We start from the raw sequence: 57671 nt of genomic DNA, 5'->3' as shown, positions 1-57671 counted from the left end.
ACATCAATATGCCCGATATTACGGGGATTGACCTGGTGCGCGCGCTCAAGGTTAAGCCAATGGTGATATTTACCACCGCCTATAAAAACTTTGCGTTTGAGGGCTTCGAACTGGAGGCGATTGATTACATCCTTAAACCTATCGACTTTAAACGCTTTGAAAAGGCCGTTGAAAAAGCGGTTGATTATCACCAGTACAAAACCAAGCCCGCCACCGAACAGGCCGACGAAAGCCTTTATGTATACTCGGAATACCGGATGGTGAAGGTTGATTTAAACACAATCGAATATATTGAAAGCATGGAAGATTATATCAAAATTCATGTTACCAATGCCAAAACGGTGCTTACGCTGATGCCATTAAAAAAAGTACTGGAAAAGCTGCCTGCAGATAAATTTCAGCGCATCCACCGGAGTTATATTATACCGGTGAACAAGATCCGGTCTATCCAAAACCGTAAAGTTAAACTCACCGACATTGAACTGCCTGTGAGCGAAAGCTATCTCGATTTTGTCAGAAACTGGATGAAATCACGTTAATAAACCCGTTTTTATTTATTCATCTATACAAAATGCCTGTTCGCCGATACTCGGTTGATTAATGAAGCATTCAGCCTCATCTTTACATCGTTACCCCAGCGGCGTTGCAGGGCAAAGTTGGGGTTAACATACCCTTTTTTCATAATAGTTTCGATAAGGCGTCTGTGTTTAGGATACACAGGCGCTTTCTTTTTCATAGGTTTTGCGATTGGGCTGATTTATAGAATTTTACAAATGCACGACTTTGGCAGATTGAATTACCAGCTTTACCACATCGCTGCCGCTCAAATGCGTCCCAAAAAACAATTGCTTCAAAATGGCCAGCATACCTGTCCGCTAAATCCAAAACATTTTTGCTATAATTGTTTAACCTAAAGTTGAAATGATTAGGTATAAGCCAATTATAGCCCTGCTGCTATTCTTTTTATTATACAACAATGAGCCAGTGTTTGCACAGCAAGCCGGATCAAGCGGAATTCTTGTGGGGGGGGGGATAAAAAGTTAGGCATAGATATTAGCAAGTCTGAATAAGAAGAAAGAAGTATCCCTTACACCTCTTAAAGTAGCTCTGAAAGCCTTGACTTTAGCGTTGAAAGATTCTGCAGATGCGTTGGTACTCTTGTTATCGAAGAAGTTTAAGATAGATTCATAATGCGTTTTTACAGATCTGGCAACAGTTTTAAAAGCATCAATACCTGCGTCTTCTACATCATTATACCAGATTGCCAGTCTTTTAAACGCCTGCTGCTTGTCTTTACAGATAGTGAAAATCTGCCCCAGCCGGATTGACAGGTTGTAGGCTTTGAGCAACAAGGGATACCTTGGAAACAACAAATCAGCTCTTTCTTTCTGTGATACGGTCCATTTAGATGGGTGTTTAAATAGTAGATACCTGCTTCTGGCCAGTAATTGTTTTAAAGTATCCCCGTTGCTAAATACTTCAGGCTGATAGCTTTGCTTGTTCTTTTTAGCGTCCTCTATTGCTTTGTTCTCTTGCTCTAATGCTTCCCAGCGATATTTGATCCTAGCTTCCTGTGCAGCATCATAAGCCAGCTTTTGTACATGGAACCGGTCAACAACCCGCACAGCATTATTGAAACACCTGCGGATAGCTTTGATCATGTTAGCAGCCATATCCATCGTCACTTCCTTAACTTTATTCCTTTTACGGACAGGTATTCGCTCCAGTACAGCCATGATCTGTTCGGCCTGTGTGCCTTTGATCATCGCTACGATAGCCTTTTTACCCCCTTTGGCTGCTTTATTGGTAACAATGGTATACAGTTCTCCGTTGCTCAAGGCGGTTTCATCTATACTAAGGTAAGGGCCTATATTATCTGCAAACAGCATCCACTCCTCTGCATGCTCTTTCTGGCCCCAGCTCTGAAAATCACTCAGGTGATCTTTATATTGCTGACCGAGCTGCTTGCCGTCCACCTGATATAACTTGCCTAATAAATGGCTGCTAATAGGATGATTATCCAAATATACCTTTTAAAAAAGTGCCGAATTCTGTTGTCATTCGCGCACCTTTTCTTACTAAATCCCAGTCTCTTGTGATGATCTCTCCACTTGTTTTTACTTCCCACCTGCGTCTTTTGATACAAAGAGCTACTTTATGACCGCGGATGGGAAAGTCCTGTATAGCTGTTTCCGGTAAGAAACCTTTTGATTCAAGTTGTGCCTTTTCATACCCCGATGGAGCGAGGTTCTTTTCTTCCAGGTAAATGTTTAGCTGCCCATTTTCTGAAGAATTAACATTTATAAGCTCAAAATATGCTAAGATACCTTCTGGTAAGATTAAACGGACAAGGGTTTCGTATGCTGCTGACAAGGGTATTCGTATTTGTTATTCCTGCCGCAAAACAAATACTTTTTTTATTCGCCCACAACTTTTCGGACTGATCCAGCAAGCCCCAACCATCACGCCCAAGCCACCGGTTATATTACTTCAGCTTAATGCAACCGGCTATTATAAAAATAAAATTGAAGACCTTGCTTTAATCAATAAAAGCACAAATGATTCGGCAAACAGGGCTCTGTTACAGCCTGTCAGTTTCAAATGCAGTGATATAGGAAATCAGGTCATTAAAGTTAAGGCTGTTAATAATGGTTTTATAAGCAGCTTAAAACCAAATGCCGTACAATTGCAATATCCAAATGGGGTAGCTTTTGATAGGGAGGGCAATTTGTTCATTTCCCAAAATAGTGGTTTTACTATTCAAAAAATAACGCCCCGGGGCGATGTATCTGCTTTTGCAGGTACTGGGGTACAAGGTTATGCTAATGGGCCCAAAACAACTGCAATGTTTGATGCTTTGCAGGATATTGTTATTGATTCGGCCGATAATATTTATGTGAGTGACAGTCATAACCGGATCAGGAAAGTTACACCCGGCGGCATGGTTTCGACATTTGCAGGCAAGGGAATACCCGGCGACGCCGATGACCAGGGCGAAAAGGCAATATTTACAGCCCCCGGTAAAATGGCTATGGACAAGGATCAGAATATTTATGTTGCCGATAGGGGGAATTTTAAAGTTCGCAAAATAAATCCTGGAGGCGTTGTAAGCACGCTTGCGGGCGATGGCAAGCAAGGCAATATTAACGGTAATGGTAAAATTGCGCGGTTTGGCGCAATTTGGGGATTAGCAGTTGATGCCGCCAATAATGTTTATGTTGCTGATAATACTTATTTTCAAATTAAAAAAATAACCCCCGACGGCACAGTTTCTGTGTATGCGGGCAGGGGTATACAGGGAAACGATGATGGCGATAGATTAAGGGCCTCGTTTGTAGCGCCTTTTGCATTAGTATTTGATGCTGATAGCAACCTGTGTGTGGGAGATTTATTTAGCATCAGAAAAATAACACCGGATGGTAAAGTAGTAACTGTTGCAGGCGATAACGGCAGCTCGAATCCTGTAGACGGTAAGGGTACCGACGCCCGGTTTTCGCTTTGTGAAGGCATGGCAATTGATCCCTGCGGGAATATTTATATTGCCGATTTTGATAATCAGCTTATCAGAAAAATGGCGCACGATAACATCGTATCCACAATAGCGGGCAACGGACCATATTTTGTTTATACCGGTAATGTTGGCCCAAGTACTTGTACCTTTTCTACAACCAATGTGCCGGTTTTTGTACAAAGCCGGCCAACCATCACGTCGGCCTTTGGCGATATAGATGTTACCGACTGTTCAAACCTGGCCAATTATACAATTAAGGCTACTGCTACTGATAACTGCCTTGGCAGTACTATAAGGTTCACGCAATCGCCCGATGCAAATACAGTACTGCAAAACCGGGTGCCCGTTAAAGTTACGCTTACAGCTATTGATAACTCTGGCGGCAGCAGCAGCATTACTTTTAATGTTACAGCCAAAAACGATATCGAGCCCCCTGGTCGTTCAGTATCTATAAGCCCCGCCCCGGCATTGGGCTGCCAGGGCGATCTTATTACTTTTACGGCAACAGTAAAAAACCCCGATGTGGGCACCCGGTACCAATGGTTGGTAAACGGGATAAACGCGGGAACAAACACACCGCAATTTGTAGCTGATAATTTAAAAACCGGCGATCTCGTCAATTGCGCGGTAACCACTGGTGGTGGCTGCGGTATTCCAAATCTGGGGCTTGATGCCGCTGTTACTATTAACCCGTATCCAACAATCAATCTTAACCCTGCCGAGCAAATCATAGCGGGTAAAAATATTACGTTTAAGCCTGTTGTTTTGGGCAGTATTGCCGCTTACAACTGGACACCCGCCTATGGTTTGAGCAATCCAAATTCCCAATATGCGGTTGCAAGCCCGCAAAAAACCACAACCTATAAACTAAAAGTTACCTCAACAGATGGGTGCGTTGCCTCCAGCCTTGTAACCGTGACTGTTATCAATACTATTATACCGCCAAATACTTTTAGTCCTAATGGCGACGGGCAAAATGATACATGGAATATTAAGGGATTAGATAGTTACCCGCAGTCAGTTACGCAGGTTTTTAACCGCTACGGTAGTATAGTGTATAAAAGCACTGGTTATCCCAATCCCTGGGATGGGCACTTTAATGGGAAGCCAATGCCCACAGGCACCTATTATTACACCATCGATCTTAAAAACGGAACGATATTAAAGGGATGGGTAATAGTGGTAAGGTAAGTGTTAAGGTACTAATCCCCAGGGGGATGGATTGTTGGCAGAATTTGCGTTAAGATTATTATTGCGTGCCGTTAGTTTGTTTATACCAGCGCTATACGTTAGTTGGTACAAACTACCTACTGCCCACTGAAAAAACCCACCACATTCTGCAAATAATTATCCATCATATCTATATCCACCACATCATTTAAAAAGCCAATGTGCATATCGGGGCGCACGATGATGGCTTTTTTTTGATTGCCTTTAATCTCGAAAGTATCAAATACTGGCTGGTTTTTGGCCGATGGGGGCAGGTAAAAAAAGTTGAGGTTGGCCGGGTATTTTTGGGTTATCCATTTGGCAAGGGTAAACAGATCAATTTCCTGTAGCTTGCCAAGCGTTATGATGGTAAAGCCGGGTTTGCTGCACCATTCGTGCAGGTCGGTTTCCTGTTGTTTTTTTTCGTCGAAAACCTTGAGGTAGGGCAATCTGTCGCCTGTTTTAATGTGGGTAGCATGGCTCAGGTTTAAACTAATCTGGCTATCGCGATAGTTGATACCGGTTTGTGATATCCGTTTAAAAAAAGCCTGCTTTGACGCAGGCTTGCTCCATGCTTTTTTCAGCAATACAGGCAACAGCCATTTTTTAAATAGCCCAACAAACCAATTGCGCGAGAGGATCATTTTAAAAATGCGGTCGGTAGTGTTTAACAGCTCACGCGCCACGGGCATGCGCTCGGCGGCATAACTATCTAAAATAGATTCTTTCAACTGGCTATTAACAACCCCTGCTAATTTCCAGGCCAGGTTGTAGGCATCCTGCAAACCGGTATTCATACCCTGCCCGCCAACTGGCGAGTGGATGTGCGCGGCATCGCCTATTAAAAAGCAATGCTGCTCCCTGAATTTGCCCGCCATGCGGTGGTGCAGTTTATAAGTAGCAAACCAGTTGGCATGCGCTATTTTAATGCCGGCCCCGGTTATGGTATCCAGGTAAGGTAATACATCGTCCATTTGCAGCCCTTCGCGGTTGTCAAATTCATTGGGCAGGTTACCCACAATACGGCAATAATGCTCCTCGGGCATCAGGAAAAAAGCAGCGAACCCCTTTTTTGATAGATAGAGGCTCACTTTATCGCCCAAAACGTCCTCTATTTTAACATCGGCTACGTAAAACTGGTGTTGATAAGTGTCACCGTTAAAGGACAATTGCAATTGTTTGCGGATGGGGCTGCGCGCGCCGTCAGCGGCTACCAGCCAATCGCAGGTAAGGGTTTGCGTATCCGTGTCGGTTTGCAGTATCACGGTCGCCTTTGAGGCATCCTGCTCCGCACTTAGTAAAGTAGTATTCCAGTAAACGGGGCAGCAGTTAAGCGTTAAATAATCAAGCAGCAGGCGCTCGGTTTTGCTTTGCTGATACATATAAATGTATGGGAAGGCCGTTTGCCCTTCGCCAATGCCATCAAGGGCTAAGGATGCTACTTCAAGTCCCTCCTGGTTAATAACAGCCCCGGCAACTGCCTTGCTGCCGGCAATAACCCGTTCAATAACGCCCATCTGCCTGAAAATCTCCATCGAGCGGGCCTGCACAGCCAGCGCTTTCGACTTATCGGTGGGCCCTTGCTTACTATCAATAATTACGGGCTGCACCCCATAGCGCAATAGCTGGGCGGCCATCATTAATCCCGAGGGACCGGCACCTACTATCAACACCTGGGTATGTTGCTGCGTAATCTGCATGCTTTATCCGTGGAAGAGTAAAAATATGGTGGGGCGTTTATGCAGCTCGGGTACCTTCTTTTGCCAATCCATAATGGTTTTGGTTTGCACAAATTCAGTAGCCGCGGTAAGATCTGTAGCTATGCAAAGTTTTGTTTTGGGTGATGCCGTTTTTAGCACCTCTTCCAATAAAGAGTTATTGCGGAAAGGCGTTTCTATAAATATCTGTGTTTGATCAAGCCGGGTTGCCAAACTTTCCAGTTCCTTAATCTTTTTGCTGCGTAATACTTTATCAATAGGCAGGTAGCCGTTAAAGGTAAAACTTTGGCCGTTGAAGCCAGATGCCATCAGCGCCAATAAAATAGAGCTTGGCCCAACTAAAGGTACCACTTTAATACCCATGCGATGGGCTTTATCTACAATTTCGGCGCCGGGGTCGGCAATGCCAGGGCAACCGGCTTCGCTCATCAGGCCAACGTCGTTACCGGCTTGTAAGCCTTTAAAAAAATCGGCTTTGCCCATGTCGCGGTTATGTTTGCTGTAATCGTGGATGGTAAGCTCGCTTTGCGGGGTTTTTAAGCCGGCTTCTTTTAAAAACTTGCGGGCAGTTTTTTCATTCTCAACAATATATTCCTTAATACTGTTAATAGTATCAACCAGGTAGGGAGTAAATGATTTTGCGGCCGCTTCTTCGGCAAGGGGCACGGGTATTAAATAAAGGGTTCCGTAGGGCATATTGCAAAGTTGGTGTTTTTTGTTTAATTTAAGCTATTGAAAGGAGCCCGAAAAAGATGAAACCACTTAGCGTTAACTGGTTTATTGAAGGATACATTGACTTTGAACAAAAAAAGTACGTGTTATTAAGTTATCTGCAGGAAATTAACCGGCACTTTGATAAAAGCCGGCTCTATCCCAACCTGGCCGATTTAATATTTCACTATAATAACCTGGTAGATTTCAAGAAAAATAAATCGCTCATGCAGCAGGCCTTTCCGCAACGCCTTACCCAGGCCGATATTGATGCTGTTAAGCTCACCTACCAAAAAATTATCCAGGACGATCAAAGTATGCAGGAGATAGAGCAGATCATCGCCTATGCCATGGCCCAGATGAACCCCGCCATACAAATTGGTAAGGAGATTTATGACTTTGTAGAGAGCCGGTTGAATATAAACCCGATAGGTATTATGCCGCTGATGCCTTATCATGGCTATTTCTCGTTACGTAACGGTAAAGAGCGTACCGGTTTTATTTACGAATACCAGATCACAATTTTTGAAGGCAAGGACGATAAGTACCGTGGCATTAACATTAATTTTCTCGAAAACTACGAATATAGCATCGTGAACACCCCCGAGGCCATGAAGCTAAAACTCATCAACCGCAATAAATTTATGCCCAATCCGGCGGTATATTATGTGCACAGCGATATTACGTTTCCGTTGGAGCAAACGCTATTGCCCGTTGCCAAAAGGAGTTTGGTGAAATATATATCGAATGCTGCGTAATTGTCACTCCTTTAAACTGTCATTCTGAGGTACGAAGAATCTATTATACGCCATACAAATCACACTTGCAAAGCTTACGAACAGATCGTATGTATGAAATAGGTTAAGTTTAAGTAAAAAGAGTTCTTGAAAAAAAGGTTGTAGATTAATTGTGAAAACATTTAACAAACACTTTAAAACAAGAACTCATGAAACAAGGTACACAATTAGATTTTAGCGGTCAAAAGATTTTTGTAGGCATAGATGTTCACAAAAAATCGTGGAAGGTTTGTCTTCGGACAGCGCAAATGGAGCTTAAAACATTTTCGCAAAACCCGTCAGTAGCAGACTTAAGCAAACACTTAAAGGAGAACTATCCCGCGGCCACCTATCACGTTGTTTATGAAGCAGGCTTTTGCGGATTTAGCTATCAGCGAGATTTTAGTGACCAGGGGATCAACTGTATTGTTGTACATCCGGCGGATGTTCCTACAACAGACAAAGAGAAGCAACGCAAGTCGGATACTGTGGATTGTCGTAAGCTTAGTAAATCACTGAGCGACAACGGGCTTAAGGGTATCTTTATTCCAGGCATTGAACAGCAGGATGATCGCGGTGTTATCCGTGTTTATCAGCAGATGATAAAGGATCAAACCCGGTTTAAGAACAGGATTAAAGGACGACTTCATTTTCAGGGAATAACTATTCCGGGAGGAGATGATCATAAATACTGGTCGGCCAACTTTATTCAGTGGCTTAAAGGGCTGCCTTTAGCCCCCTCTGCAAAAGTAGGTTTAGATATATTACTCCTTGGATATGAGCAAAGCCGAAGCATGGTATTGGCAGCAACCAAACAGGTGCGGATCTTATCGCGCCAGGACCGGCATAAAGAGGGAATAACCTTACTTAGAAGTATTCCCGGAATAGGCGAGATCACAGCATTGTTATTTTCAACCGAGATTGGTGATATGAGTCGTTTTAAAGATTTAGACGACTTGTGTGATTATGTCGGCCTGGTGCCCAGGGTAAGCGGAAGTGGGGAAAAAGAAACCGTTATGGGTCTTACCCACCGTGGCCATCATCAGCTGAGAGAAAAACTTATTGAAGCAAGTTGGGTGGCTATACGATTGGATCCGGCTATGACGATGGCTTTTAATGATTATTGTAAAAGGATGAAAAAGAATAAAGCTATTATCAAAATAGCCAGAAAGCTGCTTAACAGGATTCGCTTTGTTATGAAAAACCAGGTAAAATATGTTACAGCAGTAGTTAAATAACTAACAGACTGATACCAGGTAAATAATCGATCTGTTTTTTTATAAAGCGGCAAACCGAACAGAAGCATCCGCAGCCCGCAAGGTGTCTGCATCGAATAGATTCCGGTTGCCCTTATTATCAGATAATATAAACGCGATCTTGCAGTCCGGCTACCGGTATCTGCTTATAGGAGATTGATTGAAGATTTATCAAGGAGTCTGCATCATAAAAACGGGTAAAGGTTTTTTTAGCCATTTCATGAACAGGATAAATAAAAAGGTCTCCTTGCGAGAGGCCCTTTATCCTTGGTTCAGCAGATCATATTGCTGGCAGGTTGTTCCTCAGCAGCGCCTGCTTCCTCTTTTGATCTGCACATGAAAATAAAAAAACATGGCCACGCTTTGGTTTTTTTATTGGAAAAATATAACTTTATCTAATCTATTATCGCTTTTCAAGAGCAATTGCCTTATTTACTGGCAAATTTCATCATAGGAGATGCTTCGTGCCTCAGCATGACAGGAAAAATATGACATTTATTCCATAAAAAAGACCGTTATCCCGGGCCTAAACCCAGATAACAGCCTTTCTTAAAAAATCGCGAATCGTTTGGTAATGGTTATTCTAAGGTAATCTGCCTCCTTATACTTTCTTCAAGCGATATGAAGGTTTCGGTACGTTGAATGCCTTTTACACCCTGTATCTGCTCGTTTAAAACCTCGCGCAGGTGGGTAGTATCGTGGCATACAATTTTGGCAAAAATACTCCACTCGCCGGTGGTATAATGCAGCTCAACTATCTCTTTTATAGTTTTTAACTGTTTTACAGCCTCGTTATATTGCGATCCCTTTTCCAGGTAAATACCCAAAAAAGCGGTAATATCATACCCTAACTTTTGCGGATCTACCTCCAGACTGGCACCCTTAATTACACCCATCTCCTCCAACTTTTTCATCCGCACGTGTATGGTTCCGCCAGAAACTATTAACTCTTTAGCTATCTCGGTGTATGGCGTGGTAGCATTTTTCATTAATATTGATAAAATCTGGATATCGAGATTATCAATTTCTAAATTTTGAGCTTTTCTGTGGGACATAAATTTGAATATCTATATTGAAATACAAGTTTAATTAAAATTTGAATAAAAATAAAATATTTTTGTTGAAATATTTGCAAGGAATTGACATCTCTCTTAAATTTGTATCAAGCAAATGACAATTGCCTATCGTTCTTTAAACAAAAAACAATGTTGGGTGGTGAAATTTTTGGCAGACACACCTCCTTGTCCCGGTGGCGGAGATCATAGAAAACCCGAAGCGGGCTAACTACTCTGTGGAGGTTCGAATCCTTCCCCAACAGCAAATCCATGAAAGACGGGATTTATATCATGTAGGATGGTGAAATTTTTGGCAGACACACCTCCTTGTCGCGGTGGCGGAGAAATTGGGAAACTTTTAGCAATAAAAATAACCACTCCGTGAAGGTTCGACCCCTTCTCCTACAGCTCTTCTCATAATTTAGGTTTATAATTGGTTAGTAAAGGCCCCTGCCCATCAGGGGCTTTGCTGTTTCTAAAGGTTTTTTACTCCATTTAGCCGTACACCTCATTATATCCCCTTCATATACCTACCACTTGTTGGCAAAAAACGCCACTTACTAAAACACGGTATCCGGTAAATTAATTCTTTTCAATTTTAAGCAGCCAGAGTACTTATGACTTAACACCAGGATAAATATTTAAACAGGCCAAAGTGTGTTGTTTTTAAGTACCCTTAAGGGCGGTTCGGCCGATATTGATGAAGCTGTAAAACTAATTGACTGGCAAAAACTAAGTGATTTGATTGGAAAATAACAGCCAAGTGCGGTGGCCAACAAGCGCCAGCGGAATCTGTACAATTGAAAACGAATAATTACGATTTAATAACTGGTCATGAAACGATGTATATGTTGCGGTTTTACTTTTTTGTTTGTGTTATGCGCGGGCATTGTTTATGGCCAGGCACCAACACAGGCGGAGGCCTTACGGATGGCACGCCGCATACGCACCATGACACCCGCACAAATCCTGAAATTTAGAGATTCGTTGATGAAGGCTGTAACGCAGCAACAGGCCCAGGCATTGCCAAACGGCAACCAGTTACTTGCTGTACACCATTACGATACTACCTACACCACCGTAAGATTTAATTACACTAAACTATCGTCGCAGCATAGGCGGGGTGGCGCTTCTGGCTCAACTGTTTACCGGGTTTATGGCAAATCGGCAAAAGCGCCTATGCTGTACGAAGCCAATGGGCATGTAATAGTGCAATGCAACATGACTCCGCCGGTTGCCGATGCCAGCACCCTGGATCAGGTGGCTGTCAAACTAAAAGAAAATCATCAATACATGACGCCCAGCCAGGCGGCCGCAGCTACAGACATCAGCAGGCAAATGTCGTTTTCGTCATTGGCGCTAAATGATAATTCGCTCACCGGGATGGCGAGCGAGAACGGGCAGTACAGTGGCAATGGAGGTACCACCGCCATTACCACCAAACCACCGGTTAAACGGATGATGTTTTCATTTATGTATGATCCTGTACAGGTGATATCAACGGTTGCCGCCGGTGCCGATATCAATATACACACAGTGAGCAGCGGCGATGGGCATACCAATTACAGTGATGATGCCGAAAGTATCGGGGTTGGTACGCAAACAGATCCCCGGCTGGCCAAAATGGTTGGGGGCGGGGCACCCCAAAGTAATCCGGATGATGCGTATATGACGGTTACCAAAACCGCACGCGGCTTTAAAATTCAATATACCAAAACACAGCATGATGATACTGCCGATGGCGATACTAAAGAAACCTTTACCGCCGATATAGGCGAACCCGATCAACAGTACGAGGCCGTGATAAAACCCTACAAATTTATGTACGAACACTGGATACCCAAGGGGCCGAAGGTAGATGGCAGCGACGACCGCAAAGGCGATGACAGCGCGCGGTTTATGTTGGTAGTGAGGGATAAAAACGACACAAATAAGCTATACGCCGGCAATTATAAAGTAACCTGGAAACTCAGAAACATAAGTGCTTACCAAGGATTCAACAGTAATTACCCACTGCTTGACAGCCGGCCCAATAAAAAAGCCGACATGAAAATGTCAGATTCGCTGATGCGTGGCCCCGAAAGCCAATCATTCAGCAGGGAAACGGTAACGGACAGCCTGGCCGTTTCAAAGGATGGCGAAGGCAATTTAGCTGTACTGCGTGTAATGTGCCTTGATTACGGCGCATGGGCCAAGGTAAAAGCCGATGTGACATTGGATAACGGCACCGAACTAACCGCCCGCCCTTACTATGACGAGGGCAAGGATTATTTGACACTGCCGTATGATTTAAACAACAACAAAATTGCCGATGAATGGGAAAAACGGGAACATATTTTCAGCGATTCATATGCTGTTAATTGGGATGAGGATGTTAAACCCGATAACCGCCACAACGGCGATAATATACCGCTAATAGACGAATACCGGGGATTTTTGGTGGAGGATGACGATTATAAGCCTGTTTATAAAAGGCTTTCGCCACAGGTGAAGGAGTTGTTTACCATTGGTTTGGCCGACAAAACAAAATATGGAGCTATTTATAAAACTGAAATTAAAGCTGGGGCTTTAGGATATGGTAAAATAAGTGGTGTGAGGGTTTATCATTTTACACAATCAAAGTACGCGCAGCGCGAGCCAAACAGCTCGAATGTTTTACCTTATGATCGTTGGGTAAACTACAACAGTCCTACCAGGATAATTACACATGAGGTGGCCATTTATGCTTTTGACGATTTGAATCCAAATACTGGCGAGGAGCATGTTGATGCCACAACTTACCCTGTTTGGAGTTTTGAGCGGCCCGGATACCAGGGCGCACAGGTGCCTGATGATACCGAGGGAATTTGTTTGTATACAGCAAACATGATAAAGTATGGTCCGTACCTGGCAACAGATTATCTTCCTGATCGCCCGCAGGGTAATGATGCATTTAACCGGCGTTTAAACAGCTATATAAAACATACTAATAATGCATTTCATTTAAGGATAGATACGTTACATCTTTCGGACGTGGTTGCCAGGGCTGCCAAACCGGATATTGCCAGGTTGATAGTCTTTACAGTTGCTCATGAACTTTGCCATGCCACTAACATTCACCATCACCATATTGCCGAAAAACTGAGCGACAAGGAAAATTATGCTTTTAAGGGCGTTTCTACCTGCCCGGTAAGATATTGGCTTAGTCATAGCTTTATTATACCCAATACCGTTGATTGGGAACAATTATACATAGTTCGCATATGGAACCCGGCCACTTTTACCACGCCATACGGACCAGCTGATATGATGAAACTTTGCACAGTAGGTGATAACTGTTTTGGCCAAATGAAGTTAAAAAATCAATAACAATAAACCAGCGTACAGGAACCGACAAAAACCAGCTTAATCCAAAAGTCATATGTACAGGGTAATGTTCATAATTACTACCAAGGCGTTACCATCATACTTTGCTGCGTTTTAACCAAGCGGTTTGTATCCGTTGCGTAAAGAATTTGCCATGAGCTGGATTAGTCAGGTCAATGGATTACCACGATCCAAATAAAAAAATAAAAAAATCTGATTCGTCCGATCTCAGTTCAGACAAAATTCTCCCACCAAATATTGTGTCATTGTTACACAATAGGTATTGACACTTCGATATTTAATTATAAATTTGATAAGTGCCAATAGATTGTATCATTTTGTCACAATAGCTCCTAAAACCAAGTTCTAAACACCAGTTTAACCCACATTCATAATAGTCGATATGAAAAAAATCGCCCTGTTGGTTCTTGTAGCGCTTAGCTGCATCTACTTATCATGTAACAAAGCCAGGCCCGGTAAACCGCGCGTGCTTATATTTTCAAAAACAATGGGCTTTCACCATGCATCCATAGATGCAGGGATAGCCGCAATTCAAAAATTGGGGGAGCAAAACGGGTTTGATGTAGATACTACCAAAAACCCGGCAATGTTTAATGATACAACCCTTAAAAAATATGCTACCGTTATATTTTTGAGCACCACCGGTGATGTGCTCGATTATCGACAGGAAGCGGCTTTTGAACGTTATATACAGGCTGGCGGCGGTTACGTAGGCATCCATGCCGCGGCCGATACCGAGTACGATTGGGGATGGTACGGCCGCCTAATGGGCGATTGGTTTTACGACCACCCCGGCATTCATGATAAAAACCCTAACGTACAATCAGGCACCTACAATGTAGTTGATGCCGATAACGACGCCACCAGGCACCTGCCCAAAGTGTGGAAACGTACTGATGAGTTTTACAGCTTTAAAAAGGCTTTGGCAGCTGATGTACATGTTTTAATTACCCTTGACGAAAGCACCTATAAAGGTGGTAAACGCATGGGGTTGCACCCAGCCACCTGGTATCATGATTTTGACGGAGGCCGCGCCTTTTATACTGCCATGGGCCATACCGACGAAACTTATAAGGACGATAATTACCTTAAAATGCTGACCGCCGGTATTAAATATGCCATTGGCGAAAATAAAGAACTGGACTACTCCAAAGCTAAAACCCAAACGCCGCCCGAAGAGGACAGGTTTGTGAAAACTCAGCTTTCGACCGGTGAATTTTTTGAGCCAACCGAAATGACCGTACTACCCAACCTGGATATCCTGGTGATACAGCGCCGGGGCGAGATTATGCGGTATGACCATGCTACCCAAAAAGTAAAACAGGTAGGCTTTTTTGATGTATACTGGAAAACATTGCACACACCGGGTACTAATGCCGAAGAAGGTATGCTTGGCCTGGCTAAAGACCCTGATTTTGCCAACAATAACTGGGTGTATATTTACTATAGCCCTGCCGATAGTTCGGTTAACCGCCTGTCGCGGTTTACGTTTAAGAATGATACGCTGGATAAAAAGACTGAGAAAGTGATATTGGAAGTAAAAGCCCAGCGTGAAATTTGTTGTCATACAGGTGGTTCAATAGCCTTTGGGCCGGGGCCTGATAAAATCCTGTTCTTCTCGGCAGGTGATAACTCAACCCCGTTTGATGAAAAAGGACAAAAATATGTGACCAGCGGCTATGCGCCTTTGGATGACAGGCCAGGTCACTTACAATTTGATGCCCGCCGGTCGGCAGGGAATACTAACGATTTACGCGGTAAAATTATGCGTATCAAAATTAAGGACGATGGTACTTACGATATCCCCGAAGGCAACCTTTTCCCTAAAGGCACGCCAAAAACCCGGCCCGAAATTTATGTAATGGGCGATAGGAATCCGTATAGGATCTCCGTCGATCAAAAAAATGGTAATTTATATTGGGGCGAAGTTGGCCCGGATGCACATAACGATAGCCTGGACACCCGCGGGCCGATGGGGTACGATGAAGTGAACCAGGCACGCCATGCAGGTAACTACGGTTGGCCGTATTTTGTAGGTGATAATAAGCCGTATCATATTTATGATTACGCCACAGGCAAATCGGGCCCGGCATTTGACCCTAAGCACCCGGTAAATAACTCGCGCAATAATACGGGGTTAACAGATTTGCCACCGGCGCAACCGGCATTTATATGGTACCCTTATGGGGCCTCGGCCGATTTTCCACAGGTAGGCGCGGGCGGGCGTAACGCAATGGCAGGCCCGGTTTATTATACCGATATGTTCCCGGCCGAAACCCGTTTGCCCGATTATTATAACGGAAAGTTTTTGGCTTATGAATGGATGCGCGGTTGGATAAAAGCCGTTAGCCTGACACCAGAAGGTGATTTTGATAAAATGGAGCCATTTTTCCCTGGTCTTAAATCAAACTCGATGATTGATATGGAAGTTGGCCCTGATGGCAGGTTGTATGGCCTGGAATATGGCAGCGGCTGGTTTACGCACAATCCCGATGCCGGTTTATTCCGGATAGATTATATTAAAGGGAACAGGCCGCCGATCATCAGCAGCGTAAAAGCCGATAAAAGTTCGGGATTGCTGCCTTTCACCGTAAAATTGACCGCCCAGGCCAAAGATCCCGAAGGCGACAAAATATCTTATAGCTGGACCATGGGCGACGGTACCACCAAAGAAACCGATGTACCGCAATTGAGCTATACCTATACCAAACCGGGCGATTATAAAATAAACGTTGAGGCCAAAGATGCAGAAGGCGCGGCAAGCAAGGGTAGCCCCGTTGAAGTTTATGCCGGTAACGAACAGCCTGTAGTATCGGTAAAACTAACCGGCGGTAATAAATCATTTTACCTGCCGGGCACACCACTTAGCTACGCGGTTACTGTTACTGACGGCGCGGCAACCAGTAAGGTTGATGCAAAACGTATTATAGTTAACGTTGATTATATTGATGGCTATAAAAAGCCTGTTGAAGCATCCCAACTGGAGCAAACAGCGCCCGAAAATACCGGCAAAACGCTTATGCTGAGCATGGATTGCAAAAGCTGCCATAAAGAGGTTGGCAAATCAATAGGCCCTGCGTTTATTGATGTAAGCAACAAGTACCAGAAAGATCCTGATGCCATGAACAAGCTAAGCCAGAAGGTTATCAAAGGCGGCGCTGGCGTTTGGGGCGAAACGGCCATGTCGGCCCACCCAAGTATCAAAAAGGGCGATCTGGAGCAGATTATTGGCTGGGTAATGTCGTTAGGAAAAGATAGTCAAAAGAAATCCTTGCCGCCAACAGGCACTATCATGCCTGATCCGGGCAAAACACCATCGGCCACTTTGGTATTAACAGCTAAGTATACAGATGATGGTACCGATGCAATTAAAGCCTTAACCGGAACCGGCATCGCTTCTTTAAACAGCAGTAACTACCTGTTCACCGGCGCCGAAAAAACAAATGGTTTTACCGGGTTTAAGTACAACGGTATGAATTTGATGATTATCCCGCCAGGTGAAGGTTGGTTTGAGGTTGACGATATTGACCTTACCGGTGTAAAATCAGTAAACCTGACTACATTCTGGCAGGCTGCACCAACATACGGTTTCAATTTTGAACTTCATGCTGATGCGCCGGATGGTAAGCTGATTGGTAAAGGCGGCATGCCAACGCCGGCAAAAAACCAAAAGGGGGGCATGGCGCATGTAACGGTTACCCCGGTTACTGATGGTAAAATGCACAAGCTGTTCTTTATTTATAAACCGGTAAAACCGGGTGCCCTGACGGCCGGTGTTACGGGCTTGATATTTAGCGCGAAATAAGACCCCGCCGCCAGCTTTTGACAGAGGCTGAAAAACAAGAAATCCCGGTAGTTAAACTTGCCGGGATTTCTTGTTTAATTTATAATTATGCTTTTTTTAGCGATTAGGAAATAATCAATGGATCTTGCCTGTTGTCCCAAAAACAAATTACCACAATTGTGTGATCATAAATTTTATATAACATTGAGCAATTTTTATGGAGCAGACACCTCCTCAGCTGTGTATGTTCTTCGACAACCGGATACAAGTAAGGTGTGGAAGATATTGTTTTTAAAGTGGAGGCCACTTTGTTTTTAAATTTCTTTACAAATCCGTTGCCCCATCTTGTGCGAAGTTGCCCAACAATATTTTGAAATGTTTCTTCGGCTTCAGGAGTAAACCTGACATCAAAGTTCATTATTCTGATAAGTGTTTTTGAGTAAATTCTTCCAGCGTAATACTTTTTCCGGCTTCGTATTGTTGCATTCCGCGACTGATACTTTCTGAGACATGGGGAGGGAATGTAACAGTGCTTGATTCAAACTGTACCTTCAATGCTTTCAATACAGCTTTAACTGTTTTCAGTTGCTCTGCACTTTCAGGATGTATAAGAATGCTTTCCATATAAACAAATATACAAAATCAGTACCTAAAATAATAGTAATCCAGAACTCAATGATTATTTTATAAAACTGGTTGCCTATAAAATTTTGAATTTTATAGCCTCAAAATGCTGCAATATATTCTCGCTCGGAACTGCAAACCAATATCGTCGGGTTACGGAGTTGTGAATATTATTTTGCCTTCAGCCGCCCACAAAAGGTTAAGCGGAGAACAGTGTTTTTGGCTGAGCCCATATTCCCATTCTCAACTTACAATGCCTGTTTCCTTTTAAACTCGCTCGGGGTACAATTGTACTGTGCTTTAAACACGGTTGAAAAATAATTGGGGCTGGCAAAGCCTACCATGTAGGTAATCTCGGAGATGGAATAGCCTTCGTGGGTGAGCAGGTACCTGGCCTTTTTTAGCCTTCGGGTTAAAATATAGTCGGTAATGCTGCAGCCTAACAGCGCTTTTACTTTACGGTATAACTGTACCCGCGATATGCCGATTGTTTTGCAGATATCATCTACATTAAAGTTTTCGTTGGCCAGGTTTTGCTCAACAATACCTGCAAAATCGTTAAGGAATTTTTTATCGAGCGATTTTGATGCAGGTATTTTGCCGTGGCTTACGTCGCTTGTAAAATGTTCTTTAAGTATCACCCTGTTTTTGATCAGGTTTTTTACTGTTGCCAGCAGCTGATCATAATTAAAAGGTTTTACCATGTAAACATCGGCCATGCTGCCAATGCCGTCAATTTGTTGCTCAACGCTGGCTTGCGCCGTAAGCAAAATAACGGGGATGTGCGATGTGCGGATATCTGTTTTAAGATTTTCGGTAATCGCTTTGCCCGACATGCCTGGCAGTACAACATCTGATATAATAAGGTCGGGCACTTTTTCAAATGCTTCTGCCAAACCCTGCAATCCATTATCTGCCGTGAACACTTCGTAATCGGCACCCAGTTTATCGGCAAGGTAGCCCAGCAAATCGACATTATCTTCAATTATCAGGATGGATTGCTCTTTAGGGCTGCCAAGGCCGGTCGCATCGGTTTTTATTTCGTCCTGTTCAAGGTCGGTAGTATAAATGCGCGAACGCTCGTCAATAGCAGCTGAGCTAACCGGTTTGCCATGCTGGCCGGTGCTATAATTGTAAGGGTTGCCCAGTGGCAGTGTAATGGTAAAAATAGTTCCATGCCATTTTTTACTGCTTACCTTAATGCTGCCATGATGCAACAAAACAATCTCTTTGGATAAGGAAAGCCCCAGGCCGGAGCCCTTCGCGTTGCCATTATCGGCCTGGTAAAACTGGTCGAAAATGTGTTCGGCCTCTTCTGGTTCCATGCCTATACCGTTGTCCTGGACGGCTATTTCAACATGGTCGGTGTTTAGGGTAAAGGTTACCAGGATGCGGCCGTTATCTTTAATAAACTTAAGGGAATTGGATAACAGGTTAAAGAAAACTTTATCAAGCATATTGGCATCAAACCAAACATTTATGTTTTTCTCTGCCGATGTTAAACTCAGGCTGATGTTCCGCTTGCGGGCATTGTGCTGAAAGCTATCCATGATATCGGTAACAAAAGCTACCAGGTTGTTTGGCGCCGCGTTAATTTGCTGTTTATCGTATTCAATTTTGCGGTAGTCTATCAGCTGGTTAACCAACCTTAACAGCCTGAACGTATTTTTATGGATTAGCTTTAAATTTTTGCCGCCTATAATATTCAGCTTCTCGTTTTTCATCATATCCTCAACCGGCGATAGGATGAGTGTTAAGGGCGTACGGAACTCGTGCGAGATATTGGTAAAAAAGTTCAGCTTGGCTTCGGTGGCAACCTCGGCCCTGGCCGACATTTCTATCAGTTGGTTGCGCTGCAGCAAAATCTCGTTGTTTTTTACTTCCAGGCTTTTATTAATCTTTCGGTTCTCCATCAGCCAGTAAAAGGCAAGCCCCCCAAAAACAATGGCCAACACCAGCGTTATTACAATAATATTTAAAACCAGCTGCTGGCTGTTGTAAACCTGCCGCTGCTCTTCTAATAGTGATTGCTGCCTTTCAATATCCTTTTGCTGGCTGTTAATTTTGTTCCACTGCATTTTCATGAGCTGCACATTGGTTGAATCGATAACCAGCGACTGCAGGATATTTTCTTTAGCAAAGGCTTCTTTATTCAGGATCCTGAATGCGGTGGTAATGGCCTCTTTACCGCCGGTGGGGTATACCAAACTGGCATCAATAGTTTTTGATGCCACCATTTGCAGGCCGCCGCCGGCTCCGGGCATAGCGTCGACCCCTAATACTTTAACGTGGTGGTTTAAATGCAGGTTGTTTAGCACCTCCCTGGATGCGCCTGCCATTACATCATTGTGGGCAAACAGGGCATCGGCTGTTTTTAAATCGGGCTGTACCTGGTAAAGTTGTTTTTGGGCATGGTCCTTCAGCCAATCGCCATAAACCTGGGCTTTGATATGGATATTATTAAATTTAGCCAGGGCATCGCTAAAGCCCCTGTGCCGTTCAATTGCAGGCGAAGAACCGGGCAGGCCCATCACCTCTACAATATTACCCGTGCCTTTTAAATTACTGCCAATGTATTCGCCGGCCATTTTGCCAATCTGGTAATTATCGGCGCCCACATAGGCTGTGTAAAGGTCAGATGATGTTTTACGGTCAATTACAATTACCGGGATGCCTTTATTATAGGTTTGCTCAACTATACCGGTTAAAGGTTGTGCTTCGTTGGGCGATATGATGAGCAGGTCGATGCCTTCGTTCAGCATTTGCTTCACCTGTTCAATTTGTTTTTTGCTGCTGTTATCGGCATCGGCATAAATAAAACGGGCATCGGGATGTAACGAAAGCTCCATTTTCATTTCGTCCAGCATATTGCGCCGCCACAAGTCAGAGCCTACACATTGCGAAAAGCCAATTGTATACTGTGATGTTTTGTCGGCTTTTTTACAGCCGGTAAACACCATGAGTATGCATATGGTTGGCAATAACAGGTTGCGCAATTGATGAAGCAAAGCCATTAAAAAATATTAAGTAAAAGTTTAAGCACGGTTTTATTGGTTAATACAATTCTTTTTGGGGAGGATGTATACAAAAGTATCGATAAATGTTTTTACAATACAAATAACAACCCCCGGTCGCAGGCTATCCCTTGTATCATAATGTATCAAAACTGGAAATACCGTGTATCAAAATCAAACATCCGGATGGTACAGGATTAAAGATAAATTTTATTGTGCTGATAATCAAATAATTAACTCCGTTTTAATTTTTGTACTGTTTTGGAATAAAATCGATAACTGCCGCCTTGCATATCGCCCTACTTTGCAACCGTAAATCCAATTAACACCTTTTATAATTATTATGAGAAAACATTCCGTCCTGGCCTGGTCCATGGTGGTGGCCCTTGGTGGCTTCCTTTTCGGGTTTGATACCGCTGTAATATCGGGCGCCGAAAAATCTATCCAGCAATTCTGGCACCTGTCTGTCATGGAGCATGGGCTTACTATATCTATCGCGCTTATTGGTACTGTAATTGGTTCATTGTTCGGCGCAAGGCCATCAGATATCTTCGGAAGAAAAAATACTTTATACTTTGTAGCTGCAGCTTACCTCCTATCGTCAATAGGTACAGCAATGGCCGATAACTGGTACCTGTTTTTAGCGTTCAGGTTATTGGGCGGCCTGGGTGTAGGCATATCATCGGTAACAGCCCCTATTTATATTTCAGAAGTGTCGCCTGCAGATAGGCGGGGGCGTTTGGTTGGTTTGTTCCAGTTTAATGTGGTACTGGGTATCCTAATCTCGTACCTATCCAACTACCTCATTAGCCAGGGCGGCGAGGCTTCATGGCGTTGGATGCTGGGTGTACAGGCCTTTCCATCGGCTTTGTTTTTAGCGCTCATTTATTTTATACCCGAAAGCCCCCGCTGGCTCATCCTCAAAAAAGGCGAAACAGGCCGGGCGCTTGAAATATTGCGTGTAATCAATCCGCTCAATTGCGAGCAGGAATTGGCTGCTATCAAAAATTCTACCCTTCATGACACTGCTTCAAGCGGCAATCTTTTCTCGGGCCAATATAAAACACCGGTAATATTAGCGGTACTCTTTGCCTTTTTTAACCAGGTATCGGGCATCAACGCTATTATATACTATGCGCCCCGCATATTTGAAATGGCCGGGCTTGGTGCGCACTCTTCGCTGCTATCCACAGTTGGCATCGGGTTAATCAATTTCATATTCACCCTGCTGGGCATCAATATTATTGATAAGGTGGGGCGCCGTACATTAATGCTGGTTGGCTCATTCGGGTTAATAGCATCGCTATTCATGGTGGCGTTCACGTTTTACTCGGGCCACATGAGCGGGTTTGCAATCCCTGTTTATATGATGTTGTTCATCGCCTTCTTCGCCTTTTCGCAGGGGGCGGTTATCTGGGTTTTTATATCCGAAATTTTCCCCAACCAGGTACGTGCCAAAGGACAAACATTGGGTAGCTCAACTCACTGGGTAATGGCCGCGATAATAGCTTTTTGTTTCCCCTACCTGGCCGAGTCGTTAGGTGGAGCGGTTACCTTTTCCTTTTTCTGTGTGATGATGGTATGCCAGCTCATCTTCGTGTGGAAGTTTATGCCCGAAACCAAAGGCCGTTCATTGGAGCAGATAGAAACTAACATGGTAATGCATTAATAATTGAAATAACGATGACCCCGCAAACCAACATAACACCCCCGGCCATTTGCTACGGCGAAATCCTTTGGGATGTATTGCCCGATGGCCCGCAGCCCGGCGGCGCATTGCTTAACGTGGCTTATCACTTAAATAAACTGGGTATGCCCACCAGCCTGGTAAGCAAAATAGGCAACGATGCCAACGGCCGCAAGCTGGAAAATTTGATGGACGGCTGGGGAATACCAAAACATTTACTGCAAACCGATACCGAGCATCCAACCAGCCAGGTAATTGCCAAAATGAATAATGGCAACGAGGTATCGTACGAGATAGTTTTCCCGGTGGCCTGGGATTTTATAAGCGATAGCGCGCATATCATCAGCCACTTGCAGCCATCAACCTACCTGGTATATGGCAGCCTGGCATCGCGTAACAGCATATCGCGTAATACCCTGTTTGAATTGTTGGAGCGTGATGCTATTAAAGTATTTGATATTAACCTGCGCCCGCCTTTTTTCAGCCGCGATTTGCTGGAAGAGCTTTTGCGCAAAGCAGATATTGTAAAATTTAACCAGGCCGAACTGGAAATGGTGCAGGGCCTTTTCAGGGGATCATTCGGCAAAGAATCGGAACAGATCAGGCTTATACAGGACCACTTTAACATCCCCGAGATTGTAGTTACCAAGGGCGAGTTTGGCGCATCGTACTACAAGCAGGATAAGGCCTATCATGTTGCCGGCCGCGAAGTAAAAGTTACAGATACCATTGGCAGCGGCGATTCATTTTTGGCCGCGTTTATTGCCAACCATTATAACGGCGTACCGCCGGAAACCTTGTTAAAAAACGCAATAGCGATGGGTGGCTTTATTGCAACAAAGAAAGGAGGTTGTCCCGATTATAAAATAACAGATTATCAAGACTTTAAAAGCCAATTATTTTAAATAAACCATACCTAATAAACTTAATTAAAAACCAATGAGAAAATTATTACTTATTTGTTCCCTGCTTATACTGCTCATAAGTAAGGGGTATGCGCAATCCCGCGTCATTACCGGGACTGTGCTGGATAACGCATCAAAGCCAATGGATGGCGTTACCATTGTGGTTGTTGAAACCCAAAAATCAACGCTATCAGATGCCAGCGGAAAATTCAGCATCACGGCAGCAACCGGGCAATCTATCAGGTTTTCATATGTGGGCACCAAACCGATACTTGTAACAGTTGCCGCCGATACCAAAGTACTTGATGTGGTATTTAAAGATGCCGCAACCACCTTGAATGAGGTAGTAGTAACCGGTTATACATCCGAAAGGAAGAAAGACCTGACGGGCGCCGTGGCCGTTGTTGATTTAGCACCGGTAAAAAACAACAGCTCGGGTAATACCATGCAAGCTTTGCAGGGCAGGGTTGCCGGTTTGTATATCGAGAAAGATGGATCGGCCAATGGCTCAACCAGCAGGATACTGATCAGGGGTGCAAATACCCTGGGCAATAACAACCCTTTATATGTTATTGATGGTATACCCACCACCAGGCCCGAAGTTTTTCAAAATTTATCACCTTCAAACATTGCATCGGTACAGGTACTTAAGGATGCTTCGTCTGAGTCAATTTACGGGTCAAGAGCATCCAATGGCGTTATCATTGTTACCACAAAAAACGGCGGCAATACCCAGGGCAAAGTCCTGTTCCAGTTTAATAACAGTACATCTGTCCAGTCAGAAAAATCGTTGCGGTTTAAAATGCTGAATTCGACAGACAGAGGTAAGGCGCTATGGCAGGCATCTGTAAACGATGGCCAGGACCCGGCTGCCGGTTATGGCGATATATACACTTTTAACTGGAACGGTAATTATAACAACCCGGTTTTAAACAGTGTTACCCCCAAACAATTTGTAGGTGGCGACCCTAATACCCCTGCCGGCAATACCGATTGGCAAAGTGTATTGTATAAAACAGCCATGGTTTATAACAATGATTTCACAGCATCGGTAGGCAACAAAAACGCATCACTTGAAATTAACTTTGGCAACATCAAAAACACCGGCCTTGTTAGGTTTACAAAATACAACCGTACTACAGGTAGCATTAACGGTGTGGTACGCGCCTTTGACAACAAAGCTACTTTTGGCGTAAACTTAAAAATAACCAACTCAAACGAGACGCTTACTACCACAGATTTGGGCGGCGCGGCAACCACCTTTTTGGCGGTAACACTGGCACCTACTATACCAGTATATCAAAAAGATGGTGTTACTTATGCAGGCGAATCTGGCGCGGGATACTCTGACAGGAATAACCCGCTGCACATGCAGGATTTAGCCAAGTGGAACAATGCTAACCGGGTAAATACATTTGGTAATGTTTTTTTAGAAATACAACCCATTAAAAACCTGTATTTCAAATCGAATTTTGGTGCCGATAATTCAAATTACCTGAATAAGGTGATAACACCAACTTTCCAGGAAGGTGCCCTGGCGCGTACAACCAATAGCTTGTTTTTTGACCAGAACCATTACCTGAGCACTACTTTTTCAAACACGTTAAGGTATAACTACGATTTAACCACCAACAACCATTTTAAATTATTGGTTGGTACCGAGTATATTAAAACCTTTACCGATTTTCAGACCACCCTTAAACAAGGCTACGCCATACAAACCGAAGATTATTTTACCTTAGATGCCGGTACAGGCAATACTATAGTTACCGGCCGCTCTACCGGGAATAGCTTGTTTTCGCAGTTTTCGCGGTTAGATTATAATTATGCCGGTAAATACTTAGCCTCGGTAACCATACGCCGCGACGGTTCATCAAGGTTTGGTTCAAACAACCAATATGGTATTTTCCCGTCAGCTTCCTTCGGTTGGAAAATTGACCAGGAAAGCTTCATGAAAAACAACACCATCTTTTCGGAATTAAAACTAAGGGCAGGTGTGGGCCGTGTAGGTAACCAGGAAATAGGCGATCAATCGCGCTTCGCGCTTTATGATACCCGCTATGGTACCACTCAAAATCAGTTAACCCCGGGCTTTTGGGAGCAGTACATGAATGTTGGTACTGCTTACTCACTTTCTGGTGCCAATACAGGATCGTTACCTTCGGGCTTTGTGCAAACCCAGGCTGCCAATCCAGGCCTAAAATGGGAATCTACCGAAGAGCTAAATGCCGGGCTTGACTTTGCCATCCTGAACGATAAGATCTCGGGATCATTTGACTATTTTACCCGCAGAACTACGGGGATACTAATTACACCTCCAATTGCGTCGGCCTTGGGCGAAGGGCAATCAAAAACCGTTAACGGGGCCTCAAAAAGCAATAAAGGCTGGGAGTTTTTAATAACCTATCATGGCCAGCAATCAGGCGATTTTAATTACAATGTAACTTTAAACTTTTCGCACTTCAGAGACAAAATCACTGATTTGCCTGAGAATGTTAGGCCGGCCTATCCGGGTAACATAGCTAATACCATTATAGGACATTCGCAGTTTGACATATTTGGATATAAAACTGCCGGTCTTTTCCAATCGCAGGCCGAAGTAGATGCTGCCCCAACACAAATTGGCGCGGGGCCGGGCAGAATAAAGTATGTTGATGTAAACCACGACGGAAAAATTGATGCCAACGATCAAACCTGGATAGGAACTACGCTACCTGCTTTGGAGTACGGTGCAAGAATCGACCTGACCTATAAAAAATTCGATCTGTCTATATTTGGTTCGGGGGTTGCCGGCCGTAAAGGGTTCGATGTATATACCCTGTACAATAACCTGATGCATAGCCGCGAAAATGTTGGTCCCGGCGTATTTAACGGCTGGACACCACAGCATACCAATACAAACGTACCGGCATTAACACTAAAAGACAATAACAATGAAGGCCGCACTTCTGATTACTTTATTGTAAACACATCTTACTTTAAACTCCGCAACATTCAAATTGGATACACCATTGTGCCTAAAGCGGTATTTACCAGGCTAAGAGTGTTCGCGATGGCCGAAAACGTGTTTACGTTGAAAAGCAAAAGCTATTTAAGCCCCGATCCTGAACGGATTGACCTCGGCCCGGTTCCAATTCCTAAAGTTTTCAGTTTTGGTATCAACGCATCATTTTAACGATATAAACTATTCAGTATGAAAGCAAAAATATTTTTCACAGCTGTTTTATCCGGACTGATCATCTTCAGTTCATGTAAAAAAGCGTTAGACTATACACCAAAGGGTGTGTTGTCTTCATCAGATTTAAAAACCCCAACCGCTATTGAAGGTTTGGTAACCGCAGCCTATGCCGCTATTGGCAACGGCGATATGATAGGCCCCATATACAGCGATTGGGCTTACGGCAGCGTTCGCTCAGATGACGCCTATAAAGGCGGCGGCGGTACCGGTGATGTTGGCGAAGTTGACGCGCTGGAGCATTACAACCTGGTAACCCCATCAATGGATGCCTTTGTTTCACGTACCTGGAAAAATTTGTTCAAATCTATTTCAAGGGCAAATGTGGCGCTAAGGGCAGTTAATTCGCTCTCTGATGCAGATTACCCTAATAAGAAAACACGTTTGGCCGAGTTGAGATTTTTACGTGCCCACAGCTATTTTACCATGAAACTGCTGTATAAAAACATTCCAATTTTTGATGAAAACGCGACGGCGGATGATATCCTGAAAGTTTCAAACACCTTGTCAAATGAGGATTCATGGAATAAAATTGCAGCCGATTTTCAATACGCCATCGATAATCTTCCGGTGACTCAACCCGAGCTGGCAAGGGCAAATAAATTAAACGCCCAGGCTTATTTAGCAAAGCTTAGATTATACCAGGCCTATGAGCAGGATGATAAGCATCATGTAACCAATATCAATAAAACAAGGTTACAGCAGGTGGTTGATCTTACACAGGCTGTTATCGCATCGGGTAAATATTCATTAAGCAGCGATATTGCTAATAATTTTTTACCGGAAACTGAAAACGGCCCCGAGTCGGTATTCGCTATTCAATTTACGATCAATGATGGCACCACCGCCGGGCGTATGAATTTTGAAGATGGTTTAAATTATCCGCACGGTGCGCCCCAGTACGGCTGTTGCGGTTTCCACGCTGCCAGCCAGAACCTGGTGAACGCGCATACTACCGATGTTAATGGTTTGCCTAACTTTGATACATTTAACAATAGCAATGCCGATTTAACAAAAGTAACGGTTGACCCAAGATTAGACCATACCGTTGGTATCGACGGCCATCCGTATAAGTACGACAACACAAAACCATTTAGCAACAGCTGGGTGCGCGATCCTGGTGTTTACGGAAATTTCCACACCATGCGTAACCAGCAATTGGCTACCAGCTCATCATATTTTAAGCTTGGTCCGTTCATGGGGTCGGCAAAAAATTATGATATCATCAGGTACGATGATGTACTGCTTATGCAGGCCGAAGCTTATATTGAGCTGGGGCAGCAGGCAAGTGCATTACCGCTCATTAATCAAATAAGAAACCGTGCGGCGGCAAGCACCGGGAGGCTTAAAAAAATAGATGGTACCTTTCCATCCAACTATAACGTTAAACCTTATAGCATTGCCAACTGGACACAGGATTACGCCCGCAAAGCGCTGCAATGGGAAAGGCGCCTGGAGTTTGCCACAGAAGGAGCACGCTTTTTTGATTTAGTTAGATGGGGTATTGCCGAGAAAACTTTAAACGACTATATCAATATTGAAAAAGGTAGAAGAACCTTCCTGGCTACCGCTAAATTTACGGCGGGCCGGGATGAGTACCTGCCTATACCACAATCGGAAATTACATTTACCAACGGTTTATACAAACAAAATCCGGGGTATTAAATTTGTTAGAACATACAGGTGCCCCGGTTTTTAATTATGCCGGGGCACCTTTAATACACGCTAAAGTTCATCTGCCTAAATTAAAAGAACTTCAATTATGACAACAAAAACCGGCATCACGTTACTGATGGCCTTTATGATGATTACCATGGTTAGTAAAGCGCAGGATAAATCAGGAGGAGTAAGCTACCAGGAGCCGCACCGGCCGCAGGTGCATTTTTCGCCGGAGGAGCATTGGGTAAATGATCCTAACGGGATGGTTTACTTTAACCATACTTATCATTTGTTTTTCCAATATTATCCAAAGGATATTATTTGGGGACCAATGCATTGGGGGCACGCGGTAAGTAAGGACCTGGTACATTGGAAAGAACTGCCTATCGCTTTATATCCGGATAGCCTGGGGTATATTTTCTCAGGCAGCGCGGTGGTTGATTCCAACAACACTTCGGGCTTTGGTAAAAATGGAAAAATTCCGATGGTAGCTATCTTTACCCACCATGATCCGAAGGGAGAAAAAGCAGGAACGGAAGTTTTTCAGAACCAAAGCATTGCATACAGCCTGGATGAAGGGAGCACCTGGACGAAATATGCAGGCAACCCGGTACTTAAAAATCCGGGGATTAAGGATTTCAGAGATCCTAAAGTGATGTGGTACCCCAAACAAAAAAAATGGGTAATGACCCTGGCCACCAAAGATCATATTACCTTTTACTCGGCACCTGATTTAAAAACCTGGAAAAAGGAGAGTGAGTTCGGTTTAAGAGAGGGAGCGCACGGCGGGGTATGGGAGTGCCCCGACCTGTTCCCTTTAAAGCTGAACGGCAAAACATACTGGATACTGGTGGTAAACCTTAACCCCGGAGGCCCTAACGGAGGCTCGGCTACGCAATATTTTGTGGGGAGCTTTAACGGGCACCAGTTTACGCCGATGGATACCCAAACGCGCTGGCTGGATTATGGCCCCGATGAGTATGCAGGCATTACCTGGAGCAATACCGGCAGCCGCAAAATTTTCCTTGGCTGGATGAGTAACTGGGAATATGCCAACCAGGTACCCACCCAAAAATGGCGCAACGCCATGACCATTCCGCGCGATTTGCGTTTAAAACAAAGTAAACAAGGTATCGTGATCGCATCGGCCCCGGTTCCTGAGTTAGTTAATATCAGCGCCAATACATCTGTATCAAAAAACGTGGCAGTTAATAAAATACTTGAGTTAACCGGCAAGGTGAATAAATTAAAAAGCCAATACGTTTTAAAGTTAACCCTTGCCCAGTTAAAGGGCTACACTATCAAACTGTATAACAAAAAAGGAGAAGAAGTATTAATTGGATACGATGATGTTAAGGGTCAGTATTTTATCGACAGGACAAAGTCAGGCAAGGTGGATTTTCAAAAAGACTTCTCGGGCCGGTTTACTGCCCCAAGATTGAGTACAACAAAAAGTTCCGACCTGACCATTGTAGTTGATAAAGCATCCGTTGAGCTTTTTGCCGATGGAGGCCTAACCACCATGACTGCTGTTTATTTCCCAAATGAGGATTTCACAGGCCTGGCTATAAATGTAGATGGAAAGCTGAAATTAAACACACTTACCGTTACCGGGTTAAAATCGATTTGGAAGTAGCACATTTAGCTATCTGCTGTCATTGGAAAAGCAAAAGAGGCTGCCTTAACAGGTTAGCCTCTTTTGCTTTTGGCAGATATTTTCAATTACGGTGATTTTGAACTATAAATTCAAACCCTATCTTTACTTTAAAACTACCCTATGTTCGACCTCATAATGGCAAACTTTGCCATGCACGTTTCGTTAACTCCAGCAGAGGCGGCTTATGTTCAATCGGTATTGCAGCATAAGGTTGTAAAAAAGAATACTGTTCTGCTGAGCGCCGGCGAGATTTGCAGGGCAATATATTTTGTGAACAAAGGCTGCCTGCGCATTTTTAACATAGACCGCGAGGGCGACCAACACAATATATCATTTTGCCCTGAAAACTGGTGGTCGGTAGATATATCCAGCTTTTTTGGACAAAGCCCCGCATTCTATTCGATAAGCGCGCTGGAAGATACCGATGTGTTTTACCTGGGCCACGCGGCTATTGAAAAATTATTTATCGAGGTACCTAAGTTCGAGCGTTTTTTTCGGATACTTACCCAAAATGGGTTCAATTTATACCAGCGCCGCATTACGTCAAACCTTTCTAAAACCGCCGAAGAGCGCTACCTGCAGTTTCAAAAGCAATACCCCAAATTGGAGCAGCGAATAGCGCAAAAGCAAATTGCATCGTACCTGGGCATTACGCCCGTTTTTTTGAGCATGCTGCGTCGCAATAAACAAACCACAAACAAGTAATCTCTCCCGCAGCCACGGCAACAGGGATTTTATCAGCCATCGTAAAAAGAAAAGACCGCCACTTTGAGAGGGCACTGAAAAAGTAGCTCTTTAATGATCAGATCATATAGCCTGGAATAGGAACTGAGCTGATTTTTTTGTTGTTGAGCTAACACCTAAAAGGCTGCCGATTATACCTTTAAGATAAAAAAAAGGAGCAGAAACCCCAATTCCTACTCCTTTTTATCCCCCTGTTTTCAGAAAGACTTTTTCAGTGCCCTTCAAACTACCAGGGCTTTATTATATTTCAAAACGACACTCAGGGGCCGGTATACTTACATTTTTGGCATCCGGCGCATCATGCTGGCCATAGCGGCGGGGTTGCTCATTTGTTTCATCACCTTTTTCATGTCGTCAAACTGCTTCATTAACCGGTTTACTTCGGTTAAATCAGTTCCGGAACCTTTGGCTATGCGGTTACGGCGGCTTTGATTAATAGTTTCGGGGTTCGATTTTTCAAACGGCGTCATTGACTGGATAATGGCCTCAATGGCTTTAAAAGCGTTATCATCAACTTCAACATCCTTCATCATTTTGCCTACGCCCGGAATCATACCCATCAGATCCTTCATGTTACCCATTTTTTTGATCTGTTGTATCTGGCTGTAAAAATCGTTAAAATCAAATTTGTTTTTGCGGATTTTCTTTTGCAGTTCGGCAGCTTCCTTCTCGTCAAACTGTTGCTGGGCGCGCTCAACCAACGAAACCACATCACCCATGCCCAGGATACGGGATGCCATACGATCGGGGTGGAAAACATCAAGCGCTTCCATCTTTTCGCCGGTACCTATAAATTTAATGGGTTTATTTACAACCGATTTAATAGATAAGGCTGCTCCACCGCGGGTATCACCATCAAGCTTGGTTAATACTACGCCGGTAAAGTCAAGCCTGTCGTTAAACACCTTAGCGGTGTTTACGGCATCCTGGCCGGTCATCGAATCAACCACAAATAATATTTCGTGTGGCTTTACCGCTCTTTTTACCTGCTCAATCTCCACCATCATGGCTTCGTCAATGGCCAAGCGGCCGGCGGTATCAATAATCACTATATTATGGCCATTTTGTTTGGCCAGGGCAATACCCTCCAGCGCAATAGCAACAGGATCTTTCGATTCGCGGTTTGAATATACCGGTACGCCAATTTGCTGGCCTAATACTTCCAGCTGATCAATAGCCGCGGGGCGGTAAATATCATCGGCAACCAGTAAGGGTTTTTTATTTTTTTGTGTTTTAAGATAATTGGCCAGCTTGCCGGTAAAGGTTGTTTTACCCGCACCGTTTAAGCCCGCAATCAGGATAATGGTTGGCGAAGCCTTTATTTCCAGCTCGGCAGTGGTGCCGCCCATAAGCTCGGTAAGCTCATCGTTCATGAGCTTGGTAAGCAACTGGCCTGGCGATATGGCTGTTAGTACATTATTACCCAGTGCTTTTTGCCTTACATCATCAGTAAATGCTTTGGCGGTTTTATAGTTTACGTCGGCATCAAGAAGGGCCTTGCGGATTTCCTTCATGGTTTCGGCCACGTTTATCTCAGTAATAGTTCCTTGCCCCTTCAGTACCTTAAAGGCCCTGTCGAGTTTATCCGAAAGATTTTCAAACATTGTAATATCCCAGTTTTGAGGTTACAAAGGTATGATTTTGAAAGTAATTTTAAGACAGATGTATACGTCGTTTTTGATCCGGCAAAATCAACAAAAAAGGCTATGTTTTTTAATAAACAAAACAAACCCACAGCTACCCAATTTTCACAATTGACTATTACGGGAACCTGTACAACATCCCCAGTGCCAGGCCCTCTGTAGCCTGGGCATCTTTTGAGGTATGCTGATCATATAGCAGCGTACCATTGATGGTAACATTGATTAAACGGTTTACCCGGGCCGATAATACAGCATCAACACGATGGGTAACATATTTAAGCGACTGGCCATATGGGATAAACAATGCATAGCGTGTATTCAGGTGGATGTTTTTCATCAAATCCTTATCAAATAGCGCTACCATTTGAAATGCTAAATCGTTTTTTACGGTTTTGTTGGTATCTACACCGTAGTTATCGGTTTGAAAGCGGCGCACGCTTTTATCTAAAACAAACGTTTGCCTTGCGGTACCGGTACCTAAGCGTAAATCAAAATAAGGGGCTGGCTTATACTCCAAACCCAACGACTCGGTTAAATATCCCGGCGCCATAAAGTTCGAGATCTGCTGGGCATCAAAACGGCCGTTGCCCTGGTCTACATAATTATAACCTTTATCAAACTGCGACTCAAACGTCAACGCGCCGAAAAGATACCAGTGCTTAGATAATTGCGATGCTACCTTATTATCAAAGTAAATCCTGTCGTTGGTTTTACGTTTGCCCTGGCCTTTATTTTTGGCAACGCCGTAAGTAAGGTTAAGCTCAGATACATAGCTAAAAGGGGCTTTGTTATACTCGGTATGGTATATAAAGTTTGTACCCAGGGCAACCGAGTTTACACCACCGGCGCTATAGTTACTGGTAAAGGCCGACTGGCTGAAATTCAACCCAAAAGTTACCGCTTTTTTCCAGTGGTTAACCTTATAGTCAAGCATAGATACCGGGATTTGCTCGCGCTGGATCTGGATTGGCCTAACCCTGGTGGGGATGGAATTTGGGCGCGAATTGATGCGCAACTTATTTAGCTGCGCGGTATCAATTTTAACGGTGTCCTTTTTCAGCGAATCGGTTTGCTGGGCGCTTACCGATGTGCTGCAGGCTATCGATGCTAATAAAAGCAGGGCAAGTCTGGTTTTTAACATAAAAACAAAATAAAGCAAAAAAGTTTAAATAGTATCAAGTAGTAAGTATCAAGTATCAAGATTTCTATTAGCATCAATCCTCAAGACTTTTCGATTCGAGTTTTTTGCAGCTGTCTTGATACTTACTACTTGATACTTACTACTGCTTTTGCAGCTGTCTTGATACTTACTACTTGATACTTACTACTGCTTTCGCAGCTGTCCCGATACGTGATTTTAACTACTTGATACTGCTACACCTATTGCAACAATCTTGATACTTGGTACTTGATACTATTTTGATCAATCGTTTGCGTAAACAGCTTAAGTAAGGGTTAATTTTTCGGGCAAATTCCTACCTTTGGCAAAACTAAAAGTTGATGACTGAAAAAATTTTAGTGATTGGTGCCAATGGTCAAATTGGTACCGAATTGGTTATGGCATTACGCGGCATTCACGGTGCCGAAAATGTAATCGCCTCCGATATTAACGATCCTACCTATGCCATCCGCAACAGCGGCCCCTTTGAAATTGTAAATGTGCTTGATAAGCATAACCTGCACCACATATTTGATAAACACCGCCCAACCCAGGTTTACCTGCTGGCTGCTATCCTATCTGCCGTAGGCGAAAAAAAGCCAAAAATGGCCTGGGATTTAAACATGACGGGGCTTATCCATGTGCTTGATTTTGCTGTAGAGTTTAAAACTGCCAAAGTTTTCTGGCCAAGCTCTATTGCTGTTTTTGGCCCGCATTCGCCACAGTACAATACACCGCAGTATTGTGTAATGGACCCTAACACGGTATATGGTTTTAGCAAACTGGCCGGCGAACGCTGGTGCGAGTATTATTTTGAAAAATATGGTGTTGATGTACGCAGCATCCGTTACCCCGGCCTTATCGGCTGGAAGGCATCGCCCGGCGGTGGCACCACCGATTACGCGGTGCACATATTTCACGAGGCATTAAAGAATGGTAAATACGAAAGCTTCCTTTCGGCAGATACCGCGCTGCCAATGATGTATATGGAAGATGCCATCAGGGCTACCATCAGCCTGATGGATGCACCGGCAGAGCAAATTAAAATCCGCTCATCATATAACCTGGCCGGCATCAGCTTTACACCAACCCAACTTGCCGAAGAAATTAAAAAGCACATCCCGGCGTTCGAAATAAGCTATACAGATACCGACCCACGCCAGGCCATTGCCGATAGCTGGCCCAAATCAATTGACGACAGCAGTGCCCAGCAAGACTGGGGCTGGAAACTGGAATACGACCTGCACAAAATGACCGCCGATATGCTGGACAATTTGAAGCGGGTGCTTTAGGGGAAAGGGTAAAGGAGAAAGGTAAAAGGCGAAAGGTTTGTGGTAGGTTTCCGTGCCCAGGGTTTCCCTCCCGCCGTTGTTGGAGTTGTCCCCATAAGTGTTCGAAAGATTTTTAGTTCCCTCCCCACGGGAGGGGTGCGGCTGGCAATGTGCGCAAAGGCAGGGAGGGGTTTCGCCGTGCGGCTATAAATGCGCCTGTGTACTCCTGATTTAACCCCTACCTCCTCCTTCCCCAAGGAAGGAATCGCACGTTCCCCCACTTTTTTATCTCTTCGGAACACGTATAAGACAACTCCACCAAAGTGTGGTATTTTTTTAACTTTTCTTACCGTCCCGGCGTCTTTGTGCGAAATAAACTTTTTAATATTTCTCTTAACTTAATAGCATTGAAAATTCCCAGACAGACAGACCACTTAATGCGCCCTGCCTTGCTCGCTTTCGGCGCCGCCGGTATCGCGCTTTTGGGGGGTGTTGGTTAATTTACCAAAACTATAGGTAAATGCCAGCGTGGCTACACGGGTATCTAAAAAGTTGTGGAAGGTGGCATTGGCGCCCACAATATTGGTAATGGTACCGCTTGGCCTGAACGTGTGGAAAATATCGCGCGCATTTAACTTAATAGTACCTTTATTGTTCAATATCTTTTTCTGAATGGCAGCGTTAAGCATGCCTTTGGGCAGTATAACAAACTGGCCATAAGTGCCGCCGTTATCATAAAAGCCGCTTAGTTCGGCACTCCAGGTTTTGGATAAGGTGAACTGGTTGTTACCATTGCCCGAAAATGTGTATTGCGATTGATTAAGGTACCCCGTGTAAAACGCCCCCTGGTAAGTATTTTTATAAACCTCGGCATATAAGTTAACCGACCACCATTTGGCCGGCTGAAAGTTGCTGTTGGCAGATAGGTTGATTGTTTTTTGTCGCCCAATATTGCCTTGGGTGCTGATGAATACGTTATTGCTGTTGTGAATGGTTTCGCCCTGAACATCGGTGGTGTAGTTATAGGCAAGGGCAACGGTAAACAAACTCCTGAAGCTATACGCCAGTTTATAATTATCAGTAAACTGTGATTTAAGGAAAGGATTGCCCGAAAAATAAGTGAACTTATCTACAAAAAAGGTAAAGGGATTTAAGCTTCCGTAGCTGGGCCTTCCAATGCGGCGGCCGTACGAAATAACCAGCACATTATGGCCGGCTGTATCCAGGTTGTATGAAAAATAAGCCGTTGGGAACAGGTTGGTATAATGTTTAACAAACGATGAATCAGCCTTTTGAGCATTGCCCAGCTGGTGGCCCGATCCGTTGGTATTCTCTAACCGCAAGCCTGTTTGTAATGAAAACCGGCCCAGGGTTTTGTTGAAATTAACATAGCCTGCATTGATGTTTTCTTTATATAAAAACCGGTTGGTATTGTTGTAGTCAATGGTGCTTACATTATCAACCACGTTAAAATAATTGGCCGCGTTATCTGTACTCACGTAGCTGCTTTTAACCCCGGCCTCCAGCTTGGCTTTGCCCTTAAGCGGATGGGCGTAATCGGCCTTTGCCGAGTAAATGTTGATGGTGGATGGCAAATTATCAGTCAGCGTTTGCGAATTTGTTAAACTGCCATCGGGTAAAAAAGTGTTGTTTACAAACAGCTGGTTGCTGCCGGCTGCATCGTGAATATAATCCAGGTCGAATGTAAGTGTACGGCCTGTGCTATCAAACTTATGGGTATAATTTAAGTTTATGCCCTTGCTGTCAAACTTATTGGTAGATGTATTCAGCGTGTTTATGGTCGAATCCAACCCGCCATCTTTGTTGTACAATAAGGTATAAACCGGGCTGCTGTCATGATCATGCGATATGTTGCCGGTAAATACTACGCCCCACGTAGTTTTTGGCGACGAATAATAGTCCATTCCGGCTTTAATATTGGTGTTGTTACCAGATGGCCTGAAATAGGAAATGTCCTTTAGCGAAGAGGTTCTATCTCCATTAGCATCAAAATAATCGCGGTCAATTTCCAGCCGTCTGAAGGTTTTTTGCTTGTTATAGGCAAGGTTGGCAAAAATATTAATTTTATCAACGCGGTAATTCATATTGATGCTTTCGTCTGTCCGCCCATAAAAACCGAGCGCGTAATTGGCCGAAACCACCGCGTTAAATCCCCGGGTGGTATTTTTTTTTGTTTTTATATTAATTACGCCTGCATTTCCTGCGGCATCATATTTGGCCGGCGGGTTATCCATCAGCTCTATCTGATCTAATGAAGATGACGGTAACGAGCGCAGGTAAGTTGCCAGGTTTGCGGCCGAAAGATAGGTTGGTTTATCATCAATCATCACCATTACGCCGCTTTTTCCCTTGAAGGTAATATTGCCATCGGCATCAACCTGTACGCCTGGTGTTTTTGCCAATACTTCCAAAGCATTGGCGCCGGTGTTTGATATCAACGCCCCAACATTAACTACCGTGCGGTCAATTTTTTGTTGTACGTACGATTTTTTGGCCGTTATGGCCACCTCATTTAACTTTTTGCCGGCCGGCGATAAAATAAACGGGGGTAAATTAACCGGCTTTTGCTGGCTTACAACCACGGGGCTGCTCTGGTAGGTTTTATAGCCAATATAAGTAACCTTAATAAGGTAGGAATTGTCCTTTACGTTTTTAAATACGAAGCCACCATCCGGGTTAACAAGCTGGGTACTTACCACGCTTGAATCTTTTGCGGCAAGTAAAATAACGGTTGCGCCATCAAGGGGTTTCTTAGTATCATCTAAAACCGCCCCTGAAATTTTACCGGTGTTGGTTTGCGCCTGGGTAAAGTTAAAAAGTAACAGCATGAATAAGGGCAACAGAAATACGCGTATCAGTTTCATCATAACTATAAGACATGGGCTGCGCTATTATCGTTACATGATTTTATACTTTATTTAGATGGGTGTCGGGGTAGTCCTTGTGGCTCACGCGATCCTCGGGGGTTACTTAATAATCCCCGCACTACACAAAAAAGGACGCACCCAATTCTGGATTTTTATTCAGCCGTTAAAAAAAACAATATTATATTTGAACCCGCTGTATAACAAGGCATACAGCGGGTTCTTTTTTTATGGCAGCAGCCATGAACTATGGACAATCAACAACGAACTAAAAATTTATGGGAAGAGCATTTGAATTCCGCAAAGAAAGAAAGTTTAAGCGCTGGGCCAAAATGGCAGTGCAGTTTACCCGTTTAGGGAAAGAGATTGTAATGGCCGTAAAAGCCGGAGGTGGTGATATTACTACTAACTCGCGTTTACGAACAGCTGTGCAAAACTCAAAGGCGGTAAATATGCCTAAAGACCGCGTGGAAGCCGCTATAAAACGCGCCACCAGCCGCGACGAGAAAGATTACGAAGAACTTGTTTACGAAGGCTATGCGCCCTATGGCGTTGCCGTTTTGGTTGAAACAGCTACCGATAATACCAATCGTACTGTTGCCAATGTACGCAGTTATTTTACCAAATATGGCGGCTCGCTGGGAAAAACCGGATCGTTAGATTTTATTTTTACCCGCAAATCGGTATTCACCTTTGAGCCGGGCGACCGCGACCTGGAAGAACTGGAATTTGAACTGATTGATGCCGGCCTGGAAGACTTGTTTGTTGAAGCAGATGAAGAAGGAAAAGATATCGGCGTTATCCACACTGCGTTTGAAGATTTTGGAAAGATGCAAAAAGCGCTGGAAGAAGCCGGAGTTGAAGTAAAATCGGCCAAACTGGAGCGTGTACCACAATCGTTCCACGAAGTAACCGAAGAACAAGTGGTTGATATCATGAAACTGATTGACCGTTTGGAAGACGACGACGACGTACAGGCGGTGTACCATAACATGGCGGAGTAGAAAGCCCCACCCAAACCCTCCCCGGAAGGGAGGGCTTTAAAATAAAACTTTAAAACAAAAGTCTCCCCTTCCGGGGGAGATTTAGAGGGGGCCCAATGCCACTATTCAGCTCACGTAAGGAAGAAAAAAAAGTAAAGGTAACCTTCGCTAACGGCTTGCTTTTTGTTGAAAAACCCGATGGTAAGCAACAAGCTTTCCCGCTGGAGTGGTTCCCCAAACTGATGAACGCTACCAACGAGGAACGTGACGACTGGAAGCAAACAGATAAGGGCATACATTTTAATCAGCTGGATATAAACGTAGATTTATGAAATCAATAGCAGTTTTGATGTTGTTGCTTTTAACAATAAAAGCCAATGCCCAGGACGGTATCAAATGTGCTTTATACAATTTTAAAACAGGCAAGCCAATTCACATCCCATCTGACCGGGAATCTCCGAGGGTTTACATATCATGCAAACGCCAAAGCTTAATTTCTTTGAAGGCCGAAAAGGATGGCAGCTTTTTTGTACCCGCTACAGTAATTGAAACGTTAGGTGATTCGATAAAACTAATTGTATCCGGCAATGATTTTGCCGATTTTGAGATGGGGAATATCCCGAAGGATAGCATCAAATATTATTTGTCGAAAATTTTCCTTCAACGTGCTTACTGGCGAACAAGCGGAGGAGATGACAATCTTGTTATTGATAACGAAAAGACTTTTAAAGCTGAACGTTTTTTGGTTTCCGCAGATTCTGTTAGATATAATGTACGACGTGTCCCCGAAAAAATAAAGCAATCATATCTGGCCGTTAAATACCTTACCGACTTAAAAAAAGACAAAGTCAATTAAAATTATAGCACATGTTGTTCGACGAGTTTTTTAAAAAGAAAAGGATTGACCTTGCCGCTTTACAAGTAGCCGAGGGATTGTTGTTTTCGGAATTTAAAGATCACTTTGAGCAAATGGGCGAGAAAAGTTTTGACCATAGCAAAAAATACTGGTTTAATAAATTAAGGCGCCGGTTCCCTTTGGCCCCCGAAGTTAAAACCGAGCGGGTACACATTGCCAACCCTTTAGCCGAACAAACGATTACTGATGGTTTGACAGCACCCGCAACACCATCGCCAAAAGTTGGGTTTACACCAAAATTCAGGGCTACAGCGGTACCACCAAAACCAGTTGACGAAGCTATTGAAGAAACAAAACCCGCAGAAACACCAACGCCATCAGAAAATATAGCACCCAAACCGGCATTTAAGCCGCGTTTTAACCCGGGCATGGTAAAACCCAAACCGACCGAAGGCGCAGATGCTATTGAACAAAAACCGGATGTTGCAGATGGAGGAGTTACACCACCCGCAGAAACACCTGCTGCCAAGCCCGCTGGTTTTAAACCACGGTTTAATGCAGCAATGGTAAAACCAAAGCCTGCCGAAGAGAGTGAAGCCCCTGCCGATACGCCGGAAGTAAAAGAACAACCAACGGCAGCAGCCCCCGAAACGCCTGTTGCCAAGCCAGGCTTTAAGCCACGGTTTAACGCGGCCATGATGAAGCCAAAACCCGCTGAAGGAACTGAGCCCACTGCAGAAAAACCGGAAGAAAAAGAAGAAATACCACCTGTTGAACCTACGGCGACACCAGCTGCAAAGCCGGGATTTAAGCCACGGTTTAACGCGGCCATGATGAAGCCGAAACCAATTGCAGAGGAGGAAATAGCCCCGGCACCGGAAGTACCCGCCGGGCCAGCTACACCACCACAGCCTGAAGCAGGCGCCGATGAATCCGCCCAGGAAACACCGGCCGCAAAACCTGCCTACAAGCCCAAATTCAACATGAAAACCCTGCCGAAGAAACCGGATCAGGAGTAATAAACAGCATAAAATTTTGCGCTGCGTTGTATGAATCCCCGAAGTTGGAAAGGGGAAAGACGTTGCAAAGAAGGCTGTCTTGGTAAGTTGTAAAATTTCGCGAAACTCTAAAGGAGGAATGACATCGTAAAAAACGGCTGTCATGCTGAGTGGTAAAATTTCGCAAAATTCTGAAGGGGGAATGACATACAATAAGAGAACTGTCATCCTGAACGTAGTGAAGGATCTATTCGCGAACTTTCCGTCGGCGACGCATGTCGGTTAACAGATTTTTCACTTCGTTCAAGAAATTGTTCTTCACTTCGTTCAGAATGACAAAGGGGGTATTTACAACATGTCATGGGTAGGTGTTATACAAACATTGGCTTTGAACGCTGGCTAAGACTCACCCCGGCTACGCTACGCTGGCCGACCCTCTCTCCGGCTTACGCCGCATAGAGGGTAAACCCCATTTTTTATTTTTTGGCCCCTCTATGCGCGAAGCGGAGAGAGGGGTGACGGGCGGAGCCTCGTCGGGGTGAGTCGACTCGCCGCCATGCGATATATGTCATTCCCCCTTCAGAATTTCGTGAAATTTTACCACTCAGGATGACAGGGAAATTGGATATGTCCTGAAGTTGTGTAAAACCAACAACAAAGCCGCCGAATACCTGCCAACCCACAGTCATCAGGAGAAAACAACTTTTAAGCGCCAAACTGCCTCAAATGATGATCGATATGTTTATAGGCAAAGCAGCCTATTTGCTCCTTAGTCATTTTGCCAAAAAAGGGGTGAACAAAATTGTGGTTGGCAAAATTTTCCTCCTCTTGTATCAGGCCTATCCATTTGGCTTTTTCGGCCTCCACATCGCCCGTGCCGGTAATGTTAAAACCAGGCACAGTAGGCATGTTTTTTTTGACAGGACTATCGTCTTTTAGCATGCCTTTCAGGGCCATTTTGCCAAACAGCTTTCCAATAAACGATTGTTTGTACATGGTTTTACCCAACACCATTTCTTCCCACAGGCTGCAATGTTTCAGCATTTGGTAAACGGTCATTTTACCCCATTGCGCGGTGCTGTTTTCGTTGAGGGTGTTTATGCGGGTGATAAGTTCCTGGCGGGTGGTGGTGTCGAAAATGGTTTTCATTATTGGGTAATTGGTGTTTTTAGGCTGGTTTAAAAATAGTTAATTATTTGTGAGGATAAAAAATGAGTGAACACATTCATGTTGAGGTATTTGGCGAAATGCTAAAGGAGGAATGATGTATATCGCACGGCGGAGACGACTCACCCCGACGAGGCTCCGCCCGTCTGCCCCTCTCTCCGACTGCGTCGCATAGAGGGGCGAAAAAAGAAAAAAGATAAGAAAATAAAAAAGGAGCTTCACCCTCTTTGCGGCGCAGCCGGAGAGAGGGTCGGCCAGCGCAGCGTAGCCGAGGTGAGTCGTAGCCGCCGTTCGCCGCCCATGTTTATTTGAACCGAAACACATCATATCGAGGTAAGTTGCCAAACAAAGCTATCGGATACCGTTGAATAATTGTAGTTTTGGTTGCGACAAACAAGAGGTAAAATGCGACAATAGCGGCAGGTATTTAGAAATGAATTTTATGTATAACCGTACCTGTTTCATAGTTGTTTGCTGTATAGTTTTCATGTTTTTTGCTTGCTCGTGCGGTAAAAACAACAGCACGGCCGCAACCGCTTTTTACTATTGGAAAACCAATTTTAAACTCGGGGCCGGGCAGGCAGGCCTAATAAAACAGGTTGGTACCAACAAGATATACGTCCGGTTTTTTGATGTAAACTGGGATAAAAATCAGCGCCGCGCATACCCCAACGCGGTGGTGCAGTTTAACGATACCTTGGCCGGGCTAAGTATTACCCCGGTTATTTATATCGCCAACACCACCTTCGAAAACATGCCCGATACAGCCGTTGATAGCCTGGCTGTAAATTGCAATAAACTGCTTGGTAACCTTGCCGTTGAGCAACATATTAACTATACCAGCGTACAGGTTGATTGCGACTGGACGCTGACCACCCGGCAACGGTATTTTAATTTCCTGCTGGCTTTTAAAAAGCTTAACCGGCACCAGTTACAGGCTACCATCAGGCTGCACCAGGTAAAGTTTAAGGAGCGTACCGGCGTGCCCCCTGTTGATAGGGGAGTGCTGATGTTTTACAATATGGGTAAACTGAATTCCAATTTGCAGCAGGCCAACTCTATTTACAATGATACCGACGCCGAAAAATATGTACCCTATGTAACATCGTATCCACTTAAACTGGATGTGGCATTACCGCTGTTTTCGTGGGCCATCCACATCAGGGAGGGTAAAGTGATCCAGGTGTACGGTAAAATAGGGCACGGGCAGCTTGATAACCGGGAGGATTTTGAAAAGATTGCTGGTGCAAATAATTACAGCGTCAGGCACAGCTTTTTTTTAGCAGGTATTTATATCAAACAAAATGATATTTTTAAGCTTGAAGAAATTACCGCTGCCGGTTTAAACACGGCAGCAAAACAATTGGTTAAATACCTCCCGCAACAACCCAACAGAACCATCATTTACTATGAACTGGCCAACATCAACCTATCTGAATATCAGGCAGAAACTATCCGCCAGGTTTCTGATCGTTTTTAGCTTTTGTACCCTTGCCCTTGCCGGGGTAATCTGGGCCTGTGCCGATTCGGAGGAATGGGAGTACTCGGCCTTTACGCCCGAGTTTTTTGTAAATAAGCAATACTCGCCATTTTTTTATACCGGCAACGAGGTTTACTACGGTTTGGGCCACGCCGATGACAGTAATATATGGTACAATGATAAGGTGACTGATGAGTGGTATCGTCATTTTAACGGGCAGTTTGCCCGCCAGTCTCTCCTGTTTTTGTTAACTACGGCAACCCCCGGGATGATTGACACCGTTTATAAAACCTACACCGGTGCCTTGCATGCTTTACCGGCAGCATACCCCGATAGCAGCAAAGGCAGGCCCGATAAAGCGCAGCTTTCCGGCTTTTTTAAATACCTGCAGCTGGCCAAAAGTTGCGAAGTATTTACCGTAAACAATAGCCAGCGTAGCTGGGACAAAGTTACCCCTTTATACGCACCCGCTAAACTGGAGTCATCATTAATGCATGCTTTTCAGGATGAAAAAGATCCGTTCATCAAATCGCGGTTGTGGTTTCAGTTGGTCAGGTACTATTATTTCAGGGACGATGACGCCGACAACGCCAAATCGGTAGCGATATTTAATAAATATAAAGATGGGTTTGCAAAGGATTTAACCTATTACCGCGCCCTTGGTTATGTTGCAGGTTATTATTACCACCAAAAAAACTATGCCCTATCCAATTACCTGTATAGCCTGTGTTACAATTACTCGTACGAATTAAAGATCCCCAGTTACTGGAGCTTCCACCCGCAAAATGAAACCGACTGGAAGGCTACGCTGCGGATGGCAAAAAACAAAGATGAGCAAATAACGCTTTGGCAAATGCTGGGCATCCAGTATGATGAAAACCGGGCTATGAAAGAGATTATAGCACTTGACCCAAAATCTGAAAAACTTGATTTGTTGTTAAGCCGGATGGTTAACAGCCATGAATCCTCGGGGATATACAGTGACCCTGTTAACCCGGATTCGGTTAGGAAAAGCTACCTTGATGGTAAGCACCTGGTAGAAAACATTGCCTTGAAAGGTAACACCGCCAAACCCTACTTCTGGAACCTGGCTGCCGGCTATATCAATTATATGGATAGCAATTATAAGGCCGCCGGCAAGTTTTACGCCATTGCCAAAAAACAGTTCCCTCCGGGCGATGTAAACGTACAGGCGCAAGGCAAACTGTTGGATATATTGCTGATAGTTAACAAACTCAAAAGAATGGATGCCACCACCGAGCGCCAGCTAACCGAACCATTAAACTGGCTGGCCGACCCAACCCTGGGAAAAAGCGGATCGACATTAAATAAATTGAGGTACAGTGATGCCAAAGGCACGGTGATGCAGGTAATTGCGCGGCTATATCACCGGCAAGGTAACCTGGTTAAGGAAGTTTGCTTTAACAATAACTATGTAATTTATAAAGATAGCGCGCAGGTAGAAAACCTGGTTAAGCTGCTTACAAAAACCAATAAAACACCTTTTGAAAAGGTGATGGTACGTTACTACCCTGTAACTTTAGATAACCTGTATTACCACCAGGCGCTTAGCCTGGTTTATCGGCAGCAAACGGCTAAGGCGATATTCCTGCTAAAAAAAATGAAGCCTGTAGAATTTGTACTTTACGCCAATCCCTTCAACAGTCGGATAACGGATTGTCATGATTGTGACGCCGCCGCCCCGCAAAAGCAAAAATTTACGCCATTATCCTTTGTGCAAACGCTGCTAAAACTGCAAACCGAAGTAAAAGCCGGCAAAAACATATACCGCAATGCCTGGCTTATGGCCAACGCTTATTACAATATTACCTATTACGGCAATGGCCGCGCATTTTACCAGTATGAAAACCTTGGCATCGATACGTCACCTAATGCACTTAATACGGATTTATCGGGCAGCGGTGATGACGCTAATGCGGCTTTGGATAGTTATTATGACATGGCCACAGCTACCAAATATTACACCCTTGCGCTCCGCAACGCCACAACCAATGAACAGCGGGCACGCTGCACCTTCATGCTCAGCAAATGCGCCCAGAATGATTTTTATAACGGGGTAGATAATCCTAACTATATTAAAAAGGTAATTAACGATACAAGCTATACTTATTTAAACAAGTATTTCCAGCTGTTAAAAAACAACTACAGCAAAACAGCTTATTATAAAGAGGTGCTTAAAGAGTGTGAATACTTTAAGAGTTATGTGGATGAGAAATAGCGTGGTAAAAAGAGGGCGCGGCAAAAAGTTTATATCGCCATTTGTTTTTTACTCCAATCTGCCAATGTCATCACCTCTGCCTGCCTAACAAAAACTTTTGTAGTCAGCACACGGTGCACTTCTTCATCTGCGTCGCCGCAGCAATCTGCCAATACCGTAATGCGGTAATCTTTATCGGCAGCTTCGCGCAGGGTTGATAGCACTACGCCGCTGGTATCAATGCCGGTTAATACCATATGCTGAATTTGCTGTGCCCTTAAAATCACTTCAAGATCGCTTCCGGTAAAGGCGCTCACGCGGCGTTTTACCACAATAGGCTCATTGGCTGCGGGCGCCAGGCGGGGATGTACTTTTATCATCACGTCGGGGTTAATGCCCGAAAGGCGGTCTTTAGTGTTGCCAAATATTTTATTTTGACGGCTAATTTCCGGCCCGCCTGCTCTGAAACCTACAACCACATAAATGACGGGTATTTGCGCGGCGCGTGCATAGGCTATAGCGTTGGCCATATTGTCAAGTAGCGTTTCAGGATTGCCAATGCGTGCTACCACGGGCAGCTGCATGTCCATCACTAAAAGGGCTGTATTATTCTGCATGGTTTACCGGGTTTAATTTGTTAAATGCATGGTTTTGCTAAATCGATATTTCAAACAGCATTACTTTATAAACAGCCGTAAAATTAACTGATTGAGGCAGGATCCGCCCGCGACAAATGTCTCAAAATTATTTTTTCGCCCTGATGCGGCTGAGGGTTCGCCGGTTCACTCCCAGGTATGAGGCAAGTTGAGTAAGCGGGATTCGCTGTAACAGATGGGGCTCATTTTTCTCGATGTACCGGTAACGTTCGGCGGGGGAGTACATTTTGAAAAGGTTGCTATGCACATTTAAATCAAGTAACATGCTGCTCAGCAGCCTTCGGCCAAAAACCATGATGTGTGGGTTGGCATAGCATTGTTGTTCTAACATTTTGCGGTTTAATACCCATATTTCGCTTTTCTCGCCCGCTACTATCGTAAATTCAGAAGGGATCCCCGCCTTGGCATTCCTATGGTCGGATGTTACCGAACCTTCCAGGTGGAAGTAAATATTGATTTGCAGCCCCTGGTTATTGCAGTAATATGTACGCAGATGGCCGCTTTCTACAAAATAAAATGCAGGGCAAACCTCCCCGGCTTTCAAAACGATATCGCCTTTTTTAAGCTTTCTCTCCTCAAAATGCCCTGCTATGGTGGACGCCGTTTCCGGCGATTCGGGAAGCAGCAGGCTAAGATATTTGAGCAGATTGGCGTTACCCATTTTCAAAGATACAGAATAAGGCACCCGACACGTTACCGTAATTTAAATAAGCAGCTTTAAGCTTTTGCATCCGGTTTTTAGTTTTTATATAGCCCTCCCCGGCTACTCATTTTATCTCCGAAAAGCCGGGGATGCAGAAAGGTATCCAAAAGTGGGCAAAGGGTATTCAAAAGGTACCGAAAGGATGTACTATGGGTGTCGGAGGGTATCGGCAGGTGAAGTTTGGGTGATAGCTAATTCGTTCATTTTCAATTAATTATATATTTTTGTTTTATTTAATTTGTTATATGTTTGATTTTCAACGAGTTGAGATGTTACCTGTTTTGAGATGAAAAATGAAGGGTAGAAGCGGAAATTGCTAAATAAATTAGTAAGTCAGAAAATTTATCCACATATTTGTGTATGCCGTGCAAATTTCACCATTTGTACATTTGAAATTTAAAATCTGGACATCAAACTTCCATGGCCAAAACTAAAATTGCCTATTTCTGTCAAAGCTGCGGCTTCGAATCGCCCAAATGGTTGGGTAAATGCCCGTCGTGCCAGCAATGGAATACTTTTGTAGAAGAAATTATAGAAAAAGGTAACACCAGCAATGCCGTACCCACCTGGAAGGTAACATCCAATACCCAGCAACGTGCCAACAAGCCGGTTCAGGTAGCCGATATTACCTTTAACGAAGAGGATAGGGTACTTACCCCCGATAAGGAATTTAACCGTGTTTTGGGTGGCGGAATAGTAGCAGGCTCGCTGGTGCTTATTGGCGGGGAGCCGGGTATAGGCAAATCAACCCTGATGCTGCAACTGGCGCTAAATATGCCAAATTTAAAGGTACTGTATGTATCAGGCGAGGAAAGTGAAAGGCAGATTAAGATGAGGGCGGAAAGATTGACAGCCCCCCAGCCCCCTGAAGGGGGAGCAAAAGGGAACGGCTCAGTTCTAATTAATGCGCAACAAACTCCCCCTTCAGGGGGCGGGGGGGCTTATATACTTTGCGAGACATCTACCCAAAACATATTTAAGCAAATAGAGGCGCTGGAGCCCGATTTAGTGGTGATAGATTCTATCCAAACCCTGCACTCATCGCACATTGAATCCACCCCGGGGAGCGTATCGCAGGTACGCGAGTGCACGGCCGAAATGCTGCGCTTTGCCAAAGAAACTTCTACCCCGGTTTTCCTGATAGGGCATATTACCAAAGATGGTGCAATTGCCGGCCCCAAAATACTGGAACACATGGTTGATACCGTGTTGCAGTTTGAAGGCGACAGGCACCATGTTTACCGCATTCTGCGCACCATAAAAAACCGTTTTGGCTCGGCATCTGAACTGGGCATTTACGAGATGATGGGCGAAGGGCTGAGGGAAGTATCCAACCCGTCCGAGATCCTGCTATCGCACCGCGACGAACCACTGAGCGGCATCACCATATCGGCCACTTTAGAGGGCATGCGACCTATGCTGATAGAAACCCAGGCATTGGTAAGCGCATCGCCCTACGGTACCCCCCAGCGTACAGCTACAGGCTTTGATACCAAACGGATGAGCATGCTGCTGGCTGTATTGGAGAAGCGCTGCGGTTTCCGGTTGGGGGCCAAAGATGTATTCCTGAATATCACCGGCGGCATCCGGGTAGAAGATCCGGCTATCGACCTGGGCCTGGCCGCGGCCATCATATCGTCGCATGAAGACATGCCTATCCCCTTTAAAACCTGTTTTGCGGGCGAAATTGGCCTGTCGGGCGAGATAAGGGCCGTTAACCGTGTGGAGCAGCGCATTGCCGAAGCACAAAAACTGGGCTTTAACCAAATTTTTATCTCTAAATACAACCTTCCATCCGGCGGCCAGGATAAAAAGCGCATGGACCTATCCCGCTACGATATCGATATTAAAATAGTAAGCAGTATCGAAGAGGTATTTGGGCAATTGTTTGGATAGAGGTGAAAGGTGAAAGGTGAAACAACCGGGCTTCGCCGGTTGATTCACCTGGTTGGGACATGCCGCTAACGCAGCTACCTTTTACCTTTCGCCTTTATCCTTTCACCTACTATAAAGATGGCAATACAATTTTACGGATACGGTTGTTGCCAGAGTCGGTTACGTATAAGTTGCCGCTTGCATCGGCAGCTACGCCTTGTGGCGATGCAAACAGTGCGTTTTTACCGCTGCCTTCGGCAAAGCCTGCGGTGGCGCTAAGGCCGGCTAATGGCAGTAAAACTTTATCGGTAGTAATTTCAAATACACGGCCGGTTTGGTCAGCTATAAAAAGGTTCCCTTTAGCATCAAATGTTAATGCCGTCGGCGAGCCGACAACCCGGTGTTTGGGATCGCCTAAATAGGTGCTCACTACACCTGCGGAGGTTACTTTGCGGATAGAATAATTTAGCGCGTCGGCTACATAAATATCGCCGGCTGCATTAATAGCCAGGCCCGATGGCTTGTTAAATGAAGCAGTGGTAGCCGTAGTATTATTAACCCAGGCCGCCGCCCTGTTGCCGGCAAATGTAGTTACCACACCAGCCGCCGTAACCTTGCGGATCAGGTTATTGCCACTGTCGGCTATGTAAAGGTTACCAGAGCCGTCAATCACTATACCGCGGGGGTTGTTAAATGTAGCGGCTGTACCTGTCCCATCGTCATAACCTGCGGTCCCGCTGCCTGCCAGGGTGCTTACCACACCAGCCGGGGTTATTTTGCGGATAATATTGTTGCTAAAATCGGCTACATAAATGTTGCCTGCGGCATCAGTTACCAAACTTTGTGGTGCGTAGAAGCGGGCATTGGCCAGTGAGCCATCTACGTACCCGATTGTTCCGTTACCTGTTAATGTGTTTACCGTTGCGCCGGTAGTAACAGTCCTGATGGCGCTGTTAAAAGCATCGGCTATATAAATAGTACCTGTACTACTGATGGTGATACCTTGCGGACTGTAAAAAGACGCAGCGGCACCTGTAGCATCAATGAAGCCAACACTACTGTTACCGGCAAATGTGCTAACGGTACCTACTTTCGATGTCAAATCGGCACCGGTAGTAAATTCCACAACTTTACCATAGCCGGTACCAACAGAATTGGTGGCGTAGGCGCGTACATAATATTTAGTGTTAACTTTTAAGCCTTTCATTTTACTGGCGTAGGTTAAATAGTTAACAGTATCGGCAGTTTTTGAATCGGCAGTAGTTGGGGTTGTGTTTGTTGCGCTCCAGCATACACCATAGGTTGATACGGCATAAGTAAGCGCTTCGGTAATAAAACCGCCGCTGTGGGCGCTGGTATCGGCAGCATCTTTAACCACATCAGTGGTGGATATAACAGGCACTACGCCAGGAGTAGGATTATTGCTTTTAACACACCCTGCCTGGGTTAAAGCAATAGTAAACACTACTGCCGCAAACAGGATGGAATTAGTAAGATTTTTGTTCATTTGAAATAATGTGAATTAATGAGAACGGTATTATCAGCTGTAAAAATAAACAACTTGACAAAGCTTATTACCTAAAACGAATATTTTAACATTCATTAACACTTAAATAAAAGCCGGTTGCAAATTGAATAAAAATAAATGAGTTTAAAGTGAATATAATACGGCCAATAAACACAAAATGTAACAGTAACAGGCCGGTAAAGTAAATACAACATTTTGCCGGCTATAGTGTTATGTAAAAACAAGCTATTGTTATGAAAATATCCGTGTTACTGATGGCCTTGCTGATGTCTGCAATGGTATTTGCTCAAAAGCACATTCCGCTACCTCATGGTATGGTTTACGGAAAAAAGCCCGATACCGTGGCCATGATGACTGCCAATAAAGTGGAAGCCTTTATGGGTAAAAAGACAAGAATAAGTACCACTATTGAGGGTAAGATCATCAAGGTGACCAAAGAACAAGGCGGTTGGTTTGATGTAGATGCAGGTGGCGGCAAAATAGTGGCAGCCCATTTTAAAGATTATAATGTCATGCTGCCATCACAGCTGGCTGGCCGTACCGTGATCATAGAAGGTGTGGCCGAAAAAGTGTTTATAGCCGATGACCTGCAACACTTGGCAGGTGATACGGTAACCGGGAAAAAACAACACAAGGTAAAAACAGACCCTAAAAGGAAAATTACCTTTGAGGTAAAAGGGCTGATGGTTGATATGTAGTAATTGCGGCTACAATCCCCCAAGAATTGCATCGGTAGCTTAATTGAGCCGGGTAAACGAGAAACTGTAAATAAGGCGTACACCTGCAATCGGTGTAGACTGGTGCTTGTTTTTCAGATAATCGCCGTGAAGATTTAAATCGATGGTTTGCCGGTGGGTCGACATGAGTATAAAACCTAACCCTCCTGTTCCGCCGGAGCCGCTCCCGCTATCGCCGTTGTAATTCGCGAAACCACCGGCAGAAACATAAATTGTTGGATCAAAGTAATACCGCCCTGCAAGGCCCGCGTAAATGCCGTAAGCCACCTCGCCACCTATTGAGGGGACTAAACTTACAGCTTTAGCCAGTTTTATTTCGCCTTGTAAAAGCGAACCAAAACCCATGCTGTTTTCCTTTGAGGTATTAAGGGCGGCTCCGATACCAATGGCGTTTTTGGCCTGGCCTTTAACCTTGCCGGCACAAAAAAATGCACATACAAATAATATAGAAAATACAAAAACCTTATTGTTAGCAGGCATAAAGTGTTTTTTATGCAAAATAACAATAAGGATTTATATGTTTTTTAACTATTTGTTAATTAAATCTAAGGTCGCCGGTTAAAACCGGCGATTATACATACAGGCCACTGGTAAACAGTTCCTTAACTTTTTGGGTTACCTCGGCCCGGTTTACTGTGGATGCTTCGCGTTTGCATTTAAGGTGATGCTCCTTTGCTACTTTTTCGGCCAGGTCGCCAAGGGTTTTTACTTTTAGTTCTTTACCAAATTTACCGGCAAGCGCCAGGCCCGAAAGCGCTACGGCCAAACCAAAGCATGCCACTATCGGCTGGAAAAAGAAACCGGCAACCGAGGCTGCTAAAATGAACGCAAATGCCGCTATTACCCCTTGCTTAGGCTCCAATAAATTGAGTTGGAAACCCATTTCTCGTTCTATTTCGTTAATAACCACAATACGGTTATCGCGCGGAAAAATGTCTTCGAGTTTTGTTTGGGGTTTTACCAGTTCCCGTGGCGCGGCAATGGTGGAATTAATGGCATTCCTGATCTTATAAAATGCCTGCTGGGTGGTGCAGCTTTCGTTGTTTACGTGTTTTATTTTTTCAACAACAATATCGCAAAGTTTACCGAAGGTTTTTACATCCCTTACAGACGTATCTTCGAAACTGATATTAAATGATCTTTCAATTTTTACAAGAACGTCACCTAACTCCTCAGGGTCAACACTATTAAGGTTGAATGCCTGGTTATTATTCAAATTAACTTTCAAACTATAGCAACTAAATTTAACCATAAATTGCCTGTAACCGGGGCTACAGGCAATTGTTATTAGCTATTAAACAATGTTAAGTCTTAAGTTCTAAGCCTCAAGTCCTAAGTCCGATTTATTACTTTTAACTTTGGACTTAATACTTTGGACTACAAACTACCGGCTCAGGTACATCGATTTCTCTTTGTACAGGTGACGGAAATATGGATCCTGAAGGTTAGGGATAAAGCGGATAGCCTCACCTGTCGATTTCATTTCAGGGCCTAATTCTTTGTTCACTTCAGGGAATTTATCAAACGAGAACACCGGTTCTTTGATGGCATAACCCCAAAGCTTGCGTTCGATGGTAAAGTCTTTCAGTTTGGCAACGCCCAGCATTACTTTGGCCGCTATGTTGATGTATGGTACATCGTAAGCTTTGGCTATAAAAGGCACCGTACGTGATGCACGCGGGTTGGCTTCTATCACAAACACCTGATCGTTTTTTACCGCAAACTGGATGTTTAGCAAGCCACGCACGTTTAGTGCCCTGGCTATTTTTTCAGTGTACTCTTCCATCTGGCTTATCACATTATCGGATAAATCAAATGGCGGCAATACCGCGAATGAATCGCCTGAGTGGATACCTGCAGGCTCAATGTGTTCCATTAAACCCACTATATGCACATCGTCGCCATCGCTTATCGAATCAGATTCGGCCTCGGCGGCACGGTCAAGGAAGTGGTCAATCAGTACGCGGTTACCTGGCAGGTTTTTAAGTAAGCTTACAACAGCTTTCTCCAAATCCTCATCGTTAATCACAATGCTCATGCCCTGGCCACCCAATACATAGCTTGGGCGAACAAGTACCGGGTAACCAACCTGGTGGGCTACTTCAAGGGCTTCTTCGGCACTTTCGGCAACACCGTATTTAGGGTAAGGGATATTCAATTCTTTCAACAAGTCGCTGAAACGGCCGCGGTCTTCGGCCACATCCATATCATTGAATGAGGTACCTATGATGTTAATGCCGTGCTCATGCATCTTTTCGGCCATTTTTAAAGCCGTTTGACCACCAAGCTGTACAATTACGCCGTAAGGTTTTTCCAATTCGATGATCTCGCGAACATGCTCCCAGTAAACCGGCTCAAAGTATAGCTTATCGGCCATGTTAAAGTCGGTTGATACCGTTTCGGGGTTACAGTTAACCATGATGGCTTCAAAACCCGATTCTTTTGCGGCTAATAATCCGTGTACGCAGCTATAATCAAACTCAATACCCTGGCCAATACGGTTGGGGCCCGATCCTAAAACGATGATCTTCTTTTTATCAGACGAGACAGATTCGTTTTCACCTTCGTAAGTGGAGTAATAGTAAGGTGTTTTTGCAGGGAACTCCGCAGCACACGTGTCAACCATTTTGTAAACACGCTTAATGCCCAGGGCTTTGCGGCGCTGGTAAACATCCTCTTCGGTAACGTTACCTAAAATGTAAGCTATTTGCGTATCCGAGAAGCCTTTTTGTTTTAAGGTGAACAGGAAGTCTTCAGGGATATTATTCAGCGAGTAGCGGCGCAGTTCGTTCTCTAAGTTAACCACATCCATGATCTGGTTCAGGAACCAGCGATCTATCTTGGTTACCTTACGCACCGATTCGATAGGTACGCCAAGGCTTAGCGCGTCGTAAATATGGAATAACCTGTCCCAGCTTGGGTGTTCCAGGCTGTGCATAATTTCTTCCAGGTTGCGGCTCTGGCGGCCATCGGCACCTAAACCGGCCCGGCCTATCTCTAAACTTTGACAAGCTTTTTGCAATGCTTCAATAAAGCTGCGGCCAATGCCCATTACCTCGCCTACCGATTTCATTTGCAGGCCAAGTTCGCGGTTGGCGCCTTTGAATTTATCAAAGTTCCAGCGTGGTATTTTTACAATCACGTAATCCAAAGTAGGCTCAAAATAAGCCGAAGTTGTTTTGGTGATCTGGTTTTCTATTTCATCAAGGTTATAACCTATGGCCAGCTTAGCAGCAATTTTAGCAATCGGGTAACCGGTTGCTTTGGATGCGAGTGCAGATGAACGCGATACCCGTGGGTTAATTTCAATGGCGATGATGGCTTCATCGGCAGGGTTAACCGAGAACTGTACGTTACAGCCGCCCGCAAAGTTACCAATGGCGCGCATCATTCGGATGGCCTGGTTGCGCATATCCTGGTAGCAGCGGTCGCTCAGTGTCATGGCCGGGGCTACGGTTATCGAGTCGCCGGTATGGATACCCATCGGGTCGAAGTTCTCGATAGAGCAGATGATAATTACGTTGTCGTTATTATCGCGCAGCAGCTCTAATTCGTATTCTTTCCAACCTATAACGGCCTGTTCAACCAAAACCTCGTGGGTAGGCGATGCCTGTAAGCCTTTGCTTAATGCGGCATCAAAATCTTCTTTTTTGTGTACAAAACCTGCACCTTTACCGCCAAGGGTATAGCTTGGGCGGATAACCAGCGGGAAACCAATTTCCTGCGCGGCTTCTTTACCTTCCAGAAATGAGTTGGCAATTTTTGATTTGGCTACGCCTACACCAATATCAACCATCAATTGGCGAAAAGCTTCGCGGTTTTCGGTTTTTTCGATTGCGGCAATATCAACACCCACAATTTTAACATTGTGTTTTTCCCAAATACCCTGCTCGGCAGCCTCAATACAAAGGTTAAGCGCGGTTTGGCCACCCATAGTAGGTAGTACCGCGTCAATTTGCCGCTCGTTAAGTATCTGCTCGATACTTGCGCAGGTTAAAGGCAGCAGGTAAACATGATCGCCAATAACCTTATCCGTCATGATAGTGGCGGGGTTGCTGTTGATGATAGAAACGGTGATGCCTTCTTCTTTAAGGGAAAGGGCGGCTTGCGAGCCGGCGTAATCAAATTCGCAGGCCTGGCCAATAATAATGGGGCCAGAGCCGATAATCAGAACGGATTTGATGGAATTATCTTTGGGCATAGGGCTTTTTTTTAAATCAAAAGTTCTAAGTCAAAAGTTAAAGGATTTTTAACTCCTTTAAACGATTTTTCCTATGCACTGAAGGCGAGAAATCCCGACCTCAGTGTCGGGGTGCAAAGATAGAGTTTTGACGCACACAATTAATCTTTTTTTTGAATTAATATTTATATTTTATGTACGTCCTTAAATTTTAGCATTTCGGTGAGTTTTAGCTCCTTGTCGGTATCAAATCCGCATGATAGCAGGATTTTTCTTACGGGTAATGAATGCCAAATAACATATTACATCATTGCGATTTAACGAAACAAATGAAGTGTGAAATGAGTATACGTTTTAAATTGGAAATATGGCGACAGTTGTTCATTTTACAATGTACTTGCAATAAACCATTTGTTTCCATAAAATCTTAATATATTTATACAAGGTATAAATTACCTATAAAACCAATTAAACTTGTAATTGTAGTAATGTACAATTACCTTACAGCGATAAATTATGATGAAGAAACATACATTTTTTCTGTTTGCCGCTATTTTCCTGTTCGGAAGCTGTGGTATGCTGCAGTCAATCATGAAATCTACGTTCCCTTACACGGCTAACCTGGTAATTCCTGCATCGTCGTCGGTCGATCAGCCGCATACCGCCATAAGTACGGCCAACAGCTTCGACCAGGATTTTACCAAAGATGGCAATAATGCAAACCGGATAAGTGAAGTTCGTATTATATCGGCAAAGCTACAATCAAAAGATCCATCGGATTATAACATTGGCAATATTGCTGCTTTAAGGATTTATATGGCCAAAGCCGATGGCAGCGACGAGGTATTAGTAGCCATTCGTAAAGATATTACTGCCAACGTTGGTAACAGTGTGGTGCTGGATATAGATAACTCGCATTTTTTGGATGAGATTGTAAGGGAGCCAAGTGTGCGCATTAGGATGGTTTACCTGTTGCGTAAAGCCGCTAACACCGATGTGGAACTGAAAGTATCGTTAAGTATAGGTGCCGAACCCCGGGAGCGATAGTATCAATACCCCTGCAGTGCAAAAGTAACCGGCACCGAATACAGAACCCTGACAGGCGACCCAAAACGCATACCTGGTATCCATTTAGGAGAAGCGTTTAATACCCTTACGGCCTCGGCATCAAGCTCACGGTTAACAGTTTTTGTAACTTTAACCTCTGAAACCTGCCCGCTTTTTTCAACAACAAAAGTTAAAACTACACGGCCTTGAATATTATTTTGCCTTGCATAGGTGGGATATTCAATATGATTGGAAAGGTACCGGCCAAAACCCGGCACCCCGCCCTTAAACTGCGGCGGCACGCTCCTTGTTTTGGTATAGGTATTAACTTTGCCATCATCTAACGTTGCAGTGCCTGAAATGAGTTGGCCGTTACTATAATTTTCTTCAAAGCGGGTATGAATATCGTCAAAACGGCCTTTCCAAAGCCCTTCCCGTTTGCCATTTTTGATTTCGCCCTCTTCGGTTATTTTTTTAAAATCGTTACTATAACCAACATAATGCCCGTTGCCATCGGTTACCAATGGCGTTCCTAAAGAATCGAGACAATCCGTCACCAAATAGTTCTCTTCAAAATCATTATAAGGGTTATCGTTATCAGGAAATTCCCGGCCAAGGTATAACTTACCATTTGGGAAATAATCATACGCGCTATTAATCTCCTTACCTTTTTTGTAGGTGCGCACAGATTCTTTATTGCTGTTTTTAAAGTACGTGATGCACTGGTCCTCAAGTGTTACCGGATCGATGGTAGAGGTTTTACCCAACATCTTAACTTTCCCGTTAGGGTAGTACTCCAGAACATTGAAAAAAACAGTCCCTGAATCGGGCTCGCGAATGATCCTGATATAATCAGCGCTATCGCGGACATCAACATGTTTGCCGTTGTTTTTCAAAAAATAAACATTCTGGCGCTGGGCAAAGCAAAGCGATGCCATGAGAAGGAAGGTAAAGGTTAAAGGTAATTTCATTAGTAAACCAGGGGGCTTTAAAACCGCGCTAATTTACTTTATTAATTTATTATCGGCATCAGGAAATACCAATATAGGTTCATATTTTCTCGCTTCGTCGCGCTCCATATAGGCGTATGACATAATAATAACCACATCGCCAACCTGGGCCAGCCTGGCGGTAGCACCATTTAAGCAAACCGTGCCGCTGCCGCGCTCACCTTTTATAACATAAGTTTCAAAGCGCGCGCCATTATTGTTATTCACTATCTGAACTTTTTCGTTCGGAATAATATCGGCTGCTTCTATCAGGTCTTCGTCAATTGTAATACTGCCCACATAATTCAGCTCTGCCTGCGTAACCTTCACCCTGTGAATTTTGGACTTCAATATTTCAATAATCATGGCGCAAAGTTATAAACTT

The 57671-nt window shown here is 44.2% G+C and carries 42 protein-coding genes and 1 tRNA gene (1 of these 43 cut by a window edge); 23 read left to right on the top strand and 20 right to left on the bottom strand.

Annotated features, from left to right (window positions below):
- On the top strand, nt 1-539 hold the 3' portion of the coding sequence (locus AC1RM2_RS17505) for a LytR/AlgR family response regulator transcription factor (RefSeq protein ID WP_492986471.1). It extends 163 nt beyond the left edge of the window; the window shows 539 of its 702 coding nt (coding positions 164-702); its start codon lies off the left edge, out of view; it ends in the stop codon at nt 537-539.
- Between the two features lie 23 nt (nt 540-562).
- Here the strand turns inward: AC1RM2_RS17505 and AC1RM2_RS17500 are convergent, their stop codons facing one another.
- From AC1RM2_RS17500 to AC1RM2_RS17490, 3 genes are all read right to left on the bottom strand, one after another.
- Nucleotides 563-736, bottom strand: a complete 174-nt coding sequence (locus AC1RM2_RS17500; RefSeq protein ID WP_492986470.1) for a hypothetical protein — start codon at nt 734-736, stop codon at nt 563-565.
- A gap of 304 nt (nt 737-1040) precedes the next feature.
- The gene (locus AC1RM2_RS17495) at nt 1041-2024 is read right to left on the bottom strand and encodes an ISAon1 family transposase (protein WP_492982900.1); all 984 of its coding nucleotides are present in this window, start codon (nt 2022-2024) and stop codon (nt 1041-1043) included.
- Nucleotides 2017-2373 carry an ISAon1 family transposase N-terminal region protein gene (locus AC1RM2_RS17490; RefSeq protein ID WP_492982898.1) on the bottom strand — a complete coding sequence of 119 codons (357 nt, stop codon included), beginning with the start codon at nt 2371-2373 and terminating at the stop codon, nt 2017-2019. The genes AC1RM2_RS17495 and AC1RM2_RS17490 overlap by 8 nt, the downstream gene beginning before the upstream one ends.
- A 313-nt stretch (nt 2374-2686) precedes the next feature.
- Between AC1RM2_RS17490 and AC1RM2_RS17485 the strand changes: the two genes are divergently transcribed.
- On the top strand, nt 2687-4702 hold the full coding sequence (locus AC1RM2_RS17485) for a T9SS type B sorting domain-containing protein (protein WP_492986469.1): 2016 nt from the start codon (nt 2687-2689) through the stop codon (nt 4700-4702).
- Between the two features lie 116 nt (nt 4703-4818).
- Here AC1RM2_RS17485 and AC1RM2_RS17480 read toward each other — a convergent pair whose 3' ends face one another.
- Nucleotides 4819-6420 (bottom strand): FAD-dependent monooxygenase, encoded by a 1602-nt coding sequence (locus AC1RM2_RS17480; protein ID WP_492986468.1) that lies wholly within the window; start codon nt 6418-6420, stop codon nt 4819-4821.
- 3 nt (nt 6421-6423) lie between these two features.
- A complete protein-coding gene (locus AC1RM2_RS17475; RefSeq protein WP_492986467.1) occupies nt 6424-7134 on the bottom strand; it encodes an SAM-dependent methyltransferase in 711 nt (236 codons plus the stop codon).
- A gap of 56 nt (nt 7135-7190) precedes the next feature.
- Between AC1RM2_RS17475 and AC1RM2_RS17470 the strand changes: the two genes are divergently transcribed.
- Nucleotides 7191-7907, top strand: coding sequence for a hypothetical protein (locus tag AC1RM2_RS17470; protein ID WP_492986466.1), 717 nt, complete (start codon nt 7191-7193; stop codon nt 7905-7907).
- A gap of 188 nt (nt 7908-8095) precedes the next feature.
- A complete protein-coding gene (locus AC1RM2_RS17465) occupies nt 8096-9163 on the top strand; it encodes an IS110 family RNA-guided transposase (RefSeq protein ID WP_492986465.1) in 1068 nt (355 codons plus the stop codon).
- Between the two features lie 596 nt (nt 9164-9759).
- Here AC1RM2_RS17465 and AC1RM2_RS17460 read toward each other — a convergent pair.
- A complete protein-coding gene (locus tag AC1RM2_RS17460) occupies nt 9760-10236 on the bottom strand; it encodes an Lrp/AsnC ligand binding domain-containing protein (protein ID WP_076373882.1) in 477 nt (158 codons plus the stop codon).
- Between the two features lie 151 nt (nt 10237-10387).
- Between AC1RM2_RS17460 and AC1RM2_RS17455 the strand changes: the two genes are divergently transcribed.
- The 3 genes from AC1RM2_RS17455 (at nt 10388) to AC1RM2_RS17445 (ending at nt 17407) form a co-directional block, all read left to right on the top strand.
- Nucleotides 10388-10499, top strand: a tRNA-Asp gene (locus AC1RM2_RS17455).
- 571 nt (nt 10500-11070) lie between these two features.
- Entirely contained in the window at nt 11071-13584 is a 2514-nt protein-coding gene (locus AC1RM2_RS17450) for a hypothetical protein (RefSeq protein ID WP_492986464.1), read from the top strand.
- A 400-nt stretch (nt 13585-13984) separates the two neighbouring features.
- On the top strand, nt 13985-17407 hold the full coding sequence (locus tag AC1RM2_RS17445) for a ThuA domain-containing protein (RefSeq protein ID WP_492986463.1): 3423 nt from the start codon (nt 13985-13987) through the stop codon (nt 17405-17407).
- Nucleotides 17408-17803: 396 nt separating this feature from the next.
- Here the strand turns inward: AC1RM2_RS17445 and AC1RM2_RS17440 are convergent, their stop codons facing one another.
- Nucleotides 17804-18010 carry a DUF2683 family protein gene (locus AC1RM2_RS17440; RefSeq protein ID WP_477354749.1) on the bottom strand — a complete coding sequence of 69 codons (207 nt, stop codon included), beginning with the start codon at nt 18008-18010 and terminating at the stop codon, nt 17804-17806.
- Between the two features lie 248 nt (nt 18011-18258).
- Nucleotides 18259-21024 (bottom strand): substrate-binding domain-containing protein, encoded by a 2766-nt coding sequence (locus AC1RM2_RS17435; RefSeq protein ID WP_492986462.1) that lies wholly within the window; start codon nt 21022-21024, stop codon nt 18259-18261.
- A 343-nt stretch (nt 21025-21367) separates the two neighbouring features.
- Here AC1RM2_RS17435 and AC1RM2_RS17430 point away from each other — a divergent pair, with 343 nt between their 5' ends.
- The 6 genes from AC1RM2_RS17430 to AC1RM2_RS17405 all read left to right on the top strand — a co-directional run bounded on the left by AC1RM2_RS17430 (nt 21368) and on the right by AC1RM2_RS17405 (nt 30872).
- The gene (locus AC1RM2_RS17430; RefSeq protein ID WP_492986461.1) at nt 21368-22693 is read left to right on the top strand and encodes a sugar porter family MFS transporter; all 1326 of its coding nucleotides are present in this window, start codon (nt 21368-21370) and stop codon (nt 22691-22693) included.
- A 14-nt stretch (nt 22694-22707) separates the two neighbouring features.
- Entirely contained in the window at nt 22708-23616 is a 909-nt protein-coding gene (locus AC1RM2_RS17425; RefSeq protein WP_492986460.1) for a carbohydrate kinase family protein, read from the top strand.
- A gap of 34 nt (nt 23617-23650) precedes the next feature.
- Nucleotides 23651-26791: a SusC/RagA family TonB-linked outer membrane protein gene (locus tag AC1RM2_RS17420; RefSeq protein ID WP_492986459.1), complete on the top strand. Its 3141-nt coding sequence runs from the start codon at nt 23651-23653 to the stop codon at nt 26789-26791.
- 18 nt (nt 26792-26809) lie between these two features.
- The gene (locus AC1RM2_RS17415; protein WP_492986458.1) at nt 26810-28516 is read left to right on the top strand and encodes a RagB/SusD family nutrient uptake outer membrane protein; all 1707 of its coding nucleotides are present in this window, start codon (nt 26810-26812) and stop codon (nt 28514-28516) included.
- A 97-nt stretch (nt 28517-28613) separates the two neighbouring features.
- Nucleotides 28614-30146 (top strand): glycoside hydrolase family 32 protein, encoded by a 1533-nt coding sequence (locus AC1RM2_RS17410; RefSeq protein WP_492986457.1) that lies wholly within the window; start codon nt 28614-28616, stop codon nt 30144-30146.
- A 141-nt stretch (nt 30147-30287) separates the two neighbouring features.
- Complete coding sequence (locus tag AC1RM2_RS17405; protein ID WP_492986456.1) at nt 30288-30872, top strand: Crp/Fnr family transcriptional regulator; 585 nt, start codon at nt 30288-30290, stop codon at nt 30870-30872.
- Nucleotides 30873-31186: 314 nt separating this feature from the next.
- On the opposite strand, the gene ffh is transcribed toward AC1RM2_RS17405, so the two are convergent.
- A complete protein-coding gene (gene ffh / locus AC1RM2_RS17400) occupies nt 31187-32515 on the bottom strand; it encodes a signal recognition particle protein (protein ID WP_477362604.1) in 1329 nt (442 codons plus the stop codon).
- Between the two features lie 157 nt (nt 32516-32672).
- Nucleotides 32673-33695: a DUF3078 domain-containing protein gene (locus AC1RM2_RS17395; RefSeq protein ID WP_492986455.1), complete on the bottom strand. Its 1023-nt coding sequence runs from the start codon at nt 33693-33695 to the stop codon at nt 32673-32675.
- A 359-nt stretch (nt 33696-34054) separates the two neighbouring features.
- Between AC1RM2_RS17395 and AC1RM2_RS17390 the strand changes: the two genes are divergently transcribed.
- Nucleotides 34055-35005 (top strand): NAD-dependent epimerase/dehydratase family protein, encoded by a 951-nt coding sequence (locus tag AC1RM2_RS17390; protein ID WP_492986454.1) that lies wholly within the window; start codon nt 34055-34057, stop codon nt 35003-35005.
- Between the two features lie 413 nt (nt 35006-35418).
- Here the strand turns inward: AC1RM2_RS17390 and AC1RM2_RS17385 are convergent, their stop codons facing one another.
- Nucleotides 35419-37872, bottom strand: a complete 2454-nt coding sequence (locus AC1RM2_RS17385; protein ID WP_492986453.1) for a TonB-dependent receptor — start codon at nt 37870-37872, stop codon at nt 35419-35421.
- A 275-nt stretch (nt 37873-38147) separates the two neighbouring features.
- Here AC1RM2_RS17385 and AC1RM2_RS17380 point away from each other — a divergent pair, with 275 nt between their 5' ends.
- The 4 genes from AC1RM2_RS17380 to AC1RM2_RS17365 all read left to right on the top strand — a co-directional run bounded on the left by AC1RM2_RS17380 (nt 38148) and on the right by AC1RM2_RS17365 (nt 40727).
- Nucleotides 38148-38873, top strand: a complete 726-nt coding sequence (locus AC1RM2_RS17380) for a YebC/PmpR family DNA-binding transcriptional regulator (protein WP_492986452.1) — start codon at nt 38148-38150, stop codon at nt 38871-38873.
- Nucleotides 38874-38968: 95 nt separating this feature from the next.
- Nucleotides 38969-39184 (top strand): DUF2442 domain-containing protein, encoded by a 216-nt coding sequence (locus tag AC1RM2_RS17375; protein WP_492986451.1) that lies wholly within the window; start codon nt 38969-38971, stop codon nt 39182-39184.
- Nucleotides 39181-39708 carry a hypothetical protein gene (locus AC1RM2_RS17370; RefSeq protein WP_492986450.1) on the top strand — a complete coding sequence of 176 codons (528 nt, stop codon included), beginning with the start codon at nt 39181-39183 and terminating at the stop codon, nt 39706-39708. Before AC1RM2_RS17375 ends, AC1RM2_RS17370 begins: the two co-directional genes overlap by 4 nt.
- Before the next feature lie 11 nt (nt 39709-39719).
- A complete protein-coding gene (locus AC1RM2_RS17365; RefSeq protein WP_492986449.1) occupies nt 39720-40727 on the top strand; it encodes a hypothetical protein in 1008 nt (335 codons plus the stop codon).
- Between the two features lie 684 nt (nt 40728-41411).
- Here AC1RM2_RS17365 and AC1RM2_RS17360 read toward each other — a convergent pair.
- Nucleotides 41412-41855, bottom strand: a complete 444-nt coding sequence (locus AC1RM2_RS17360) for a DUF1569 domain-containing protein (RefSeq protein ID WP_492986448.1) — start codon at nt 41853-41855, stop codon at nt 41412-41414.
- 505 nt (nt 41856-42360) lie between these two features.
- Between AC1RM2_RS17360 and AC1RM2_RS17355 the strand changes: the two genes are divergently transcribed.
- Both AC1RM2_RS17355 and AC1RM2_RS17350 read left to right on the top strand, forming a co-directional pair.
- A complete protein-coding gene (locus AC1RM2_RS17355) occupies nt 42361-43353 on the top strand; it encodes a hypothetical protein (protein WP_492986447.1) in 993 nt (330 codons plus the stop codon).
- Nucleotides 43283-45592 (top strand): hypothetical protein, encoded by a 2310-nt coding sequence (locus tag AC1RM2_RS17350; RefSeq protein WP_492986446.1) that lies wholly within the window; start codon nt 43283-43285, stop codon nt 45590-45592. Before AC1RM2_RS17355 ends, AC1RM2_RS17350 begins: the two co-directional genes overlap by 71 nt.
- A gap of 29 nt (nt 45593-45621) precedes the next feature.
- On the opposite strand, the gene AC1RM2_RS17345 is transcribed toward AC1RM2_RS17350, so the two are convergent.
- Together AC1RM2_RS17345 and AC1RM2_RS17340 are read right to left on the bottom strand one after the other, a co-directional pair.
- A complete protein-coding gene (locus AC1RM2_RS17345; RefSeq protein WP_492986445.1) occupies nt 45622-46188 on the bottom strand; it encodes a cysteine hydrolase family protein in 567 nt (188 codons plus the stop codon).
- Between the two features lie 127 nt (nt 46189-46315).
- The gene (locus AC1RM2_RS17340) at nt 46316-46888 is read right to left on the bottom strand and encodes a Crp/Fnr family transcriptional regulator (protein WP_492986444.1); all 573 of its coding nucleotides are present in this window, start codon (nt 46886-46888) and stop codon (nt 46316-46318) included.
- 462 nt (nt 46889-47350) lie between these two features.
- On the opposite strand from AC1RM2_RS17340, the gene radA reads away from it, so the two are divergent.
- Nucleotides 47351-48826 (top strand): DNA repair protein RadA, encoded by a 1476-nt coding sequence (radA, locus tag AC1RM2_RS17335; protein ID WP_492986443.1) that lies wholly within the window; start codon nt 47351-47353, stop codon nt 48824-48826.
- A gap of 109 nt (nt 48827-48935) precedes the next feature.
- Here radA and AC1RM2_RS17330 read toward each other — a convergent pair whose 3' ends face one another.
- Complete coding sequence (locus AC1RM2_RS17330) at nt 48936-50312, bottom strand: NHL repeat-containing protein (RefSeq protein ID WP_492986442.1); 1377 nt, start codon at nt 50310-50312, stop codon at nt 48936-48938.
- A gap of 254 nt (nt 50313-50566) precedes the next feature.
- On the opposite strand from AC1RM2_RS17330, the gene AC1RM2_RS17325 reads away from it, so the two are divergent.
- Nucleotides 50567-51031 carry a DUF4920 domain-containing protein gene (locus AC1RM2_RS17325; protein WP_492986441.1) on the top strand — a complete coding sequence of 155 codons (465 nt, stop codon included), beginning with the start codon at nt 50567-50569 and terminating at the stop codon, nt 51029-51031.
- A 39-nt stretch (nt 51032-51070) separates the two neighbouring features.
- Here the strand turns inward: AC1RM2_RS17325 and AC1RM2_RS17320 are convergent, their stop codons facing one another.
- The 3 genes from AC1RM2_RS17320 to carB all read right to left on the bottom strand — a co-directional run bounded on the left by AC1RM2_RS17320 (nt 51071) and on the right by carB (nt 55271).
- Nucleotides 51071-51550 (bottom strand): hypothetical protein, encoded by a 480-nt coding sequence (locus AC1RM2_RS17320; protein ID WP_492986440.1) that lies wholly within the window; start codon nt 51548-51550, stop codon nt 51071-51073.
- Nucleotides 51551-51641: 91 nt separating this feature from the next.
- On the bottom strand, nt 51642-52298 hold the full coding sequence (locus tag AC1RM2_RS17315) for a hypothetical protein (protein WP_492986439.1): 657 nt from the start codon (nt 52296-52298) through the stop codon (nt 51642-51644).
- 156 nt (nt 52299-52454) lie between these two features.
- Nucleotides 52455-55271: a carbamoyl-phosphate synthase large subunit gene (carB, locus tag AC1RM2_RS17310; RefSeq protein ID WP_492986438.1), complete on the bottom strand. Its 2817-nt coding sequence runs from the start codon at nt 55269-55271 to the stop codon at nt 52455-52457.
- 495 nt (nt 55272-55766) lie between these two features.
- Between carB and AC1RM2_RS17305 the strand changes: the two genes are divergently transcribed.
- Nucleotides 55767-56297 (top strand): hypothetical protein, encoded by a 531-nt coding sequence (locus AC1RM2_RS17305; RefSeq protein ID WP_492986437.1) that lies wholly within the window; start codon nt 55767-55769, stop codon nt 56295-56297.
- Nucleotides 56298-56299: 2 nt separating this feature from the next.
- Here the strand turns inward: AC1RM2_RS17305 and AC1RM2_RS17300 are convergent, their stop codons facing one another.
- Nucleotides 56300-57235, bottom strand: coding sequence for an energy transducer TonB (locus tag AC1RM2_RS17300; protein ID WP_492986436.1), 936 nt, complete (start codon nt 57233-57235; stop codon nt 56300-56302).
- A gap of 66 nt (nt 57236-57301) precedes the next feature.
- A complete protein-coding gene (gene panD, locus AC1RM2_RS17295; RefSeq protein ID WP_090651607.1) occupies nt 57302-57652 on the bottom strand; it encodes an aspartate 1-decarboxylase in 351 nt (116 codons plus the stop codon).
- Between the last annotated feature and the right edge of the window lie 19 nt (nt 57653-57671).

It is taken from the genome of Mucilaginibacter sp. GW822-FHT03E02 (assembly GCF_058801545.1).
This window is presented reverse-complemented; position numbering and strand designations above follow the sequence as displayed.

Excerpts from the sequence above, each read along its gene's own strand:
- AC1RM2_RS17325 (WP_492986441.1), top strand. The coding sequence starts at position 50,567 with ATGAAAATATCCGTGTTACTGATGGCCTTGCTGATGTCTGCAATGGTA.
- panD (WP_090651607.1), bottom strand. The coding sequence starts at position 57,652 with ATGATTATTGAAATATTGAAGTCCAAAATTCACAGGGTGAAGGTTACG.
- AC1RM2_RS17345 (WP_492986445.1), bottom strand. The coding sequence starts at position 46,188 with ATGCAGAATAATACAGCCCTTTTAGTGATGGACATGCAGCTGCCCGTG.
- AC1RM2_RS17420 (WP_492986459.1), top strand. The coding sequence starts at position 23,651 with ATGAGAAAATTATTACTTATTTGTTCCCTGCTTATACTGCTCATAAGT.
- AC1RM2_RS17365 (WP_492986449.1), top strand. The coding sequence starts at position 39,720 with ATGTTGTTCGACGAGTTTTTTAAAAAGAAAAGGATTGACCTTGCCGCT.
- AC1RM2_RS17425 (WP_492986460.1), top strand. The coding sequence starts at position 22,708 with ATGACCCCGCAAACCAACATAACACCCCCGGCCATTTGCTACGGCGAA.
- AC1RM2_RS17320 (WP_492986440.1), bottom strand. The coding sequence starts at position 51,550 with ATGCCTGCTAACAATAAGGTTTTTGTATTTTCTATATTATTTGTATGT.
- AC1RM2_RS17450 (WP_492986464.1), top strand. The coding sequence starts at position 11,071 with ATGAAACGATGTATATGTTGCGGTTTTACTTTTTTGTTTGTGTTATGC.
- AC1RM2_RS17305 (WP_492986437.1), top strand. The coding sequence starts at position 55,767 with ATGATGAAGAAACATACATTTTTTCTGTTTGCCGCTATTTTCCTGTTC.
- AC1RM2_RS17360 (WP_492986448.1), bottom strand. The coding sequence starts at position 41,855 with ATGAAAACCATTTTCGACACCACCACCCGCCAGGAACTTATCACCCGC.
- AC1RM2_RS17500 (WP_492986470.1), bottom strand. The coding sequence starts at position 736 with ATGAAAAAGAAAGCGCCTGTGTATCCTAAACACAGACGCCTTATCGAA.
- AC1RM2_RS17395 (WP_492986455.1), bottom strand. The coding sequence starts at position 33,695 with ATGTTAAAAACCAGACTTGCCCTGCTTTTATTAGCATCGATAGCCTGC.
- AC1RM2_RS17385 (WP_492986453.1), bottom strand. The coding sequence starts at position 37,872 with ATGATGAAACTGATACGCGTATTTCTGTTGCCCTTATTCATGCTGTTA.
- AC1RM2_RS17350 (WP_492986446.1), top strand. The coding sequence starts at position 43,283 with ATGAACTGGCCAACATCAACCTATCTGAATATCAGGCAGAAACTATCC.
- AC1RM2_RS17340 (WP_492986444.1), bottom strand. The coding sequence starts at position 46,888 with ATGGGTAACGCCAATCTGCTCAAATATCTTAGCCTGCTGCTTCCCGAA.
- AC1RM2_RS17465 (WP_492986465.1), top strand. The coding sequence starts at position 8,096 with ATGAAACAAGGTACACAATTAGATTTTAGCGGTCAAAAGATTTTTGTA.
- AC1RM2_RS17445 (WP_492986463.1), top strand. The coding sequence starts at position 13,985 with ATGAAAAAAATCGCCCTGTTGGTTCTTGTAGCGCTTAGCTGCATCTAC.
- AC1RM2_RS17430 (WP_492986461.1), top strand. The coding sequence starts at position 21,368 with ATGAGAAAACATTCCGTCCTGGCCTGGTCCATGGTGGTGGCCCTTGGT.
- AC1RM2_RS17410 (WP_492986457.1), top strand. The coding sequence starts at position 28,614 with ATGACAACAAAAACCGGCATCACGTTACTGATGGCCTTTATGATGATT.
- AC1RM2_RS17300 (WP_492986436.1), bottom strand. The coding sequence starts at position 57,235 with ATGGCATCGCTTTGCTTTGCCCAGCGCCAGAATGTTTATTTTTTGAAA.
- AC1RM2_RS17390 (WP_492986454.1), top strand. The coding sequence starts at position 34,055 with ATGACTGAAAAAATTTTAGTGATTGGTGCCAATGGTCAAATTGGTACC.
- AC1RM2_RS17370 (WP_492986450.1), top strand. The coding sequence starts at position 39,181 with ATGAAATCAATAGCAGTTTTGATGTTGTTGCTTTTAACAATAAAAGCC.
- AC1RM2_RS17480 (WP_492986468.1), bottom strand. The coding sequence starts at position 6,420 with ATGCAGATTACGCAGCAACATACCCAGGTGTTGATAGTAGGTGCCGGT.
- AC1RM2_RS17405 (WP_492986456.1), top strand. The coding sequence starts at position 30,288 with ATGTTCGACCTCATAATGGCAAACTTTGCCATGCACGTTTCGTTAACT.
- AC1RM2_RS17355 (WP_492986447.1), top strand. The coding sequence starts at position 42,361 with ATGTTTTTTGCTTGCTCGTGCGGTAAAAACAACAGCACGGCCGCAACC.
- AC1RM2_RS17475 (WP_492986467.1), bottom strand. The coding sequence starts at position 7,134 with ATGCCCTACGGAACCCTTTATTTAATACCCGTGCCCCTTGCCGAAGAA.
- ffh (WP_477362604.1), bottom strand. The coding sequence starts at position 32,515 with ATGTTTGAAAATCTTTCGGATAAACTCGACAGGGCCTTTAAGGTACTG.
- radA (WP_492986443.1), top strand. The coding sequence starts at position 47,351 with ATGGCCAAAACTAAAATTGCCTATTTCTGTCAAAGCTGCGGCTTCGAA.
- AC1RM2_RS17330 (WP_492986442.1), bottom strand. The coding sequence starts at position 50,312 with ATGAACAAAAATCTTACTAATTCCATCCTGTTTGCGGCAGTAGTGTTT.
- AC1RM2_RS17440 (WP_477354749.1), bottom strand. The coding sequence starts at position 18,010 with ATGGAAAGCATTCTTATACATCCTGAAAGTGCAGAGCAACTGAAAACA.
- AC1RM2_RS17415 (WP_492986458.1), top strand. The coding sequence starts at position 26,810 with ATGAAAGCAAAAATATTTTTCACAGCTGTTTTATCCGGACTGATCATC.
- AC1RM2_RS17435 (WP_492986462.1), bottom strand. The coding sequence starts at position 21,024 with ATGGCTTTGCTTCATCAATTGCGCAACCTGTTATTGCCAACCATATGC.
- AC1RM2_RS17460 (WP_076373882.1), bottom strand. The coding sequence starts at position 10,236 with ATGTCCCACAGAAAAGCTCAAAATTTAGAAATTGATAATCTCGATATC.
- AC1RM2_RS17380 (WP_492986452.1), top strand. The coding sequence starts at position 38,148 with ATGGGAAGAGCATTTGAATTCCGCAAAGAAAGAAAGTTTAAGCGCTGG.
- carB (WP_492986438.1), bottom strand. The coding sequence starts at position 55,271 with ATGCCCAAAGATAATTCCATCAAATCCGTTCTGATTATCGGCTCTGGC.
- AC1RM2_RS17375 (WP_492986451.1), top strand. The coding sequence starts at position 38,969 with ATGCCACTATTCAGCTCACGTAAGGAAGAAAAAAAAGTAAAGGTAACC.
- AC1RM2_RS17470 (WP_492986466.1), top strand. The coding sequence starts at position 7,191 with ATGAAACCACTTAGCGTTAACTGGTTTATTGAAGGATACATTGACTTT.